Annotated in this window: 52 protein-coding genes, 1 tRNA gene, 1 pseudogene and 1 other annotated feature (1 of these 55 running past the window's edge); of the genes and pseudogenes, 3 read left to right on the top strand and 51 right to left on the bottom strand. The window is 41.8% G+C overall.

What is annotated here, in order from left to right; translation table 11 throughout:
- The 24 genes from lon to ETB99_RS09540 all read right to left on the bottom strand — a co-directional run.
- Positions 1 to 424: the 5' end (the start) of an endopeptidase La gene (lon, locus tag ETB99_RS09655; protein WP_077427968.1), read on the bottom strand. 1,901 nt of this gene lie to the left of the window's left edge; 424 of the gene's 2,325 nt are visible here — the first part of the coding sequence; it begins with the start codon at positions 422 to 424; its stop codon lies beyond the left edge, outside the window.
- A gap of 113 nt (positions 425 to 537) precedes the next feature.
- Positions 538 to 2,196 (bottom strand): ATP-dependent protease LonB, encoded by a 1,659-nt coding sequence (gene lonB, locus ETB99_RS09650; protein WP_171700484.1) that lies wholly within the window; start codon positions 2,194 to 2,196, stop codon positions 538 to 540.
- A 508-nt stretch (positions 2,197 to 2,704) separates the two neighbouring features.
- A complete protein-coding gene (clpX, locus tag ETB99_RS09645; protein ID WP_129000664.1) occupies positions 2,705 to 3,967 on the bottom strand; it encodes an ATP-dependent protease ATP-binding subunit ClpX in 1,263 nt (420 codons plus the stop codon).
- A 194-nt stretch (positions 3,968 to 4,161) separates the two neighbouring features.
- Positions 4,162 to 5,448 carry a trigger factor gene (gene tig, locus ETB99_RS09640; RefSeq protein WP_171700481.1) on the bottom strand — a complete coding sequence of 429 codons (1,287 nt, stop codon included), beginning with the start codon at positions 5,446 to 5,448 and terminating at the stop codon, positions 4,162 to 4,164.
- A 107-nt stretch (positions 5,449 to 5,555) separates the two neighbouring features.
- Complete coding sequence (locus ETB99_RS09635) at positions 5,556 to 6,476, bottom strand: DUF3196 family protein (protein WP_171700480.1); 921 nt, start codon at positions 6,474 to 6,476, stop codon at positions 5,556 to 5,558.
- An 83-nt stretch (positions 6,477 to 6,559) separates the two neighbouring features.
- Positions 6,560 to 7,144 carry a 3-isopropylmalate dehydratase small subunit gene (leuD, locus tag ETB99_RS09630; protein WP_006320363.1) on the bottom strand — a complete coding sequence of 195 codons (585 nt, stop codon included), beginning with the start codon at positions 7,142 to 7,144 and terminating at the stop codon, positions 6,560 to 6,562.
- 11 nt (positions 7,145 to 7,155) lie between these two features.
- Entirely contained in the window at positions 7,156 to 8,571 is a 1,416-nt protein-coding gene (gene leuC, locus ETB99_RS09625) for a 3-isopropylmalate dehydratase large subunit (RefSeq protein ID WP_171700479.1), read from the bottom strand.
- A gap of 11 nt (positions 8,572 to 8,582) precedes the next feature.
- Positions 8,583 to 9,692, bottom strand: coding sequence for a 3-isopropylmalate dehydrogenase (gene leuB, locus ETB99_RS09620; protein WP_006320361.1), 1,110 nt, complete (start codon positions 9,690 to 9,692; stop codon positions 8,583 to 8,585).
- Between the two features lie 17 nt (positions 9,693 to 9,709).
- A complete protein-coding gene (locus ETB99_RS09615; protein ID WP_077427957.1) occupies positions 9,710 to 11,254 on the bottom strand; it encodes a 2-isopropylmalate synthase in 1,545 nt (514 codons plus the stop codon).
- The gene (gene ilvC / locus ETB99_RS09610; protein ID WP_171700478.1) at positions 11,241 to 12,266 is read right to left on the bottom strand and encodes a ketol-acid reductoisomerase; all 1,026 of its coding nucleotides are present in this window, start codon (positions 12,264 to 12,266) and stop codon (positions 11,241 to 11,243) included. The genes ETB99_RS09615 and ilvC overlap by 14 nt, the downstream gene beginning before the upstream one ends.
- Positions 12,267 to 12,283: 17 nt before the next feature.
- Complete coding sequence (gene ilvN / locus ETB99_RS09605) at positions 12,284 to 12,802, bottom strand: acetolactate synthase small subunit (RefSeq protein ID WP_041639265.1); 519 nt, start codon at positions 12,800 to 12,802, stop codon at positions 12,284 to 12,286.
- On the bottom strand, positions 12,799 to 14,517 hold the full coding sequence (gene ilvB / locus ETB99_RS09600) for an acetolactate synthase large subunit (protein ID WP_077427953.1): 1,719 nt from the start codon (positions 14,515 to 14,517) through the stop codon (positions 12,799 to 12,801). The genes ilvN and ilvB overlap by 4 nt, the downstream gene beginning before the upstream one ends.
- Before the next feature lie 67 nt (positions 14,518 to 14,584).
- Positions 14,585 to 14,842 (bottom strand) — a binding site (T-box leader).
- A 12-nt stretch (positions 14,843 to 14,854) separates the two neighbouring features.
- Complete coding sequence (gene ilvE, locus ETB99_RS09595) at positions 14,855 to 15,757, bottom strand: branched-chain-amino-acid transaminase (RefSeq protein ID WP_004889176.1); 903 nt, start codon at positions 15,755 to 15,757, stop codon at positions 14,855 to 14,857.
- A 264-nt stretch (positions 15,758 to 16,021) separates the two neighbouring features.
- Positions 16,022 to 16,095: transfer RNA gene (locus ETB99_RS09590), tRNA-Arg, on the bottom strand.
- A 101-nt stretch (positions 16,096 to 16,196) separates the two neighbouring features.
- On the bottom strand, positions 16,197 to 16,709 hold the full coding sequence (locus ETB99_RS09585) for a metallophosphoesterase family protein (RefSeq protein ID WP_077427951.1): 513 nt from the start codon (positions 16,707 to 16,709) through the stop codon (positions 16,197 to 16,199).
- The gene (locus ETB99_RS09580) at positions 16,706 to 17,317 is read right to left on the bottom strand and encodes an XTP/dITP diphosphatase (protein ID WP_006320345.1); all 612 of its coding nucleotides are present in this window, start codon (positions 17,315 to 17,317) and stop codon (positions 16,706 to 16,708) included. The genes ETB99_RS09585 and ETB99_RS09580 overlap by 4 nt, the downstream gene beginning before the upstream one ends.
- Positions 17,314 to 18,081: a ribonuclease PH gene (gene rph / locus ETB99_RS09575; protein ID WP_006320344.1), complete on the bottom strand. Its 768-nt coding sequence runs from the start codon at positions 18,079 to 18,081 to the stop codon at positions 17,314 to 17,316. Before rph ends, ETB99_RS09580 begins: the two co-directional genes overlap by 4 nt.
- A gap of 93 nt (positions 18,082 to 18,174) precedes the next feature.
- The gene (locus ETB99_RS09570) at positions 18,175 to 19,221 is read right to left on the bottom strand and encodes a GerMN domain-containing protein (protein ID WP_171700477.1); all 1,047 of its coding nucleotides are present in this window, start codon (positions 19,219 to 19,221) and stop codon (positions 18,175 to 18,177) included.
- A gap of 92 nt (positions 19,222 to 19,313) precedes the next feature.
- Complete coding sequence (gene racE, locus ETB99_RS09565; RefSeq protein ID WP_305792552.1) at positions 19,314 to 20,111, bottom strand: glutamate racemase; 798 nt, start codon at positions 20,109 to 20,111, stop codon at positions 19,314 to 19,316.
- 109 nt (positions 20,112 to 20,220) lie between these two features.
- The gene (locus ETB99_RS09560) at positions 20,221 to 20,436 is read right to left on the bottom strand and encodes a helix-turn-helix domain-containing protein (RefSeq protein WP_032100525.1); all 216 of its coding nucleotides are present in this window, start codon (positions 20,434 to 20,436) and stop codon (positions 20,221 to 20,223) included.
- A gap of 80 nt (positions 20,437 to 20,516) precedes the next feature.
- A complete protein-coding gene (locus ETB99_RS09555) occupies positions 20,517 to 20,966 on the bottom strand; it encodes an acyl-CoA thioesterase (RefSeq protein ID WP_004889165.1) in 450 nt (149 codons plus the stop codon).
- A gap of 79 nt (positions 20,967 to 21,045) precedes the next feature.
- Complete coding sequence (gene sdhB / locus ETB99_RS09550; protein ID WP_003396476.1) at positions 21,046 to 21,807, bottom strand: succinate dehydrogenase iron-sulfur subunit; 762 nt, start codon at positions 21,805 to 21,807, stop codon at positions 21,046 to 21,048.
- On the bottom strand, positions 21,804 to 23,564 hold the full coding sequence (gene sdhA / locus ETB99_RS09545) for a succinate dehydrogenase flavoprotein subunit (protein ID WP_004889163.1): 1,761 nt from the start codon (positions 23,562 to 23,564) through the stop codon (positions 21,804 to 21,806). The genes sdhB and sdhA overlap by 4 nt, the downstream gene beginning before the upstream one ends.
- 23 nt (positions 23,565 to 23,587) lie before the next feature.
- Positions 23,588 to 24,196, bottom strand: coding sequence for a succinate dehydrogenase cytochrome b558 subunit (locus ETB99_RS09540; protein ID WP_006320322.1), 609 nt, complete (start codon positions 24,194 to 24,196; stop codon positions 23,588 to 23,590).
- Positions 24,197 to 24,481: 285 nt separating this feature from the next.
- Here ETB99_RS09540 and ETB99_RS09535 point away from each other — a divergent pair, with 285 nt between their 5' ends.
- Complete coding sequence (locus ETB99_RS09535; protein ID WP_171700475.1) at positions 24,482 to 24,919, top strand: YslB family protein; 438 nt, start codon at positions 24,482 to 24,484, stop codon at positions 24,917 to 24,919.
- Between the two features lie 3 nt (positions 24,920 to 24,922).
- Here ETB99_RS09535 and uvrC read toward each other — a convergent pair whose 3' ends face one another.
- From uvrC to ETB99_RS09415, 24 genes are all read right to left on the bottom strand, one after another.
- Positions 24,923 to 26,704: an excinuclease ABC subunit UvrC gene (gene uvrC / locus ETB99_RS09530; RefSeq protein ID WP_077427943.1), complete on the bottom strand. Its 1,782-nt coding sequence runs from the start codon at positions 26,702 to 26,704 to the stop codon at positions 24,923 to 24,925.
- Positions 26,697 to 28,097: a nucleoporin-interacting protein gene (locus ETB99_RS09525; protein ID WP_129000674.1), complete on the bottom strand. Its 1,401-nt coding sequence runs from the start codon at positions 28,095 to 28,097 to the stop codon at positions 26,697 to 26,699. Before ETB99_RS09525 ends, uvrC begins: the two co-directional genes overlap by 8 nt.
- A 44-nt stretch (positions 28,098 to 28,141) precedes the next feature.
- Positions 28,142 to 29,056 (bottom strand): FTR1 family iron permease, encoded by a 915-nt coding sequence (locus ETB99_RS09520; protein WP_077427939.1) that lies wholly within the window; start codon positions 29,054 to 29,056, stop codon positions 28,142 to 28,144.
- A 17-nt stretch (positions 29,057 to 29,073) separates the two neighbouring features.
- A complete protein-coding gene (locus ETB99_RS09515; protein WP_077427937.1) occupies positions 29,074 to 29,820 on the bottom strand; it encodes a hypothetical protein in 747 nt (248 codons plus the stop codon).
- Positions 29,821 to 29,896: 76 nt separating this feature from the next.
- Positions 29,897 to 30,619, bottom strand: coding sequence for a glycosyltransferase family 2 protein (locus ETB99_RS09510; RefSeq protein WP_171700474.1), 723 nt, complete (start codon positions 30,617 to 30,619; stop codon positions 29,897 to 29,899).
- On the bottom strand, positions 30,619 to 32,058 hold the full coding sequence (locus ETB99_RS09505) for an alkaline phosphatase family protein (RefSeq protein WP_171700473.1): 1,440 nt from the start codon (positions 32,056 to 32,058) through the stop codon (positions 30,619 to 30,621). The genes ETB99_RS09510 and ETB99_RS09505 overlap by 1 nt, the downstream gene beginning before the upstream one ends.
- Complete coding sequence (locus ETB99_RS09500) at positions 32,055 to 32,972, bottom strand: lysylphosphatidylglycerol synthase transmembrane domain-containing protein (protein ID WP_164970122.1); 918 nt, start codon at positions 32,970 to 32,972, stop codon at positions 32,055 to 32,057. The genes ETB99_RS09505 and ETB99_RS09500 overlap by 4 nt, the downstream gene beginning before the upstream one ends.
- Positions 32,962 to 33,909, bottom strand: a complete 948-nt coding sequence (locus ETB99_RS09495) for an NAD-dependent epimerase/dehydratase family protein (RefSeq protein ID WP_129000678.1) — start codon at positions 33,907 to 33,909, stop codon at positions 32,962 to 32,964. The genes ETB99_RS09500 and ETB99_RS09495 overlap by 11 nt, the downstream gene beginning before the upstream one ends.
- A gap of 79 nt (positions 33,910 to 33,988) precedes the next feature.
- Entirely contained in the window at positions 33,989 to 35,200 is a 1,212-nt protein-coding gene (locus ETB99_RS09490) for a hypothetical protein (RefSeq protein WP_171700472.1), read from the bottom strand.
- Positions 35,201 to 35,325: 125 nt separating this feature from the next.
- On the bottom strand, positions 35,326 to 35,640 hold the full coding sequence (trxA, locus tag ETB99_RS09485; protein ID WP_077427927.1) for a thioredoxin: 315 nt from the start codon (positions 35,638 to 35,640) through the stop codon (positions 35,326 to 35,328).
- 147 nt (positions 35,641 to 35,787) lie between these two features.
- The gene (locus ETB99_RS09480; protein ID WP_077427925.1) at positions 35,788 to 36,765 is read right to left on the bottom strand and encodes an electron transfer flavoprotein subunit alpha/FixB family protein; all 978 of its coding nucleotides are present in this window, start codon (positions 36,763 to 36,765) and stop codon (positions 35,788 to 35,790) included.
- Positions 36,766 to 36,781: 16 nt separating this feature from the next.
- Entirely contained in the window at positions 36,782 to 37,555 is a 774-nt protein-coding gene (locus tag ETB99_RS09475) for an electron transfer flavoprotein subunit beta/FixA family protein (protein WP_004889143.1), read from the bottom strand.
- 15 nt (positions 37,556 to 37,570) lie between these two features.
- Entirely contained in the window at positions 37,571 to 38,338 is a 768-nt protein-coding gene (locus ETB99_RS09470) for an enoyl-CoA hydratase (RefSeq protein WP_006320299.1), read from the bottom strand.
- Positions 38,339 to 38,376: 38 nt separating this feature from the next.
- Positions 38,377 to 38,958 carry a fatty acid metabolism transcriptional regulator FadR gene (locus tag ETB99_RS09465; protein ID WP_004889140.1) on the bottom strand — a complete coding sequence of 194 codons (582 nt, stop codon included), beginning with the start codon at positions 38,956 to 38,958 and terminating at the stop codon, positions 38,377 to 38,379.
- Positions 38,959 to 39,055: 97 nt separating this feature from the next.
- The gene (locus ETB99_RS09460; RefSeq protein ID WP_171700471.1) at positions 39,056 to 40,732 is read right to left on the bottom strand and encodes a long-chain-fatty-acid--CoA ligase; all 1,677 of its coding nucleotides are present in this window, start codon (positions 40,730 to 40,732) and stop codon (positions 39,056 to 39,058) included.
- 191 nt (positions 40,733 to 40,923) lie between these two features.
- Positions 40,924 to 41,331 (bottom strand): DUF350 domain-containing protein, encoded by a 408-nt coding sequence (locus tag ETB99_RS09455; protein ID WP_043967890.1) that lies wholly within the window; start codon positions 41,329 to 41,331, stop codon positions 40,924 to 40,926.
- Positions 41,332 to 41,342: 11 nt separating this feature from the next.
- On the bottom strand, positions 41,343 to 43,688 hold the full coding sequence (locus tag ETB99_RS09450; protein ID WP_171700470.1) for an endonuclease MutS2: 2,346 nt from the start codon (positions 43,686 to 43,688) through the stop codon (positions 41,343 to 41,345).
- 19 nt (positions 43,689 to 43,707) lie between these two features.
- Complete coding sequence (gene polX, locus ETB99_RS09445; RefSeq protein WP_171700469.1) at positions 43,708 to 45,417, bottom strand: DNA polymerase/3'-5' exonuclease PolX; 1,710 nt, start codon at positions 45,415 to 45,417, stop codon at positions 43,708 to 43,710.
- A gap of 49 nt (positions 45,418 to 45,466) precedes the next feature.
- The gene (locus ETB99_RS09440) at positions 45,467 to 46,006 is read right to left on the bottom strand and encodes a CvpA family protein (RefSeq protein WP_041637972.1); all 540 of its coding nucleotides are present in this window, start codon (positions 46,004 to 46,006) and stop codon (positions 45,467 to 45,469) included.
- Positions 45,999 to 46,274, bottom strand: coding sequence for a cell division protein ZapA (gene zapA / locus ETB99_RS09435; RefSeq protein ID WP_077427917.1), 276 nt, complete (start codon positions 46,272 to 46,274; stop codon positions 45,999 to 46,001). The genes ETB99_RS09440 and zapA overlap by 8 nt, the downstream gene beginning before the upstream one ends.
- A gap of 122 nt (positions 46,275 to 46,396) precedes the next feature.
- Positions 46,397 to 46,951, bottom strand: a complete 555-nt coding sequence (locus ETB99_RS09430; protein WP_171700468.1) for a DUF6036 family nucleotidyltransferase — start codon at positions 46,949 to 46,951, stop codon at positions 46,397 to 46,399.
- Positions 46,938 to 47,159: a hypothetical protein gene (locus ETB99_RS09425; RefSeq protein ID WP_194947686.1), complete on the bottom strand. Its 222-nt coding sequence runs from the start codon at positions 47,157 to 47,159 to the stop codon at positions 46,938 to 46,940. Before ETB99_RS09425 ends, ETB99_RS09430 begins: the two co-directional genes overlap by 14 nt.
- A gap of 72 nt (positions 47,160 to 47,231) precedes the next feature.
- Positions 47,232 to 50,354 (bottom strand): efflux RND transporter permease subunit, encoded by a 3,123-nt coding sequence (locus tag ETB99_RS09420; RefSeq protein ID WP_171700467.1) that lies wholly within the window; start codon positions 50,352 to 50,354, stop codon positions 47,232 to 47,234.
- Complete coding sequence (locus ETB99_RS09415; protein WP_171700466.1) at positions 50,351 to 50,797, bottom strand: MarR family winged helix-turn-helix transcriptional regulator; 447 nt, start codon at positions 50,795 to 50,797, stop codon at positions 50,351 to 50,353. The genes ETB99_RS09420 and ETB99_RS09415 overlap by 4 nt, the downstream gene beginning before the upstream one ends.
- A gap of 124 nt (positions 50,798 to 50,921) precedes the next feature.
- Here ETB99_RS09415 and ETB99_RS09410 point away from each other — a divergent pair, with 124 nt between their 5' ends.
- On the top strand, positions 50,922 to 51,482 hold the full coding sequence (locus ETB99_RS09410; protein ID WP_171700465.1) for a Uma2 family endonuclease: 561 nt from the start codon (positions 50,922 to 50,924) through the stop codon (positions 51,480 to 51,482).
- A gap of 237 nt (positions 51,483 to 51,719) precedes the next feature.
- On the opposite strand, the gene ETB99_RS09405 is transcribed toward ETB99_RS09410, so the two are convergent.
- The 3 genes and pseudogenes from ETB99_RS09405 to ETB99_RS15045 all read right to left on the bottom strand — a co-directional run bounded on the left by ETB99_RS09405 (position 51,720) and on the right by ETB99_RS15045 (position 56,470).
- A complete protein-coding gene (locus tag ETB99_RS09405) occupies positions 51,720 to 52,829 on the bottom strand; it encodes an RNA-guided endonuclease InsQ/TnpB family protein (RefSeq protein ID WP_171700464.1) in 1,110 nt (369 codons plus the stop codon).
- Between the two features lie 608 nt (positions 52,830 to 53,437).
- Positions 53,438 to 54,625: pseudogene (locus tag ETB99_RS09400) on the bottom strand (IS701 family transposase).
- 1,131 nt (positions 54,626 to 55,756) lie between these two features.
- Positions 55,757 to 56,470, bottom strand: a complete 714-nt coding sequence (locus tag ETB99_RS15045) for an RHS repeat-associated core domain-containing protein (RefSeq protein WP_483860845.1) — start codon at positions 56,468 to 56,470, stop codon at positions 55,757 to 55,759.
- A gap of 780 nt (positions 56,471 to 57,250) precedes the next feature.
- Here ETB99_RS15045 and ETB99_RS09390 point away from each other — a divergent pair.
- Positions 57,251 to 57,671: DUF6444 domain-containing protein (locus ETB99_RS09390; RefSeq protein ID WP_253263599.1), on the top strand; the 421-nt coding region annotated here is incomplete at its 3' end.

The following is a 57,671-nucleotide window of genomic DNA, read 5'->3' as shown; positions in this document are numbered from 1 at the left end:
GTTTTATGTATTGCTCAAAATATTCAAGCATCGTGCGACGTAACGCCTCAAATTCAATGTCTTCGTTTTCTTGATCAGCGAACGGTTCTACTTGAACGACGTAGCACGGCTCTTCACTTACCCACTTCACTACTTTTCCGCGTGAGATCCCTTCAACGAGCACGCGAAACGTTCCGTTCGGTAACTTTAACAATTGCTTCACACGTGCGATCGTGCCCATTTCATATAAATCCTCAAGCTCCGGATCATCAATTTGTACGTCTTTTTGTGACGTTAATAACACGAGATTTTCTTCAACCATCGCTTTTTCTAACGCTTGTACCGATTTTTCCCGTCCAACGTCTAAATGCAATACGGTCGTCGGAAACACAAGTAGCCCTCTTAACGGCAAGAGTGGAATGACTTTATTTTTCTTTCTCGCCACAACCCCGCACCTCCATCATACTTCTATTGCCCTATTGTATAGTACATTATAGCGTTTGTAAAATCTTTCATCGTAAAAAATCGACTTCAACGCTCCGTTGAAGCCGATCGCTTTCACATCCGCTCTGTTTTTGGTAAATGATGACGCATCGGAACAGAACGAACATGTTCGTGAAATAAGAAAGAAAGAACATCGCCAATATGGTCAACTGGAACAATTTCAATGCCTGTTACTTGCCTTAAAATTGACTGCATATTCTCACGTGGAATGATAACCGTTTTGGCACCAGCTTGTTTTGCTGCTTTTACTTTCGGGAAAATACCGCCGACCGGTTTCACATTCCCATGCACCCCAATTTCCCCTGTCATCGCCATTGTTGGATCAATTGGTAAATGATAAATCGCAGAGTAAATCCCAACCGCCATTGCCACACCAGCAGAAGGGCCGTCTATCGGGACACCACCTGGAAAGTTTACATGAATATCATATTGATCTGCAGGCACACCAAGTGAACGTAAAACAGTAATGACATTTTCAATTGAGCCGCGCGCCATACTTTTGCGACGAATCGACTTGCCCTGGCCACCAATTTGTTCTTCTTCGACAATGCCCGTCATATTGATCGTCCCTTTTTCTTTTGTCGGCAACACCGCTACTTCGATCTCTAGCAACGCTCCGCTATTTGGGCCATAAACTGCTAATCCATTCACTAATCCAACTTTCGCTTCTTGTCCCACTTTTTTCTCATAGCGTGGCGATAATTGACTTGATTGAATAACCCATTCAATATCTTGGCGTAAAATTTTAGAACGTTTCTCAGAAATGACGATTCCCGCCGCGATTTGTAACGTATTGACCGCTTCGCGTCCGTTGCGAGCATACATCGCAAGCTCATGAACCGCCTGTTCTTCAATCGGGAGGTTTACTTTTTCCGCTGCTTTTTTCACAATTTGAGCAATTTCTTCTTGTTCTAACTCCCTAAAAAACACTTCCATACAGCGTGAGCGAATAGCTGGCGGGATTTCGTTCGGTGTTCGCGTCGTGGCACCAACAAGTCGGAAATCAGCTGGCAACCCATTTTGGAAAATGTCATGAATATGGTTTGGAATATTTGGGTTTTCTTCGCTATAATATGCGCTCTCAAAAAACACTTTTCGGTCTTCTAACACTTTCAACAACTTGTTCATTTGAATCGGATGTAATTCACCAATTTCATCAATAAACAATACGCCACCGTGGGCATTCGTTACTGCCCCTTGTTTCGGCTGCGGGATCCCTGCTTGTCCCATCACCCCCGCTCCTTGATAAATTGGATCATGTACAGAACCGATGAGCGGATCCGCAATGCCGCGTTCATCAAAGCGGGCAGTCGTCGCATCTAACTCAACGAATACCGCATCTTTTCGAAAGGGGGACAGAGGATTTTTTTTCGCTTCTTCTAATACGAGACGGGCGGCCGCTGTTTTTCCAACACCTGGTGGCCCGTAAATGATGACGTGTTGCGGATTCGGTCCACATAATGCAGCTTTTAATGCTTTTATGCCATCTTCTTGACCAACAATATCATCAAACGTCTTTGGACGCACTTTTTCAGCAAGCGGCTCCGTGAGCGAAATCGAACGCATTTTCCGAAGTTGTTCCATCTCTTTTCGTGCTTCTTTGTCAATCGAAATTTTTTGCGTCCGTTGACTTTTTAATAAGTTTAAAAAATATAGACCGATAATGATCCCGAAAAACAACTGAATAAGCAGCGCAATATTTGTCCAATTCATCCTATTTCGCGCAGGAGACTCCCACTTCAACGACCAAAGGGAGTAAGTGGGAGAGGAATGCGCGTTCCCCCTTTCTTTTGTGTATGATATAATAAAGGCGTGGAGAAAACCGTTCAATAAAGGCACTCCAATAACTGCTACTCGATGTATGGAGTTGGTTACAGGAAACGTTGTAACCGTAAAACATCGAGCGTGGGTCCGTCTGTTGTGTGTGGAAGCCAAGTACTGCCAACAGACACACCGAGAGAATCGGTAACGATGCAGGCATGACCTGCGTCGTTGGGTAGTCGTCAACCTGCCCCTGATGCAACCCCAAGTCAAGGAAGGAGGAAGAAGTCCGTTTGCACTTCTGGGGAGTTGCAAGCCCTCACTTCAAGCGTTAGCTAAGTGGGGGTAGTTGACGGCCGTTCCTCCTGCATATGTACTGTATGCATAGTATCTCCGAGCGAAGAAAGAAATAAACAAAAAAAGATCGACTTTCCGATTCGGAAAATCGATCTTTTTCCATCTACGCTGATGTTTTTCTTTCGTATTCGATAATCGTTCCATCGTGTAAAATGAGGAGTGGTGCTTTTTCCCCACGTACGGCCTCTGCTGTGATGATACACTTTTGCACATCTTCACGTGATGGCAATTCAAACATAACATCAAGCATAATGCCTTCAATAATCGAGCGTAAACCGCGCGCTCCTGTTTTTCGTTCAATCGCACGTTTAGCAATCTCACGAAGTGCCTCTTCTTCAAATTCAAGCTCAACATCGTCAAGCTCAAGCATTTTTTCATATTGCTTCACAAGGGCATTTTTCGGCTTGACTAAAATATCAACAAGCGCATCTTCATCGAGCGGTTGCAAGCTCGTAATGACCGGAAGACGTCCAACAAATTCTGGAATTAATCCGAATTTTAATAAGTCTTCTGGCAACACTTTCGACAACAAGTCCTTTTCTTCAACTTCCGCTTGTGCATCCGAACTAAATCCGATCACTTTTTTACCGAGACGGCGTTTAATAATTGGCTCTAAACCATCAAACGCCCCACCGCAAATGAATAAAATGTTTGTCGTGTCAATTTGGATAAACTCTTGATGCGGATGCTTACGCCCCCCTTGTGGCGGCACACTCGCGATAGTACCTTCTAAAATTTTTAATAATGCTTGCTGTACCCCTTCACCAGATACGTCACGCGTAATGGAAGGGTTTTCTGATTTACGTGCAATTTTATCGATTTCATCGATATAAATAATTCCTTTTTCTGCCCGTTCAATATCGTAATCGGCCGCTTGAATGAGCTTCAACAAAATATTTTCAACGTCTTCACCTACATACCCGGCTTCTGTTAGCGATGTCGCATCAGCGATCGCAAATGGCACATTTAAGATGCGTGCAAGCGTTTGAGCGAGCAACGTTTTTCCGCTTCCTGTCGGCCCGATCATTAAAATGTTACTTTTTGCTAATTCGACGTCATCAATTTTACTGTTTGAATTAATGCGTTTGTAATGATTATATACTGCCACAGAAAGCGCTTTTTTCGCCTCGTCTTGTCCGATGACGTATTCATCTAAAATGTCGCGAATTTCCTTTGGTTTCGGTACATCTTTAAATTCTACTTCTTCTTCCGATCCAAGCTCCTCTTGCACAATTTCAGTACACAATTCAATACATTCATCGCATATGTATACGCCTGGGCCAGCAACAAGCTTGCGCACTTGTTCTTGCGTTTTACCGCAAAACGAGCATTTTAACTGCCCTTTTTCATCATTAAATTTAAACATGTTTTCACCCCTTATTCCTTTACGATCATATGTACATAAAAATGAAAAAACGTTATGTATTCGTCATTTTATCATAAATCTTTAAAAGTATGCCAATAAAAATGCAAATGTGCGTGAAAAGTTAGAAAACTTCCATAGTGATTTATATGTGGAAAGAACAAGGCACGTGTGGCACCTTGTTCTTTCTCCTCTCATTATGCAACAACTTTGCTGTTTTCAACAAGGAAATCGATTGCTTTGCGCATTTTTAAGTCTTCTTTTAAGCCATCTAATGTGCCTAGAAGCTCTTTTAACTTATCAACAGATAAGTTGTAAAGACTTGCCATTTCTTGCAATTCTTTTTCTACTTCTTCTTCTGTGACGTCGATGTTTTCTGCTTTTACAATCGCTTCAAGCGTCAACGTTACACGAACGCGTTTTTCTGCTTCTTCTTTCATTTGTTCGCGAAGTGCTGCTTCATCTTGTCCAGAGAATTGATAGTATAAGTCAAGGTTTAATCCTTGCATTTGTAAACGTTGTTCAAACTCGCGAATCATGCGATCTGTTTCATTTTTCACCATCACTTCTGGAATGTCCATTTGTGCATTTTCTGTCGCCTTTTGAACAACCGTATCGCGAAGTGCTGCTTCTGCTTCTTCTTTTTTCTCGTTTGTTAAGCGCTCTTTAATTTTTTCTTTCAATGCATCTAATGTTTCGACTTCTTCATCTACGTCTTTGGCAAATTCGTCGTCAAGTGCTGGAAGTTGTTTTGTTTTAATTTCATGCAATTTAATTTTGAACACCGCTGGTTTACCAGCTAATTGCTCTGCATGATATTCTTCTGGGAATGTTACTTCAATATCTTTTTCTTCTCCAGCAGCCATGCCAATTAATTGTTCTTCAAATCCTGGGATAAATGTGCCTGAACCGATGACAAGTGAATAGTTTTCCGCTTTACCGCCTTCAAACGGTTCACCATCAACAAATCCTTCAAAATCGATGACGACTGTATCACCGTTTTCTACCGTTCCTTCTTCTTTCACAACAAGCTCAGCATGACGTTCTTGCAGGCGTTTTAATTCTTGCTCCACATCTTCATCTGTTACAGTATCGTCCAATTTTTCAACTTCAAGACCTTTATATTGGCCAAGTGTAACCTCTGGCTTCACAGTTACTTTTGCAGTGAAAATTAAGCTTTTTCCTTTTTCTATTTGCTCGACGTCGATTTCTGGACGATCAACTGGCTCAATACCTGTTTCTTCGACAGCTTTTGCGTATGCCTCTGGCAATAAAATATCTAACGCATCTGCGTATAATGACTCAACGCCGAAACGTTTTTCAAATAGAGAGCGAGGAATTTTTCCTTTACGAAATCCTGGAATTTGTACTTTTTTCACTACTTTTTTAAACGCTTCATCTAATCCTTCATTCACTTTTTCAGCGTCTACTTCTACTGTAAGAACGCCTTGGTTGCCTTCGAGTTTTTCCCATTTCGCCGACATGCTTCTTTCCCTCCAACTTCAAAAATAAAAATTCATGTAAATGAACTACATATATGTAGGCATACACGGTTTTATGTGTAATACAACCACTATATTATACCATACAATCATATACTTTCAACAGAGAGCCATAATTTTTCTACTTCATAAAGTTTGGAAACGAGCGGACTTGTCGATATCGTCTGTCCCGTTTCACATTGCTCGATATATGTGTATAGCGCATTCGCCCATTGTTGTACCGATTCTGTTGGGAGAAATGGATACATCACAAACATGTAACGAAGCCATATTTGTTTGCCCCATTCATACATTGTCGGATTTTGTTTCGCCCACGTTTGCTCGACAATATCAAGCACTTGTTCAATCCAATCGTTTTGTTTTTGCTCATCAAGCTCGGCTGGAACAACGGTCATCGTTTGACCAAATTTTTTTACGGTTATCAGCTCTGTCACTTGTTCTTTCTTTAATATGTGCAACATGGTCGTCTTTACAATCGGGTGTTTTGTTTCATCACACAAATAGCGAGCAAATATCGGAACAATGCGCAAAACGATGGGCGAATCTAATTGGTGAAGAATGCGCAATTGTTTTGACCATTGTTCGCTTTCAAAAATGGCTTCATATTGTTTTGCTTGTTGTTCGTACTGTGAACGAATCATTTTTTCACTAAACTGTAAAAGCGGTAAAAATGGAGTGCAATCGATTCCTTTTCGTTGAATTTTGTGAATAACTGCAACCACCTCGTCGTATTGTTGTAAATGGACGAGCATCGAGATGTATACGGACCAATCCCCGCTGCCGCGCTCTAACAGTTGTTCACATCTTTCTTTCGCTTCTTCGATCTGTCCCATTTCAAATAAACAAACAACAAGCGCCATTTGTACATCATCATCATGCCATTGAAGTTGTTCTAACTGCACGAAATATGTATACGCTTCTTTATATCGCTTTCCTTTTAACGCTTCCATCCCTTCTGCCAACAATCGCTCTTTTAAATAAGGATGTGGAACGATTTTTCGATTTTTCACATATACTCACCTTCGTTCACATTTGCCTTTCAGTTTAGCAATGTTTGCGAATAAATTCAACGAAAAACGCCCTCGACAAAATGTCAAGAGCGTGCTTTTTCGTAGGCGATAATATATGGTTCATACACGAACGTTAAATCAATTTCGTCCCAACCTTTTAAAAGGAGCTGTTTTCGATACGGATCGATGTCGAACGAGCTTGTAAACCCTTCATCATCAAAAACGACTTGTTGTTCAAGCGAAATCGTTAGTTCGTAATCTGCCCGTTCCGCTTGTTTTAACAAATAAGCGACGTCTTCTTTTGGAAGTTTAATAGGAAGTAAACTATTTTTCAAACAGTTGTTGTAAAAAATATCAGCAAATGAAGGAGCAATAATGGCACGAAATCCGTAATCCGCAAGCGCCCAAGGAGCGTGTTCGCGCGATGAACCACATCCGAAATTTTCATTTGCGACTAAAATGGTCGCGCCTTCGTTTTCAGGACGGTTTAACTCAAAATGTGGGTTTGGTGTTCCGTCCGACAAATAACGCCAATCGTAAAAAAGAAATTGACCAAATCCGGTGCGTTCAATTCGTTTTAAAAATTGTTTCGGAATAATTTGATCCGTATCTATATTTGCTCGATCTAAGCCAGCCACTTTTCCTTTATGAACGACGAATGGTTCCAACTTTTTCCCTCCTATCTTACCACTTCTTTATACAATGTACGCACATCGACAAAATGCCCGTAAATCGCAGCCGCGGCTGCCATTGCTGGACTCACGAGATGCGTGCGCGCCCCTTTTCCTTGTCTCCCTTCGAAATTGCGGTTTGACGTTGAGGCGCAATGTTCCCCTGCCGGAACAGTATCTGGATTCATTCCAAGACACATGCTACAGCCGGAATCGCGCCATTCAAAGCCTGCGTCAATAAACGTTTGAGCAATTCCTTCTTCTTCTGCCTGCTTTTTTACTTGTTGTGAGCCCGGAACGACGAGCGCTCTGACGCCCGGTGCGACTTTTTTTCCTTTTACAATTTGCGCTGCTTCCCGTAAATCGCTTATGCGCGAGTTTGTGCATGATCCGATAAACACATGTTGCACCGCAATATCCGTCATTTTCGTTCCTGGCTTTAATCCCATATATTGCAACGCTAACTGTACAGCTTTTCTCTCTGTTTCTGTCGCAAATTCGTTCGGATCTGGAACAGTTCCATCGATCGGAGAGCTCATTGCTGGCGTTGTGCCCCATGTCACTGTTGGAGCAATTTCACTTCCATCAATATGAACGACACGATCATATGCCGCTCCTTCATCTGTGCATAACTGCTTCCACTTTTCAACTGCCTGCTCAAACGCTTCTCCTTTCGGTGCATATTTTCTCTCTCTTAAATATGCAAACGTCACATCATCTGGGGCAATTAACCCAGCTCGTGCCCCTGCTTCAATCGACATATTGCAAATTGTCATCCGCTCTTCCATCGACATCCGACGAATAACATCGCCTGTAAACTCAAGCACGTAGCCTGTGCCAAAATCAACTCCAAACTTGCCAATGATCGCTAAAATGACGTCTTTTGCTGATACGCCTGGTGCTAACGATCCCGTAACGTTCACTTGCATCGTCTTTGGACGATGTTGCCATAACGTTTGCGTCGCTAATACGTGTTCGACTTCGCTCGTTCCGATCCCGAACGCTAATGCCCCAAAAGCGCCATGTGTAGACGTATGGCTATCTCCACACACAATGGTTTTCCCAGGCTGTGTCAACCCGAGTTCTGGACCGATGACATGAACAATCCCTTGTTCTGGACTGTTTAAATCGGCAAGCGGAACGCCGAACTCACGACAGTTCCGCTCCAATGCTGTCATTTGATTTTTCGCCACTTCATCTTCAACAACGGACCGATTAATCGTTGGAACGTTATGATCCATCGTCGCAAATGTTAAATCTGGGCGACGCACTTTTCTTCCTTTTTGTCGCAATCCTTCAAACGCTTGCGGCGATGTCACTTCATGAACGAGATGTAAATCAATATATAATAAATCGGGTTTCCCATCTTCACGATAAACGACGTGTTCATCCCAAATTTTTTCAATAATCGTCTTTGGCGCCAATTCAACCCCTCCTACACATACACTTGCATAATTCGTTCAATAGCTACATCATCTAAAATGGCATCTTTTACTTTTTCGACCATTTCTGTCGTTGATAATACAAAATCTCCATGTTGAGCGATGTCTGCTGTACGATACCCAGCATTTAACACTTGTTTCACCGCTCGTTCGATGACATCCGCCTCTTCTGTCAGACCGAATGATAGACGAAGCATCATCGCTGCTGACAAAATCGTTGCAAGTGGATTCGCTTTGTTTTTTCCTGCAATATCTGGAGCCGAACCGTGAATCGGCTCATACAACGCTGGGCCGTCAACGGATAAGCTAGCCGATGGAAGCATGCCAAGTGAACCAGTTAACATCGATGCTTCATCGCTTAAAATATCACCGAACATATTTTCAGTTACGATGACATCAAACTGTTTTGGCGAGCGGACGAGCTGCATCGCAGCATTATCGACGAGCATATGTTCAAGTTGAACGTCTGGAAAACGTTTAGCCACTTGCTCGGCTACTTCTCGCCACATGCGGCTTGATTCTAACACGTTCGCTTTATCCACCGATGTTACTTTTTTCTTTCGTTTTTGCGCAAGCGTAAAAGCAAACGTAATAATCCGCTCGATTTCTGCGCGTTTATAAAACAACGTGTCAACAACCGCTTCTTCGCCTTTTTCAACGCGGCGTTCACTCGGTTTCCCGAAATATAAGCCTCCGGTTAACTCACGTACGATCACAAAATCTGCTCCTTCAATGACATGCGGTTTAAGCGGTGAAGACGCTGCTAAACTTTCATAAAACGTAACAGGACGAACATTAGCAAACAAATTCATTTCTTTCCGAATTTGCAATAATCCTTTTTCAGGACGAACGTGCGGCGGATTTTTGTCCCATTTCGGTCCTCCGACCGCACCGAGCAATACCGCATCGCTTTGTTTGCACATGTGAAGCGTTTGTTCTGGAAGCGGCGTTCCTTCACGGTCAATCGCTTCTCCGCCAATCAAACCGTATGAGAACTGAAACGTATGACCGAAACGATCACTAATTGCTTGCAATACTTTTACCGCTCCTCTTGTCACTTCTTTTCCAATGCCATCCCCTGGTAACACAGCGATACGATACATAAAAATATCCCCCTTTGTTATTGCGCGGCAAGCGCTTGTTCTTCTTTCATCTTTTCAATAACAAACATGCGATTAACCGCATGAATATATGCTTTTGCTGATGCTTCTAGCACATCTTGTGCCGTTCCCCGACCGCTCGCTTCTTTCCTATCGAGCGATACTTTCACATACACTTGCGCTAACGCATCACGTCCACTCCCAACCGATTCAATGCGATAATCGAGCAACGTCACCGGTATTTGCAACGCTTTTTCTAAAGCGTTATACAGCGCTTCAACGCTACCAGCCCCTGTCGCTGCTTCTTGGATGTCGTTTCCTTCTCCATCTTTCAATACAACAACTGCCGTTGGGATTTGATTTGTTCCGTATTGCACTTGAATCGAACATAATTGATAAAAGTTTTTATACATGTCTAGCTTTTCATCTAAAATGAGTGCAATTAAATCATCATCGGTAATGTCTTTCTTTTTATCTGCTAAATCTTTAAAGCGAGCGAACAAACGATTCACTTCTTCTTCTGTCAATGAATAACCAAGTTCTTGAATACGTGTACGAAACGCATGGCGTCCGGAATGTTTTCCGAGTACCATTGAGTTTGATTGCACCCCAACGAGCTGGGGAGAAATAATTTCGTACGTTGTTTTCTCCTTCAACACACCATCTTGATGAATGCCCGATTCATGAGCAAAAGCGTTTTTGCCGACGATCGCCTTATTTGGCGGAACAATCATTCCTGTTAACTTGCTGACTAAACTGCTCGTGCGTTTAATTTCTTGCAAGTTCAAGCGCGTCTCTGCTTGATAGTAATCTTTTCGTATATAAAGCGCGACCGCCACCTCTTCAATGGCCGCATTGCCTGCTCGTTCCCCAATGCCGTTAATTGTTCCTTCAATTTGTGTCGCTCCTGCTTCAATGGCCGCAAGCGAGTTTGCGACCGCCATACCTAGATCATCATGGCAATGGGCAGATAAACTAATTTTTTCAATATTCCGAACATTTTTCTTTAAAAAAGAGAATATGTCACCATATTGTTTTGGAGTAATATAACCGACTGTATCTGGGATGTTAATGACGTTTGCCCCAGCTTCAATGACTTTCTCAACAATCGTCGCTAGAAACGGGAGATCGCTTCGACATGCATCTTCTGCTGACCATTGTACAATTGGAAAATATTTTTTCGCATAACGAACAGATTCGACAGCTGTTTCAACGACTTGTTCGGGTGTCATTCGCAATTTATATTGCATATGAATAGGTGACGTTGCAATAAATACGTGTAAACGTGGCTCTGCTCCGTCCTTTAACGCTTCCCATGCCGCATCAATATCGGATTGAACCGAGCGTGAAAGACCTGTGACTGAACAGTTACGAACCGTTTGTGCGATCGCTTGAACAGCTTGAAAATCACCTTTTGATGCGGCAGGAAATCCCGCCTCGATGATATCAACACCGAGGCGCTCTAGCTGCCGAGCAATTTCTAGCTTTTCATGCAAGTTTAAATTGACGCCAGCCGACTGCTCACCATCACGCAACGTCGTATCAAAAATGTTAATTTTTCGCACCGACCGTCACCACATCTTTCTGTTTAGCGTTGACAAACGGCATCATTTTTCGTAATTCGCGACCAACAACTTCAATTAAATGTTCGTTTTCCCGACGGTTGATCGCGTTAAACTCTGGACGATTCGCTTCGTTTTCTAAAATCCACCCTTTCGCAAACTTGCCTGTTTGAATATCTTCAAGCACTTTTTTCATTTCCGCTTTTACTGCATCGTTAATGATGCGTGGCCCTGTCACAAAGTCGCCCCATTGTGCTGTATCAGAGATTGAATAACGCATGCCTGCCAAACCACCTTCATACATTAAATCAACGATCAACTTTAACTCGTGTAAACATTCAAAATATGCAATTTCTGGTTGATATCCTGCTTCAACAAGCGTTTCAAATCCTGCTTTGACAAGGGCAGTTAATCCACCGCAAAGAACCGCTTGTTCACCAAATAAATCCGTTTCTGTTTCTTCTTTAAACGTTGTTTCAATCACACCTGCCCGAGCGGAACCGATCGCTTTCGCATACGCAAGTGCTGTTTCTTTTGCTTCACCAGTCACATCTTGATAAATGGCAATTAATGCCGGCACGCCAGCCCCTTCTGTATATGTGCGACGCACTAAATGCCCAGGACCCTTTGGTGCAACTAAAAAGACGTCAACGTCGCTTGGCGGAACGATTTGATTGAAGTGAATATTAAATCCGTGGGCAAACACGAGCGCATTGCCTGGCTGTAAGTTTGGTGCAATTTCTTCTTTATATACTTTCGGTTGATGTTCATCTGGAAGTAAAATCATCACAACGTCAGCTTGTTTTGTCGCTTCACTGACAGGCAAGACGACAAAGCCATCTTGCTCTGCTTTTTCCCAAGACTTCCCTTTTCGCAGCCCGATAATCACCTCAACACCGCTATCACGTAAGTTTTGTGCATGCGCATGGCCTTGAGAACCGTATCCGATAATTGCTACTTTTTTCCCTTGAATGTAAGCTTCGTTTGCATCGCCATTGTAATATACTTTTACCATAATAAAATCCTCTCCTTTTAAATAATAAATAGTGATTTATTTGTTGATGATGCGCGTTGTGAACCGCGCGGAAACGCTGTTGTTCCTGTTCTTGCGACTTCCTTTAATCCGTATGGCTTTAATAAGTCGATAAGCGCGTCAATTTTTTCTGGTTCACCTGTCACTTGAACGACGAGACTATCGCGTGCTACATCGACAATCGCTGCACGAAACGGTTCAATGAGCGTATAAATTTCGCCGCGCGTCGCTGGGGTAACCGCCACTTTAATTAAAGCAAGCTCTCGAACAATAATCGCTTGATCAGTAATATCAACCACTTTTAATACGTCAATCTGTTTGTTCAGTTGTTTTGTAATTTGTTCGGCAATGCGTTCATCCTCTACATTGACGACAAACGTCATACGTGAAATGCCTTCTGATTCGGTATGACCAACTGTAATACTTTCAATGTTGTAATGTCGCTTTGTAAATAAACCTGTAATACGATTTAACACGCCCGGACGATTATTTACCGTCATTGTAATAATGCGCTTCACCATTTCACCCCCACCATCTCATGTAATCCTTTTCCAGGCGCAACCATCGGATATACGTTTTCACCTGGACAAACGTGAAAATCAAGTAAAACTGGCGCATTTGTTGCAAGCGCTTCTTTCAATACGTATTCCGCTTCTTCTTCGGTCGTTGCACGCATCGCTTTCATCCCATACGCTTCTGCTAAGCGAACGAAATCTGGTTGATTCGGAATGAGGGAATGAGAATATCGTTTTTCGTAAAAAATTTCTTGCCATTGACGAACCATACCGAGCGCCTGATTGTTGACAATGACAATTTTAATCGGCAAATTTAGCTCTTGAATGACAGATAGCTCTTGTAACGTCATTTGGAACCCACCGTCACCAACGATCGATACGACCGTTGCCTCTGGCTGTGCCAATTGCGCTCCGATTGCTGCTGGCAATCCAAATCCCATCGTTCCTAACCCACCGGATGTCACCCAGCGATGCGGCTGTTTAAATTTATAATATTGAGCCACCCACATTTGATGTTGACCAACATCCGTTGTGACAACGGCTTCACCGTTTGTATATTCATGAATCATTTCAATGAGCCGTTGCGGTTTTAATACACCTGGTTCACGTTTATACATAAGCGGATATTCCCGTTTCCATTCGTTCAACTGTTTAAGCCAATCCGATACATCTGGTCGTTTTCCATTTTGTTCAATAAGCTGAATAAGCGCTTCTTTCGCATCGCCAACAATTGGAATTTTTGTCGGTACATTTTTTCCGATTTCTGCTGGATCAATGTCAATATGGGCAACTGTCGCTTTCGGTGCAAAATGTGCTAAATTGCCAGTGACCCGATCATCAAATCGCGCGCCGACATTAATGAGCAAATCACATTCATACAGCGCCATGTTTGCTGTGTACGTCCCATGCATTCCCGCCATTCCAAGAAATAATGGATGATCAGCAGGAAATCCACCAAGCCCTAAGAGCGTGTGAATTACTGGAATATGTTGTTGTTCAGCGTATTGTTTTAACTGTTCATGAGCATTCGCATGAAGAACACCTGCTCCGGCTAAAATGACCGGTCGTTTCGCTTGACTGACCGCCTCGACAAGTTTGCGAATTTGTAAATGATTCGGTTTTGTAGTTGGCTGATAACCTGGCAACTGCACATCTTGTTCATAGTCAAACTCTGCTTCTGCGACAGCCATATCTTTCGGAATATCGATTAATACAGGTCCCGGACGTCCAGTCGTTGCGATATGAAACGCTTCTTTAATGATTTTTGGCAGCTCGTGTACATCACGTACTTGGTAACTATGTTTTGTAATTGGCATGGTAATGCCGAGCACATCCGCTTCTTGAAAGGCATCCGAACCGATGACGCTTGATGCGACTTGCCCTGTGAAAACGACGAGCGGAATGGAGTCCATCATCGCATCCGTTAAACCTGTCACAATATTTGTCGCACCCGGTCCCGATGTCGCAATAACGACACCTGGTTTTCCAGAGATGCGCGCATATCCTTCCGCCGCATGAATCGCACCTTGTTCGTGACGCGTGAGCACGTGAAACACACCCGACTCATACAATTTGTCGTAAATTGGTAATACAGCTCCTCCTGGATAACCGAAAATCACCTTCACATTCTCTGCCTTGAGCGCCTCGATCAACATAAGTGCTCCACATAACGTTTGTTTTTTTGCCACTCTTTCTTTCACTTTCATATTCGCTGCCATTTTTTCACCCCTAAAAGAAATGTGAAATAAGAAAAGCCTTCTCACCCCTCCATCAGTCCGTGCGGACCAAAGGGGCGAAAAGGCTTGCATCCTTCCCGCGGTACCACCCTTCTTCGTGGCAAAGCCACCTCAGGAGCGCGCGACGATCGTCGCATCGCTCGTTTTAATAACGAGTGACGTGCACCCGTCCGTCCCTACTAGAGTCGATCGTTCAGGACGGCGCTCCGAGGGGAGTTCACAAACGGAGACATCACCGGTTTTCAGCTACCCCGGCTCTCTGTGGATGCCTAACCCGTCAGCTACTTATCCTCTTCAACGCTTTTTCTTTATTGATTTGTTACCCAGCATTGACATTTTGTGAAGCATATACTTTTACACCTTCAGAAACAACACGTTTGCGAAATTCTTCTAACAGTCGTTTCGTATGTTCGCCTGGCACTCCGTCACCGATAACACGACCATCGACCTTAACGACCGCAATCACTTCTGCTGCGGTTCCCGTTAAAAACACTTCATCTGCTGTGTACACATCATGACGAGTAAACGGCTCTTCTTTGACGACATAGCCGAGATCTTTAGCGATGTCGATAATCGCATCGCGCGTAATGCCTTCAAGCGCCCCGACATATCCTGGTGGTGTATATAACACGCCATTTTTAACGATGAACACGTTGTCAGCTGACCCTTCAGCAACATATCCTTGGTCATTGAGCATGAGCGCTTCGCTGACGTTTGCTAAGTGTGCTTCAATTCGGACTAATACGTTATTTAAGTAGTTTAAAGATTTTACTTTTGGGCTTAATACATCTGGACGATTCCGTCTTGTTGCTACGGTAATTACTTCAATGCCTGTTTCATACAAATGTTTTGGGAAGATCGCTAACGGTTCAACGATAACGACAACTTGTGGCTTCGGACATTTGTACGGATCGAGTCCAAGGTCGCCAACACCACGCGACACAATGACACGAATATACGCATCTTCAAAGCCGTTTTTTTGCACCGTCTCGACGATAATATTTGTTAATTCTTCTTTTGTGTAGGGAATGTTTAACAAAATGGATTTCGCTGAATTGTATAAGCGGTCAATATGCTCTTTCATACGAAACACATTACCGCTATATACTCGAATTCCTTCAAACACCCCATCCCCATAAAGAAAACCGTGATCGTATACAGAGATTTTTGCATTTTCTTTTGTCACAAATTCATCGTTTAGAAAAATCCACTGTTCACTCAATGCTTTTCCCCTCTTCCCCTGTTCGCCGTCTCTTGCCTCTTCTGTTGATTACGACTTTTGTTAGATTTATTTGAAAATTATCATACGCTCATTTACGAGAACAGTCAATACTATTTCATTGAATTTTTTGATTATTTAGATTAGTTAAAACGTTATGTATACGCTTACATAATTGATATATCAAGGAAAAGAAAGGATATAAAAAATTTGAACATTTTTTGACTAAACAAAAAAATCCCCTTGCCTATGCAAGAGGATCTTTAGCGTCCCAGGAGAGATTCGAACTCCCGACCGACGGCTTAGAAGGCCGTTGCTCTATCCAGCTGAGCTACTGGGACATATATAGACATATCACAAACATATCATCGTGGTTTGGACAATTGTTATTGTAATGATGTTTATGAAAAAAGTCAATAGGGGCGATGGAATTTTCTTGCCCCTATTTTGTTGTATATGTCGTTGTTAAATCATGGAGCGGTTTGCCGTCGATATTGTAAAAATGTACGGTTGTAGTTGCTTCGTCTATATGAAGTATGGCATATGTTTTTTCGCGACGCAGGCGCGGTAAATAAACGCTTCCTGGATTGATGAAAAGAACATCATCGATTTGTTCACATCCTGCAATGTGCGAGTGACCAAAGCAAACGATGCGTGCCCCGACTTCTTTCGCTTTATAATATAAATTCATGAGCGTCATTTTGACGTTGTACAAATGACCATGTGTAATGAAAAAGCGAACGCCGTTTACTTCTTCAACAAGATCGGTTGGAAAACGACGTTCGTTGTCGCAATTTCCTCGCACAACAAGCATGCCTTGCAACGCTTCGTGGTTGCTTGTTAACTCAGAATCACCGCAATGAATGATTGCATCAACATGTTGTTTGTGGCGTGAAACGATCGTCTGTAATTCTTTGGTTAATCCGTGGCTATCGCTTACAATTAATACGTTCACGACTCATTCTCCTTTTCAAACAGCTTGTCCCATATATGTAAAAGATGTTGTAGCGCTTTTGCCCGATGGCTAATTTCATTTTTCTCTTCTTTCGTTAATTGGGCCATTGTTCGTTGTTTTTCAGGAACAAAAAAAATCGGATCGTACCCAAAACCGTTTTCACCAACTGGTTCTTCTGTTATATATCCTTCACATACGCCATCTACTGTCGTCACATCTCCGTTTGGTTTGGCAACAGCGAGCGTACAATGAAAACGGGCGGTTCGTTGTTCAAAAGGCACACCTTGTAACTTTGTAAGCACTTTTTCGATGTTTGCTTGATCATTTTTTCCTTCGCCGGCGTAGCGAGCCGAGTATACGCCCGGCTCGCCGTTTAACGCGTCAACGATTAATCCTGAGTCATCTGCAATGACCGTTTCATGGAGCATATTCGCAATCGTCGTTGCTTTTAATATCGCGTTTTCTGCAAACGTCGTTCCCGTTTCTTCAACATCTGGTATGTCATCATAGGCAAGGAGGGAGAGCACGTCGATCCCTTTTTTTGAAAACAATTGCTGAAATTCTGCTACTTTCCCTTTGTTTTTGGTGGCAATGATTATTCGTTTCATTTCGCTTCTTCCCCTTCCGAACCATGTTGCATAATTTGTTCCGCAAGAGAACCGAGTGCCTCTTTTTGCCGAGCGATAAGTTCGTGAATACCTTTTTCAGCAACGGTTAATAAATCGAGCAGTTGCTCATATGAAAACGTCGCTTCTTCCCCTGTTCCTTGAATTTCGACAAAACGTCCCGATCCCGTCATTACAATATTCATATCGACTTGTGCTTTTGAATCTTCAATATAGTTTAAATCCAAAATAATACCATGTTCTTCATCAATTCCGACAGATGTGGCGGCTAAAAAATCTGTAATCGGTAGTGCCGGTATTTTTTTATCTTCAACCATTTTTCCGAGCGCCAATGTCATAGCGACGAACGCCCCTGTAATTGACGCTGTGCGCGTTCCACCGTCCGCTTGAATGACATCACAATCGATCCAAATGGTTTTCTCACCTAACTTTTGCAAATCAACAACAGAACGAAGCGCACGACCGATTAATCGTTGAATTTCCATCGTTCTTCCTGATAACTTTCCTTTACTTGCTTCGCGAATATTTCGTTGTTCAGTCGCACGTGGAATCATCGCATACTCCGCAGTAATCCATCCTTTCCCCCCTCCACGCATAAACGGTGGGACTTTATCTTCGATGCTTGCTGTACAAATCACTTTCGTATCACCAATCGAAATAAGCACAGACCCTTCCGGATGTTTTAAATAGTTCGGTTCAATATGTACAGGACGAAGTTCGTCATTTGTTCTACCATCTACTCTCACACAAAATCCTCCTCAATATATGTTCACGAAATAAGAGGCAGGGATGCTGCCTCTCGACGATGAATCTTTATATAGTATAGCAAAAAATTGGTTTCAAAAACTACCCGTGTTCACATTTTGCGGTCTTGTGACAGGTTCTGATAGCGGTTTTCCGCTCTCATCTACCAATTCTGCTTTTCCGTTTACTGTAATCGCGACGCTCTCTACCCCTGGCTGTTCTGTTAAAGATAAAACTAAACAATTAAGCACATGTGTCGACACAACATTTTTCTCCACACTACCATAAATCGCTTCGTTAAAGTTTAACGTTACTTTTCCATTCTCATATTTTGGTGCTTCTAACAATTTCGCATCTGCTTGAAAATCGCTTAACAAGCCCGAACCGTAACTCGGTCCTTTAATTAGTTCATTTACGACTGCAGCTAATTCATCTTGTTCGCTATTCGGTACACGGCGTGTTACTGGGACATAATATGTTTGTTTCCCATCTTGCGCTAAAAAGTAAACGATAACAGGATGTGTGTTCGTAATATCCACAACACCGTTCGTTTCAATGTTAATTCCATCATCTCTGCTTAACTCGTTGCTAATTGGTGTTCCGTTAACCGGCATCACATTTTGATCATGTCCGTTCATGCGAATTTTCACACGTTTCACATTATCAAATTGCGTTACCGTCCATGTAATTGCTTGTAAAATACGTTTTTCGTCTTCTGGTCGATAGTTCGCAAACTCTTTAGAAAAATCAATGACAAGCGTGCCATCTTGTTTTAAATTGACACTTAACACTTGTGTGTCAGCTGGGAGAACCGCACGAAATCCGTTCGGCAATAGTTCAGAAATCGGACCGTTTTCTACTAAATATTCAAGTACTTGCTTTGCGGCTGCATTTGTTTTTGGTAAGGCAAACGTTTGTGGGACGACGAAGCCATTTTTATCAATTAAATACAATTCACGTTGCACCGTTTCTGTCGCTGTTTCCTTTTCTGCTACTTCTTTTTCTTGCAATGCTTGTTCATCTTCTACATATGTTACATCTTTTGGTGGATCAATTTCTTTCGTGGCTTTTTCACCTCCGAACAGCCCACATCCTGAAAGAATAAATATAAACATTGTGGCAATAACCCATACGCGACGCATGGACTCCCCTCCTCATACGGTTTGTACTACTATGTATACGAGTCGTCCAAAAAAATAGAACAAAAAAAATCCTTCGGCGAATGCGAAGGATTTTAAGATAATTGAATCGTTTCGACATGTTCAATCGGGTGACCGAACCATTTCGAAGCAATTTGTTGGAACGTTTCTTTCGATCCAGTCGTGAAAAATATATGCTCGCGGCGCTTATTCCCCGTATAAAGCAAACCGCTATGATGTAAAATTGTACTCACTTCACGCGCTGTTTCATCGCCAGAACAAATGAGCTTCACGTGCTCGCCCATATATTGTTGAATGAGTGGGCTTAAAAGTGGATAGTGCGTACACCCTAAAATAAGCGTATCAATTGGTCGGTCTTTTAATGGTTCAAGAGATTCAGCAACAATTTGCTTTGCTTCCTCTCCTTCAAATTGTCCGCTTTCCACTAAAGGAACAAACTTTGGACAAGCTAAACTTTCTACTTTCACATCGCTATTGATCGATTTTAATGCTTGCTCATAAGCACCACTTTTCACCGTTCCAACCGTGCCGATAACACCGATATGATAGTTTTTTGTAATTTTCAATGCGGTGCGTGCACCAGGATGAACGACACCGATCACAGGAATGTTGAGCGTATCACGAATTTCTTCTAAAGCGACAGCTGTGGCAGTATTACATGCAATGACGAGCATTTTTATATCATATCCAAGTAAATAGTTCGTCATTTCCCACGTAAACTGCCGAATTTCTTCTCGTGACCTCGGTCCGTATGGACAACGTGCTGTATCTCCTAAATATACGATTTGTTCTTTTGGTAGCTGGCGCATAATTTCCTTTGCGACCGTTAATCCACCAACACCTGAATCAATTACTCCAATAGGTCTTTCCAATGTATTCGCCTCATTCTTTGTTGATGTATGACAAAACATTTTTCATTATATCATACATCAAATCAATAGAGAACCGGCTGCCTAAAACGAAAAGGCGAGCCGGTTCTCTCTATAGTTCAAGTTCCCCCATTCGAAGCAATTCAACAACAGCTTGTGAGCGCCCCTTTACTCCAAGCTTTTGCATCGCATTCGAAATGTGGTTGCGAACTGTTTTTTCGCTAATGAAGAGCTCACTAGCAATCTCTTTCGTCGTCTTGTCTTGGAGCAACAGTTCGAATACTTCCCTTTCTCTTTTTGTGAGCAGCGGCTTCTGATTCAAGTGAATAACCCTCCTTGCTTTTACCAGACCGAAACGGATGGGTATATATTTAGTCAACATATCGTATGCAAGAAGGGCGTGAACGGTTACATGTTTTCTATTAATCGCGCACGAGCGTTTTCGTCCCATGCGACCCCTTTTCCTGTCGTTTTAGACATTTGCACCATCGTTCCCCGACCTGTAAATGCAATCGCTCCATTTTGTTTTTTTCCTACATAATGTAAATCAACAGAAGAGTTGCCGATATGTGCAACTTTTACACCGATTTGTAACTGTTCACCGAAATATACTTGTTGTAAAAAATCGCATTGTAGATTAGCAACGACTGGGATCGCATCGTGTTCTTTTCCTAACCAGTCATTCATAAAACCGAGATGTTCGAAAAATGCGATGCGCGCTTCTTCAAAATATACAAAAGGTACCGTGTTGTTCAAATGACCAAACATATCCGTTTCTGAAAAACGAACGCGCACCGGATGAAAAAAAGAAAAACGTTGTTCCCATTCTTTTATGTCATCAATATAAGATACTTTCAATTTCCCTCTCCCCCTCTATAAAGCAATCTAGCATCATAGATGAAACGTAAGGCCGACTCTTGAAGAGCCGACCTTTTTGTTACACTTCATCGCTACCGAAGAAATTGCGGAACATTTGAATCGTTGCTGCGCGGTTCAATGCCGCAATCGATGTTGTAAGCGGGATGCCTTTCGGACAAGATTGCACACAGTTTTGTGAATTTCCGCAATTCGCTAATCCACCATCACCCATAATCGCTTCAAGACGCTCTGCTTTATGCATCGCTCCTGTTGGATGTGCATTAAATAAACGTACTTGCGATAGCGGCGCTGGACCGATAAAGTTTGACTTACTATTGACGTTTGGACAAGCTTCTAAACATACCCCGCACGTCATACATTTTGATAGCTCATATGCCCATTGTCGTTTACGCTCTGGCATGCGCGGTCCCGGACCTAAATCGTACGTTCCATCGATTGGGATCCATGCTTTCACTTTTTTCAACGAATCAAACATGCGACTACGATCCACTTGTAAGTCACGAATGACAGGGAATGTGCGCATCGGCTCTAAACGAATCGGTTGCTCGAGCTGATCGATCAGTGCGGTACACGATTGGCGTGGCTTGCCGTTAATGACCATTGAACAAGCGCCACACACTTCTTCCAAACAGTTCATTTCCCAAGCAACAGGCGTCGTTTTTTCCCCTTTCGCATTGACCGGATTGCGCCGAATTTCCATGAGCGCCGAAATGATGTTCATATTCGGACGATACGGAATGACAAACTCTTCTTCATAAGGGGCTGTATCCGGACGGTCTTGTCTTGTGACGATAATCCGAATCGTTTTATTTTCGCTCATGATTTCACTTCCCCTTTCTTTTTCGTGTAATCGCGTTTGCGTGGCTTAATAAGCGATGTATCCACTTCACGATAATGGAACGATGGACCATCCGGTGTAAAGCTTGCCATCGTTGTTTTTAACCATTCTTCGTCGTTTCGCTCAGGAAACTCTGGCTTATAATGCGCTCCACGGCTTTCGTTACGGTTGTAAGCACCAAGCGTAATGACGCGAGCAAGTTGCAACATGTTGTAAAGTTGGCGTGTAAACGACGCACCTTGGTTGCTCCATTTCGCTGTGTCGTTAATGTTAATATTTTTATAACGCTCAAGTAATTCTTGAATTTTCTCATCCGTCTTTAATAATTTATCGTTATAACGAACGACTGTGACGTTATCCGTCATCCATTCACCGAGCTCTTTATGCAAAACGTAGGCGTTTTCTGTACCATCCATCGCCATAATTTGCGCCCATTTTTCTTCTTCTTGTTTTAAATAGCGGTCGTATAGAGAAGAAGGCATCGCATCGGCAGATTTCTCAAGTCCTTTCATATATTCAACAGCTTTTGGACCTGCTACCATTCCGCCGTAAATCGCAGATAATAACGAGTTCGCACCGAGACGGTTTGCACCGTGCATCGAGAAGTCGCACTCACCCGCTGCAAACAACCCTTTAATGTTTGTCATTTGATCGTAGTCTACCCATAATCCACCCATTGAGTAGTGAACAGCTGGGAAGATCTTCATCGGCACTTTTCTTGGGTCTTCACCCATAAACTTTTCATAAATTTCAATAATGCCGCCTAACTTAATATCCAGCTCTTTCGGATCTTTGTGCGACAAATCTAAATAAACCATGTTTTCGCCGTTAATGCCGAGCTTTAAGTCTACGCAAACATGGAAAATTTCACGCGTTGCAATATCGCGCGGAACAAGGTTTCCGTAAGCCGGATATTTTTCCTCTAAGAAATACCAAGGCTTTCCGTCTTTATACGTCCAAACTCGTCCACCTTCTCCGCGTGCTGATTCACTCATTAAGCGGAGTTTATCATCGCCTGGAATGGCTGTCGGGTGAATTTGAATAAATTCTCCGTTTGCATAATACGCACCTTGTTGATAGACGATCGATGCTGCTGATCCTGTGTTAATGATAGAGTTTGTTGATTTTCCGAAAATGATCCCCGGACCACCTGTGGCCATGATGACAGCATCAGCCGGGAATGCTTTAATCTCCATTGTTGTTAAGTTTTGCGCGACAATTCCGCGACATACTTGTTCGTCATCTAAAACAGCACCTAAAAATTCCCAACCTTCATATTTTGTCACAAGTCCAGCGACTTCGTGACGGCGCACTTGTTCATCAAGCGCGTAAAGAAGCTGTTGGCCTGTTGTCGCCCCTGCGTATGCAGTACGGTGATGTTGTGTTCCACCAAAGCGACGGAAATCAAGCAATCCCTCCGGCGTACGGTTGAACATGACGCCCATGCGATCAAGCAAATGAATAATTCCCGGAGCAGCTTCACACATCGCTTTTACCGGAGGTTGGTCAGCTAAAAAGTCTCCTCCGTACACTGTATCATCGAAATGCTCCCACGGAGAATCTCCTTCTCCCTTTGTGTTAACTGCACCGTTAATGCCACCTTGTGCACAAACAGAGTGAGATCGCTTCACCGGAACTAACGAAAACAAATCTACTTTTACGCCTGCTTCGGCAATCTTAATCGTTGCCATTAAGCCGGCAAGACCTCCACCAACAACAATAATTTTTCCTTTACTCATGTCTCCTCACTCCTCCTTGTGGATTAAACGAATGCTAAAATCGCGCGTATACCAACGATCGAAAGCGCGACAAAAATCCCCATTGTCACGTATGTAGAAATTTGTTGTGAACGAGGAGTTACTGTAATTCCCCAGCTAACAAAAAACGACCATAGCCCGTTCGCAAAGTGAAACACCGCCGAAACGATTCCAACAATATAAAATGCAAGCATAAACGGGTTTGCAACGATGTTCGCCATCATGTCATAGTTTACTTCTGCACCAAACGCAGCTTGAACGCGCGTCTCCCATACGTGCCAGACGACGAAAATGAGCGTAATAATCCCCGTTAAGCGTTGTAACATAAACATCCAGTTACGGAAATACCCGTATCGACTTACATTATTTTGCGCTGTAAACGCAATGTACAGTCCGTAGATGGCATGGAACAATAGCGGAAGAAAAATAACGAAAATTTCTAAAAAATACCGAAACGGTAGCTGCTCCATAAAAGCTGCCGCCTTGTTAAATGCATCTGCTCCTCTTGTTGCAAAATGGTTAACAACTAGATGCTGCGTTAAAAACAGCCCGACTGGAATAACTCCAAGCAATGAATGGAGTCGACGATAAAAAAACTCGCGATTTTGTGCCATACATAACCCCCCTTAAATTTGTCATCTTCCTTTTCTATGTGCTCCCATCCACATCTACTAGACTATGACCAACAGAAGTGTAAACACTTCCATTTCCATTGGTCATTGTCACATTCATTGTACTCCCAGAATGTAGGAGCGTCAAGAAAAGGTGTTCACGAAATGTTCAATCATTTCAAAATTTAAAATAACTACACTTCTAGTGAAGTCCGAAATGAGAGAAAAGTCAATACTGTTTTTCACATTGTTGTTCGTTATAATGAAAAATAGAGAGGGGATTTGATCGTGAGCGGATACGAACAATGGAAACAAACGAGCATTTCTGCTTTTAGCGACTTTTTATTTCGGCAAGAACTACTACCAAATTTATTTGGAAAAGAAACTCCATTTATTTTATATTGGGCAGGAAAAGATTTAGCGAGAAAATACCCACTAGCTACAATCGACGATGTCATTTCTTTTTTCGAACAAGCTGGTTGGGGAAAGTTATCGGTACTTGAAGAGAAAAAAGATGAATGTGAACTTCAATTAGAAGGGCCGCTTGTTGCGATGCAGTTCGATTATGGTGGGGAGTGCACGTTTCAACTTGAAGCAGGCTTTCTAGCCCAACAGTTTGAGCAACAAAAAGGATATGTCACAGAAGCGTTTGAACAGCAAAAGCGGCGCGCCAAAACCGTTTTGTTCACAGTCAAATGGGATCGAAAAGATGAAGCTGACCGATGATGGTCAGCTTTCGTACGTTTGAAGCGCTTCGTAAACTTTTTGGGCGATGTGTTTTGGAATATTTGCTTCTTGTATTTGTTCAACGGTCGCTTCTTTCATTTTTTTTATCGATCCGAAATGTTGTAATAACGCTTGTTTTCTTTTTGTACCAACCCCTGGAATTTGATCGAGGATGGAATGGAATGCAGATTTTGAACGAACTTGACGATGAAATGTAATTGCAAAGCGATGCACTTCTTCTTGCATGCGCTGTAGCAAATAAAACTCTTGACTATTTTTTTCTAACGAAATGACGCTTGGCGGATCGCCGAACAATAAATGTGATGTGCGATGTTTATCATCTTTCACTAAACCAGCGATTGGAATCGATAATCCAAGCTCGCATTCTAACACTTCTTTTGCGGCTTGTATTTGCCCCTTTCCTCCGTCGACAACAATGAGATTGGGAAGCGGTAACCGTTCGCGCAACACGCGTGTATATCGCCGCCGAATCACTTCGCGCATCGACTCATAATCGTCCGCTCCTTGCACCGTTTTTATTTTATATTTACGATATTCTTTTTTTTCCGGCCTTCCATCAATAAATACAACCATCGCAGCAACAGCGTCTGCTCCTTGAATGTTGGAATTGTCAAACACCTCGATACGATGGGGCGTTGAAATCCCGAGTGCTCCGCCTAGTCGTTCGACGGCACGAATGGTTCGTTCTTCATCACGTTCAATTAAAAAGAACTTTTCTTGCAGTGCAATTTGTGCATTTTTACATGCTAAATCAACGAGTTCTTTCTTTTTCCCGCTCTTCGGCTGAGTGACGCTCACCTCAAGCAATTTCATCGCCATTTCACCATCGATTTCTCGAGGTAATACGATTTCACGTGGCTTTAAATGGTAATGTTTGCTGTAAAATTGGCCTAAAAATGTTAAAAATTCTTCTTCTGGTTCTTGATATAGTGGAAACATTGATACATTTCGTTCGATGAGCTTTCCTTGCCGGATGAAAAAAACTTGTACGCACATCCATCCTTTATCGTACGCATACCCAAAAATGTCTCGATCAACAAAGTCATGTAAAATCATTTTTTGTTTTTCCATCAATGCCTCAATGTACGCAATTTGGTCACGATATTCTTTCGCCCGCTCAAACTGTAACTGTTCGGCTGCTTCCATCATTTTTTCTGTTAATGCCTCTTTTACTTCTTTATACCCACCGTTTAAAAAACGCGTAATTTGTTCAACAATTTGTTTATTTTCTTCCTCTGACACTTTATATTCGCACGGTCCTAAACATTGTCCCATATGATAATATAAACAAACTTTTTTTGGCATTTTCTCACATTTTCTTAATGGATATAAACGATCAAGCAATTTTTTCGTTTCATGGGCCGCTTGGGCATTTGGATACGGACCGAAATATTTCCCCTTATCTTTTTTTACCGTTCGCGTAATGATGAGACGCGGATGCGTTTCCCCTGTAATTTTAATAAACGGATAGCTTTTGTCGTCTTTTAACATGACGTTATATTTCGGATCGTATTTTTTAATTAAATTCATTTCCAAAATAAGCGCTTCTAAATCCGAGGACGTCACAATGTATTCAAAATCAGCAATTTCATTCACTAACCTGAGCGTTTTTCCATCATGTGTGCCGGTAAAATAAGATCGAACACGATTTTTCAGCACCTTCGCCTTTCCGACATAAATGACTGTGCCATGAGCGTCTTTCATTAAATAACATCCCGGTTGATCAGGTAAAATGGCCAACTTTTGTTTTAATTGTTCATTCACGTTTTTCCTCCTCTCTCCATTCATATACGGTGATGCGCCCATACACAGGGTCAGATAATAAACTCGATTCATAAGTTCGAACAAAATGAATATATGGACGAACGTCTATGCCTTGCGCTTGAAACCCTTTAACGACATGATCAGTAACATACACTTTCGCATGTGGAAATGCCGCTTTTTCACGTTGAAAAACATCAAAAGAGAATACACGTTCATGCGGAAAAGAAACACGCAAATATTCAAGCACGCGCGTTTCCTCCCATGTGAGTAAAATAAAAGGCTTTTCTTTCTGTTCAAAATCATACGCCAACTGATATGTCGCTGGCAACTGTGTCGCTTGACGCTTAACCCCTTGTATGCCGATAATCGTTTGTGAGAGAAGTAAAATAAGCATAACAGTCAATCGAAAACGTGATGACGATTGAAGGACACTGACAAACAAAAAGAATGAAACAATGACGACAATCGGCAATATATGTCTTGGCTTTTCAATGTTTTGCGCAAACAACGCCCATAAAAAATATGTCAATAAAAATAAACGATACAAAGGTGGAAGCGTTATTCGTTTCCAAGTCATAACCAACAAAACAATAAAGCAACTCAGCAACCATATTGACTGCTTAGCCATACCTGTCCAAATGATATTATAAAAAATAAGCATAATAGCTCGTTTCCAAAACGGTGCTTCATCTGTTGAAATCGCTCCACCCCATTGTGTAAAATGCCCTGTTGTAAATGAAAAAGCTAACTGCAAAAACCCCTCTCCCTCCGTCGTAGCCACTGCCATAATCCAAATAAATTGAAATGCAACCGCAATGAGACTGTATAGCAGAAGTTTCTTGAAGCGATATGCTCGCTTCCACCAAACATATAAAATACCAATCCCAAAAGGAATGTACGATAAACGAATACCAAGCATAACGCTAAATAGCCATAACGGAAGCAATTGCACACCGACACGATCCGAGTGAAGCGCACGTTGTAAACTCCATACATACCACCATAAAACAGCGAGTGCGCTTCCTTCCGACATCGGTTGTGAAGCGATTAACATGACGTAACTAAGCGATTGGACGAGTGCAGTAACGACCCATGCGTACTTTTTTTCCACAAATATTTTGGCAAGCAAATAAATAGGGATCGTCGCACTCATCATGAGCAAACCGTTCCAAATGGCCAGCGCTTTAGCAGGATTGTCGACAAATAAATGAACAAGCATCCCCCCAAAAATAAAATACGGATACCCTGGGAAATGCGGCTGCATCGCAAGCAAATCATACCGATCAAGCGCCAAAGCAAAGTCCACTTCATCCCACGTTGCAGCAAACGGGCTAGCATAGACGAAACATGATATATACACAACAACTAGCGCAATAATTGAAACGATTCGCACAATAAACCCTCCTAAGCAAAAAAGTACAAGGTTCCCCTTGTACTTTACATCACTTGTTGTTCAAGCACCTTCTCATTTTGTTCGTTTTTTTCTTCTTTTTTGCCATAACGTGTTTTTACAAGTAAATAAATGACGATAAAATAGCCGATGTACGCTAATACTTCTTCAAGTGACGGCATCGATGAGTAACCGAATAACGCCTTAAGGAAAATGCCAACATCCCCAGATAGAATAGGCTCTTGACCTGTGTCGCGCACGAAATGTTCGTGGTCAATCGGGTGTTCCGGCATAAACCAAGTAATATCATAAACGTGCGGCATGACGCTGCCGATTATTTTTAAATCTTGTAGCATCGAAATGCCTTGTACGAGCAATCCGGCCGCAATCAAAATAATAAATGCACCTGTCACTTTAAAAAACGTTTTTAATGGTACACGCATCGTTCCTTTAAAGAACATATAACTTACAACAGCAGCAATCGTTAACCCTGTAATCGCACCCCATCCTTGCACCGCCGCTCCGATGTTTCCACCTGTAATAGCAGCGAAGAAAAAGACCGTCTCCACTCCTTCACGCAAAACAACTAAAAACGAATGCATGACCATACCAAATACGTCGCCTTTGGACACATATTTGCTCATTTTTCCTTCCATACTACTTTTTATATCTTTACTATGTTCCGCCATCCAAAAAACCATTTGCGTCAACAAGATGGAAGAAATAAAAATAATGCTCACTTTTAAGTACATTTCGCTCGCCATCGTTGAAAAGCCAGTAAGTACGACTTGAAATAACAAGGCGACAATCGCACTTGCAAACACGGCTAACCCTGCACCGAGCCAAACATATTTCACATAGCGCGATTGATCAATGCGCTTTAAATACGATGTAATAATCCCAACAATTAACAGTGCTTCTAATGCTTCACGAAACGTAATGAGCAGTGCTTGAACTTCCAAACTAAACGCCCCTTTCTTTACTTCCGTTTTCTTACGGCATACACAACAACCGCCACAATGACCATAACGATAGCAATAATCGGTATCCAGTTTTTCACATCAGACAAATCCGTCCATTCTTTCTTTTTTGCAGCAGCTAGTCGCTCTAAATCTTCTTCAGTAAAATGACCCGTTTCAATATTTTCTAATTCAAATTGATCTTGCAATGCTTGCAAAATGACTTTCTTGCTTTCCTTAAATTGATTGATGTTTGACTCTTTTTTTCCTACTCCGAACAATCCTGGATTTCCGAGCGATTGAAGAGCAATGTCAAACTGTTGTTTTAATTGTTCATCAAGCTCCGCATCTTTTTGTTGCACGATTGGAGAAAGTGCTTTATATGTAGCAAATGCTTTTGCTAACAAACGTTTGCTCGTATCATAGTTATCGAAGTTTTTCTCTACATTTTCTAAACGGCGGGCAACGTTTAACACAAGCACTTTTTGCATCGCTGAAACGATCGTATCTACATCTTTATTTTCAATTGCCTCCAAAATAATGGCAGAAGGTTCTGGCCCCATATGCATATCAATTTCTTTTTGTACCGTTTCATAAATCGCCTTTACTTCATCGAATTTTTTTTCTTGTGCTTTTGCCACCATTTCTTTATAAGCTTCAGCAACTGCTTCTTCGTTCGGATCACCGTATGAATAAGCGAACGAAGAAATAGGGGCTGAAGTGAAAATTAATATCATCGACAAACAAAAAAATAAAAAGTGTTTCACTCCGATCTCCTCCTTCGATGATAATGATAATAATTATCATAATTATTGTCAAGAAAAAATGCTAGAGAATCACTCTCTAGCGTTGCTGAACAGAACGTATTTGTTTTCGCTTCGTCGAACGGCACATTTCTCTCACAATAGCCGGGATGACATGCTTAAGATAAGCTGTAAATTTAATAAACGATTGCCCTGTCGTTCTTACTTGATATACAATCGGTACTTCTTTTAACCGAAATCCTTTCCGCACTAGGTTTAACGTCAATACTTGTGCATAGTTGTAGTCATGAATAATTTCTGCTTCTTCCATCGCTTGTCGCGAAAAAGCTCGCATGCCTGATTGACCGTCGTAAATCCATGTTTTTAATAACAGCGATTGAATAAACGTGAATATATAATTTCCAATGCGGCGATGCCACTTCATTCCGTGAATCGTCCCTAAAAAACGGGATCCCATCGTATAATCTGCTTCGCCACGTAAAATAGGCATAATGAGATCAGGAATTTGTTCGGGTGGATATTCATTATCGGCATCAATCATGACACCGATGTCTGCACCGAGTTCGACACATTGTTGTAAGCCGGTACGTACAGCAGCCCCTAATCCGCGATTTCGTTCGTGTCGATAAACAAAATCGGCTCCTGCTTGTTTTGCTACATCAACGGTTCGATCCGTTGATCCATCGTCGACAACAAGGACAGACACTTCTATATTCGGTTGCATTTGTCTTGGAATACGGCGGATCACCTCACCAATCGCTTCTTCTTCATTATGTGCAGGCAAAAATATAACGACTTTCATCATTTTCCCTCTTTCTTTAGCGCTTCAACTAATACAGAGCCACGACTATGGCTCGGATATGGTGCCCCTAGCAAATAAGCAATCGTTGGAGCAAGAGAAACGAGACTATGTTTTTCGTCAATGCGTTTCCCTTTTTCAATCATTGGACCGTACATGAAAAATGGAACGTATCGCTCCCCCTCATCTAAATGACCATGTCCCCCAATTCCGTCTGCTTGTCCATGGTCCGCACAAACGATAAATGTCGTATTTTCTGCTTTCCCTTGTTCATGCAACCATTCGAAAAATTGTTTGATCAATTGATCAACTTCTTCAATTTTTTGTACATACTCATCATAATGTACACCGCGGCTATGACCCGTTTGGTCCGTTCCAATAAATTGAACGACAAATAAATGTAAATCTTGTTCGGTCATGATTTGTTTCGCACGCTCCATAATGTTACGATCTGCGACATCGTTATGCATGACAGCTGTAACCGTTTCGACATCATTTCCTAGGGAATCGACAAGATGAGCGATGCCGAGCACTTTTCCTTTTTTTCCTACTTTTCGGAGCGAATCAAAAATACTTTCGACACGAATACCTAGTTTCCATACCATATTTGAACGAATGCCGTGTTCAAATGGGTATGTTCCTGTAAGCATCGATGTAAAACAGACGACCGTACGTGCAGGATATACCGTTTCCATTTGCGTAAAGTCCGTCCCATTCGCACGAAGCGACTTTAAAAATGGGGCGTTCGCTTGCTCGAAACGATCTTTCCTCATTCCATCAACAACGAGCACAATGACGCGATCGCTCAACGGTTGATCATTTGGAGGCACGTTGTCCGTATAACGGTCAATCACTTTCGGTTTCCAATCAAATAAATAACGGTGCAAAATAAACGACCATACAAAAACAAAGGCGTAAAAAGCAATAAATGACGGAACATGTATGTCATGTTGTACTCCATATTCCCATACAGAAAGAAGAAGCAATACTTTTGGCAATTGTTCCTGTGCATTCCCACTTGTTGAATCACTATTTTTCAATACAAGTTTCCAAAAACGAGTAAAATTCAACCACGTTGTTCCAATACGTAAATGATAGTATAATGTTCCCCAAAAGAAAACGGTGAAAAAGAAATAAAGACTAACAGCAAGCAAAAGTAAACCTGTCGGAACAAACGACCAAATCATTAGGAACACAACGTACGGAACCCATAAATAGTTACGTAAAAATAACGGATAGTCATATACGTAGTATAGTACAAAAAGAGGAACAGTAAGTAAAAAACTACTGAACCATCGCTTTGTTTCCTCTAACGTGACGCCGTCAGACAAATGGAAAATAAGCATCGTTCCTACGACAAAAATCGGAGTAAACGGCTTTCCTTCATTTAATAAGTTCCAACACCTTGCCGCTACTTTTTCAAACTTCGATGCTTTTTTCATGCTACGTCCTCCTTTCGAACGAATGTCCATAGCGTCGGGATGCGCCACCATACGTATAGCCCAACGACATAAGAAAATAAAAATTTAAATAAATGAGTCGCCAATGCAAGAGCATATGCTTGTTCCCAATATGAATGAATGCGAGTTAACGCGAACGCCATAACTGCCTCATATGTCGCTAGTCCTCCTGGCGTCATTTGAAATACTTGTCCACCAACCGCCATACTATTTACCCACAACGCTTCGGAAAACGACAGAGGAAAAGCGACCATTTTCGCCATTTCAAACAAAACGACCGCTTCACATATCCAACTAAAAACAATAGCAACAACAATCAACACAAAACGATGGCTTTTCCATATCATGTTCCAGTGCTGTTTATGTTTTTGTAACCATGACAAATCGATGCGTCGAAGGAGGAAAAACAAAAAAACAATACCACCAAAAATGAGGGGGAAAATCACGGCGGAACGAATAATCATATGCATATAAACAATTGCTCCTAAAAAAGCAAAGAAAAATAACACGATCAAATCTAAAAGGCGCAATACAATGACCGACTCGGCAACAATCGAAAATGGAATGCGATTTTGTTTTGCACATATGCCAACGCGAGCGACATCGCCGATTTTAATTGGAAATATATGATTTATGAATAAACTAGCAAATAACCCATCAATGCATGTTTGAAAACGGGCTTGCGGCAAATACCATTTCCACGCCATAGCACGTAACACAAAAGCAAAACTATACATGACAACCATATAACCTGTATGCCACGGTTGTGAAACAAGTTTGTGCATCAGATCAAACAACAGTTGGGCATCAAAGTGGTGAATCGTCATCCATATAAACGCTACAATACATATGAGGCTAATGAGTCGCATCAAAATCTTTATTTGTTTATTTTTCATATTGCTTCGCCCATTCAATCGTCTTTGCCAATCCTTCCCGCAACGATACGCGCGGCTCGTACCCGATTTTTTCTTTCGCTTTTGTAATATCAGCCCATGTAGCGACAACATCGCCAAGGCGAGGCGGTTCGTAATGAACGCGCATATGCGGAAAATGATTGCGCAACTCCGCAAGCAATTGCTTCATCGTCACAGGTTGACCAGCCCCTAGGTTAAAAACATCACTTTCGCCTTTTCGTTCTATTGCTTGAATCATTCCAGCAACAATGTCATCAATGTACGTATAATCGCGTGCTGTATGATCACCGTAAACGGTAACCGGCTCATCACGTAACAATTTGCGAATAAATTTACTAATCGCCATATCCGGACGTCCCCACGGCCCATATACTGTAAAATATCGAAAAATTGTCATCGTATAGCCATATATGTGCGCATATGCGTGGCAAAACGATTCGGCACTATATTTCGCCGCTGCATACGGGGAAATGACTTGACCGGTTGCCATTTCTTCTTTTAATGGCTGAAACGCTCGATTGCCGTATACGGAAGAAGAAGAAGCAAATAACACATGTTGAACTTCCGCTTCTCCTGCCGCTTGTAATACATTGACGGTTGCTTTCACATCGTAATCAATATATGCTAATGGCTCCGATAACGATGGCTGCACGCCTGGTAGCGCGGCTAAATGGAATACAATATCTGGTCGATGATGGAAGAAAATTTGTTTCAACGAATCCAATTGTAAAATGTCTACATTGTAAAAATGAAAAAAGCCAACATTCTCTATTTGTTGAAGCTGACGTTGTTTCCGACACGTTGAATAATATGGATGAAAATTGTCGATCACGATAAGCTCATGCTCAAGTTCAAGCAATTTTCTCCCTAAATGACTGCCGATAAAACCTGCTCCACCTGTAATACATACTTTTGCCATTTGTGTAACTCCTTCATCGTTCGTCGCCTTACTATTGTATCACAACAAAAAAGCCGCGTGTTATGCGCGGCTCTTCTATTTATTGAACAATCGTACTTACAGCATCAAGCACAGCTTTACTATGTTGAGCAGCTTCATCTTTTTTGTTTTCTGCAATAGCGTTATACCATTTTTCTGCCGTAGCAAACACGTCTACAGCTTTTTGCTCGCCCAATTTTGCTTTCACATCTAATTCAATTGCCTTTAAGAACATGTTTCCTTCTAACGCTTTTACTTTCGCTTCAACAACGTTATTCTCATCTAACTGCGCCGGTGCTTTTTCATGATAGCCTTTCATTTTACCAAACAACGCTTTGGCGAATAATGCACCCACTTCTTCTGCTTTAATGTTTTTATAATCGTTATTTAATGATAAAATTTCATCCAAGCGAGTTGTCGCCGCTTCATCTCCTTCAGCTAAAGAGCCTTTGATCGCTTGTAAAAAGCCCCATGCTTCAGCTTGTTGACCTTTGAGTTCATCTTCTGCCTTACCTTCTTTCACACCAGCTTCAATTTTTTCAGCATATGATTTAGACGCTAAATAGTAACTACGATAAATAGATTTATCTGTCAATTGGATGTACACTTTAAAATCATCTACGTTATTTGCTTTTAATGCTTCTTCTTGCGCTGCTAAACCAGCGTTAATGCTTTGCTCGAGGCTAGATTCTCCTGTTAATTGATAATACTCATCCCGTTTCATTGCCGTTGGAACGAAAATTTCCGCTGCTAGCAACTTAATTTGGTCAAACAATGTTGTCGCTTGTTGTTGATCGCCAGCTTCAAGTGCTGCTACAACATCTTTTTGCAGTTTCTTTTGCAATTGATAAAAATACGATTGCGTTACTTTATCAACAATTTGACGTGCTGGATGAACGTTTAATTCTCCGCTTTTTCCACCTTGAATCGCGGCTTCAATCGTTTGCGCAAATGTACCATCTAGTTCGTTAATTGGTTTTTGCAACTGCTCGACATATGTTTTTTCTACAAGATTCCAGTCAACTGGCTGTCCTTCTTTTGCTTTCTCGGTTTCCGCTTTGATTGCTTTATAAGCATCAATGAACGTTTGAACATTTACTTGTTCTTCCGCTTGTTCGGTTTCAGCAGGTTGTTGCTCTTCCTGTTTTTCTTCTACTTTTGTTTCTTCCTTCTTCTCTGTCGTTTCTGTTTTCTCCGCATTTCCGCAACCAGCCAGCACGCCACCTGCTAATAAAAACATGGCAAACACAGCTTTTAATTGACGTTTTTTCATTTCGTATGTATCCCCCTTTTTTGATAACGATTATCATTAACCGTTATCATTATAGTAGAGAACGATTTTCAGTGTCAATATAAAATTTCAAAAAAAATACCTCGGATGTCTCCGAGGCATGTCGATTATAAATGTTTGCTTAAAAGACCAACAAGCGCTTCTTTTGGTTGGAAGCCAACAGTCTTGTCGACTACTTCTCCATTTTTGAACACGAATAGTGTTGGGATGCTCATCACACCGTATTTTCCAGCTGTTTCTGGGTTATCATCTACATTGACTTTTACTACTTTCACTTTGCCGTCAAGCTCGCGATCTACTTCTTCCAATACAGGTGCAATCATTTTGCAAGGTCCGCACCAAGGTGCCCAGAAATCAACGAGCACAACACCATCTTTTACTTCGTTAACAAATGTTTGATCTGTTGCATTTACAATAGCCATGTTTCATTCCTCCTTAAATATTTCCGTTCCATGCACATAGTATACCATTGAACGTATTCATTGCGCCAATCTTTTGCTTCGCTTCTACTATTTCCTTGTCGCAAAAAAAATATGCTGAAAAGAAAAGGCAAAGCATCATGCTCTGCCTTATGAATGTACTTTTAATTTTTTAAATTCTTCGATTAAAAGTGGAACGACTTCAAACAAGTCACCAACAATCCCATAATCCGCCACTTTAAAAATATTCGCTTCAGGGTCTTTATTAATCGCCACGATTACTTTTGAGTTAGACATGCCTGCTAAATGTTGAATCGCCCCTGAAATACCGCACGCAATGTATAAATCTGGCGTAACAACTTTTCCTGTCTGTCCAATTTGAAGCGAATAATCGCAATATCCTGCATCGCATGCCCCACGCGATGCTCCAACCGCACCGCCAAGCACGTTCGCTAATTCTTTCAACGGCTCAAATCCTTCCGCACTTTTCACGCCGCGACCGCCGGCAACGATCACTTTCGCTTCAGATAAATCGACGCCTTCCGCTGTTTTTCTCACAATATCACGAACGATTGTGCGTAAGTCTTTAATGTCTACTTGCGCATCGACAACCGCACCTGTGCGACTTTCATCTTTTTCAAGTGGAGCGATATTGTTCGGACGAACAGTCACAAACATAAGACCGTCTGTCACGATTTTCTTTTCAAACGCTTTACCAGAATAAATCGGTCTTGTAAAGACGATATTTCCACCTGTTGCTTCAACAGCGACAACATCAGACACAAGACCAGACTGCCATTTCGCAGCAAGTTTTGGCGATAAGTCTTTTCCAAGCGCTGTATGCCCAAAGACGATTCCTTCTGGTTTCTCTTGCTCAACAACAGCTTGCAATGCTTGGGCATAACCGTCTGGCGTATACGTCGCCAATTTTTCGTGTTCAACAACAATCACTCGATCCGCACCGTAAGCAATCAGCTCAGGAGCTAATGAGCGAACGCTCGCTCCGACAACGACAGCGACAACTTCTCCGCCTTCAGCGATCGTTTTTGCAGCGGAAATTGCTTCAAATGATACGTTACGCAACGCACCGTCACGCACTTCTGCTAATGTTAATACTTTTCTTGCCATGCTCCCCATCCCCCTATTAAATGACTTTTGCTTCTGTATGAAGAAGTGAAACGAGTTCTTTTACTTGATCGGCAATATCTCCTTGCAAAATTTTTCCCGCTTCTTTTTTCGGTGGTAAAAAGATTTCAATCGTTTTCGTTTTCGCTTCTACGTCCTCTTCCTCCAAATCTAAATCATCAAGCTCTAGTTCTTCTAACGGTTTCTTTTTCGCTTTCATAATGCCCGGCAATGACGGATAACGCGGCTCATTTAACCCTTGTTGTGCTGTTACTAATAATGGTAAAGATGTTTCAATAACTTCCTCGTCACCTTCAACATCGCGCACAACTTTCACGTTTGTTCCGTCAATTTCTAACTTCGTAATTGTCGTGACATAAGGAATACCTAGCAATTCAGCAACGCGTGGTCCAACTTGTCCAGACCCGCCGTCAATCGCTACATTTCCAGCTAAAATTAAATCAGCTTCTTTATCTTTTAAATATTCCGCAAGCACTTTTGCCGTTGTATATTGGTCACGATTTTCTACATCATCTTCAATGTTAATGAGCACGGCTTTATCTGCCCCCATGGCAAGCGCTGTACGAAGCTCTTTTTCTGCATCTTCGTTCCCAATTGTAACAACTGTCACTTCGCCACCGTGCTGATCGCGCACTTGAATCGCTTCTTCAATCGCATATTCATCGTATGGGTTGATGATGAATTCGGCTCCTTCTTCGCTTACTTTTCCGTTTTGAATGACAATTTTTTCTTCCGTATCAAATGTACGCTTCATTAATACGAAAATGTTCATGCTTCTCTCCCCCTTTTATTTTCCTTGAAACTGTGGTGTCCGTTTTTCGATAAATGCCGAAATGCCCTCTTTCGCATCTTCCGTTACAAACACTTGTCCAAACAGTTGAGCCTCTTTTTCAACACATTCATGGAACGTTTTTGTGCGAGCTTCATTAACTAGTTTCAATACCGCTTGAACAGAAATCGGGCTCTTTTGAGCAATTTTTTGTGCAAGTTGCTTCGCTGTATCAAGCAATTGTTCTTCTGGGACGGCTTTGTTTGCTAGTCCCCATTGAACAGCTTCTGTACCTGTGATCGGTTCGCTTGTCCACATCATTTCTAGCGCTTTTGCCATACCGACATGACGCAATAAGCGTTGTGTTCCTGCAAATCCCGGAATGATGCCGAGCTGCAATTCTGGTAAGCCAAGTTTGGCGTTTTCCGCCACGATGCGCAGATGGCAACTCATAGCCAACTCGAGCCCACCGCCAAGTGCAGCACCGTGAATCGCGGCAATAATCGGTTTCGGAAACTGTTCAATTTTCTCCATCACTTGTTGTCCAGCTCGAGCAAGCTCCGCTGCTTGTTCGCTCGCCTCAATCGCTGTAAACTCTTTAATATCGGCACCAGCTGAGAAAAATCTTCCTTCTCCGTGAAGAACGATGACACGTACTTGTTCGTCTTCTTTTAATGCATCAAGTCGTTCTGAAAGCTCTTTCAAAACAGAAGATGCTAAAGCGTTTGCTGGTGGACGGTGAAGTGCTAAAATCGCCACATACCCCTCTTGTTGAACGGAAAACATGTTCCCCCTCCTTCGTGTATATCGGAAGGTTGTCGTGTTTACACACAACAACCTTTCGTTAACAATTGATGAACCGGTTTCGCTAATGCAACGAGATCATATTTTTGCTCATTCATGACCCATGTTGTCACCATTTCGTCAATCGTTCCAAAAATCATTTGACGAGTGAGACGCACATCTAAATCTGAACGAAATTCCCCTTTGTCAATTCCTTCTTGCACAATGCGATCGACAACTTTTAAGTATCCTTTCAAAATTTCATTAATTTTCAGACGTAACGATTTATTCGATTGGCGAAGTTCCAATTGGGTCACGATCGCTAAATGCGGATCCGCCGCTAACATTTGAAAATGTTTTTGAATCAACAAAAATAACTTCTCCGACGGACTCGAAATTCCTTCTATTTCTTCTTCAATTTTTTCGATGAAGTAGCCCATTTTTTCTTGAAACAATGAAATTAAAATATCCTCTTTATTTTTAAAATACAAATAGATCGTCCCATCCGCTACACCGGCTTGTTTCGCAATTTTCGATACTTGCGCTTGATGGTAGCCGTTTTCAGCAATGACAATCACAGCTGCATCAATAATTTGTTTAAACTTCGGTTTGTCACGTTTCAACTTTGTATTCTCCCTTTCAAAAATATGAATGAATAATCATTCATATTTTTATTTTAAAGAGAGGCCAAAAGCGTGTCAAGAAAAAAACAATCGCCGCTCATTTTTGTTTTTCTTTTTCTTCTTCCACAAGCGCACGGCGCAATATTTTACCAACTGCTGTTTTTGGCAATTCTTTTCTAAATTCATAAATGCGAGGCACTTTATAAGCAGCTAATTTACTTCTCATAAATTGGTCAAGTTCTTCTTCTGTACACTGTTCTTCTTCTTTGAGCACAATAAACGCTTTCACCGTCTCACCACGATAAGCATCTGGTACACCAATGACGACTGCTTCTTGCACTTTCGGATGCTCATACAACACTTCTTCTACTTCGCGTGGATATACGTTATAACCGCTTGCGATAATCATATCTTTTTTTCGGTCGACGACAAAGAAATAACCTTCTTCATTCATATACCCTAAATCGCCCGTATACAACCAACCGTCACGAAGCGTCGCGGCAGTTTCTTCTGGACGATTCCAATATCCTTTCATGACTTGTGGTCCACGAACGACAATTTCACCGATTTCATTCACATTAACTCGTTCTCCTGTCTCTAATGACACGATCATCGCCTCTGTATCTGGCCAAGGAACACCAATACTTCCTTTTATTCGCTTTCCATCCCAAATGAAATTGGAATGCGTCACGGGAGAGGCTTCAGTTAGCCCGTATCCTTCAATAATTTTTCCACCTGTCACCGCTTCAAATTGCTCTTGTACTTCGACCGGGAGAGGAGCTGAACCACTAATGCATATTTTAATGGACGATAAATCATATTTTTTCAAATTCGGGTGGTTGAGCAGCGCAATATAAATCGTTGGAGCGCCTGGAAATAGCGTTGGTCGTTGTTTTTCAATTGTTTTTAACGTCGTTTCGACATCAAACTTCGGCAATAAAATCATTTTATATCCTTCCATAATGGATAAGTTCATGACAGCCGTCATCCCGTATACGTGGAAAAACGGAAGTACACCAAGAATCGATTCATTCCCGCGTTCACATTTATACATCCATTTCGTGCACATGAGCGTATTGGCTGTTAAATTATGATGTGTCAACATTGCGGCTTTCGGAAATCCAGTTGTTCCGCCTGTATATTGAAGAAGCGCAACGTCTTCTATCGGATCCACATCCGTCTCTTTCACTTTCCCACTCGCAAGCGATAAGGCTTTTGTGAATAAGTGGCAATCTCCCTCATGTTTGACGCGTACAATCATCCCTGTTTGTTTCTTTTGTACAAATGGATATAACACATTTTTCGGAAACGGTAAATAATCTTTTATACTCGTAATGATCACATGTTCAATTTTTGTATGCGCTTTCACTTTTGTAATTCTTGGATAAAGTAAATCAAGGCCGATAATGACTTTCGCACCGCTATCATTTAACTGATATTCTAACTCTCGTTCAGTATACAATGGGTTTGTTTGTACGACAATACCACCTGCAAATAAAACAGCGTAGTAGCTAATGACCGCTTGTGGACAATTCGGCAACATAATCGATACACGATCCCCTTTTTGTAACCCGAGCTGTTGCAAATATGAGGCTAGCTTGATCGCTTGCTCATATATTTCTTTATATGTCAGCTCCTTCCCCAAAAAGTGAATAGCTGTTTTTTGCGGAAACTGTTCCGCCGCTTCCCTCAAAAATTGTTGCAACGGCTTGCGCGGATAATCAATTGAATGAGGAACTTGCTGAGGATATAACGCTAGCCATGGCTTCTCCATTTCGTTTCCCCCTTTTCGATAAGATTATTTATATTTTATAATATTTTCTGAAATTTTTGTATTAAAAAATAAAAAAGGTGCCTGCTGACACCCTTTTATGCAAAAAACGTGAGATATATGACACCAATAAGCAAAAATACACCGCACAATACGAGCAATACTTTCGCTAACGTTTCCATCTGTTTCTCCTCTCACCTTATACTTGCTCCGATGACAAATGACAAGCCGATAGAAATAACCATAGAAATAAATCCTACCGCGCGATTATCGTTGGCAATTTCGTCGTCAATGTTGAACTTTGGCGTTAAAAATTCATAAATAAAATAACCGATTAACAACAAACCAAATCCGTAAACGCCCCAACCGATCATCGTTAACAGTGAATCATGATGATCGATCGAGTATCGGAAAATATTCGCAATCCCAAATATTTTCCCTCCTGTCGCCATCGCTACCGCCATGTTTCCTTTTTTAATCTCTTCCCAGTTTTTGTATTTTGTCACAAGTTCAAAAATAGCTAAAAATAAAACTAAACATAAAATGACGACACTAAAATTAGCAGCAATATGAATCGTTTCATTTTCCCAGAACGCGTTCATAGTTCCTCCCGTTATTGTAATTCGACAATGGTGACGCCTGTTCCCCCTTCAGCCGCCTCACCAAATCGAATGCTTTTTACCGAGCGATGATTTTGTAAATATTGTTGTACCCCTTTCCGAAGCGCGCCTGTTCCCTTTCCGTGAATAATAGAGACGCGTGGATACCCAGCAAGGACCGCATCATCAATATATTTTTCGACGCGAAGCAACGCATCTTCATATCGCTCACCACGCAAATCTAATTCTAGTGGAACGTGATAGTCGCGTCCTTTTACGGTCGCAATTGGCTTTGTTTCAATCGGTGCTGGGCTGCTTACATACTGCAAATTTTCTTCATCCACTTTCATTTTTAAAATCCCAATTTGCACAAGCCACTCTTTATCGGATACTTTCTCAATCAACTGCCCTTTTTGATTGAGATGAATGACTTTCACTTCATCGCCTGGGTGTAAGGATTGCTTTGCTTTTTGCGCTTGTTTTTTCTTTTTTGTATCGATTTGCGGAATCGCTTCTTCTAACTTTTTCCGCGCGGCAATCAGCTCATGTTCTTTCATAGCAGCGGCCTGTTGTTTTTGCATTTCACGAAGGTTTTGAATCACTTCTTCGGCAGTTTTCATCGCTTTTTTAACAATGAGTTCTGCTTCCTCTTTTGCTTTTTCTAACAACCGCTCGCGCTGTTCACTTAATTCGTTCCACTGCTGTTGTAATTCATTTCGTAGCTGCTCTGCTTCTTCGCGAAGTTTTTCGGCTTGCTCCCATTCTTCTTCCGCGCGCTTTTTACTTTGTTCTAATGAAGCAATCATATTTTCGACTTCATTGCTTTCAGCACTAATATACGTACGAGCACGTGCAATAATATGTTCGTCTAAGCCGAGGCGACGAGAAATATCAAGCGCATTGCTTCGCCCCGGAATACCGATCAATAGCTTATACGTTGGACTTAACGTTTCGATGTCAAATTCGACACTTGCATTCATGACACCTTGTCGGTTATAGCCATATGCTTTTAATTCAGGATAATGCGTCGTCGCGACCACCCGCGCCCCGCGGTTATGCACTTCATCTAAAATAGCAATAGCTAATGCTGCACCTTCTTGTGGATCCGTTCCTGCTCCAAGCTCATCAAATAAAACAAGGCTATGCTCGTTCACTTGTTTTAAAATGTCAACAATATTTACCATATGAGACGAGAACGTACTTAAACTTTGTTCAATTGACTGTTCATCGCCAATGTCAGCATACACCGCGCGAAATACAGCTAATTGTGATCCATCTAACGCCGGTACTTGCAATCCTGCTTGCGCCATAACGGTGAACAAGCCGATTGTCTTTAACGTGACTGTTTTTCCCCCTGTATTCGGCCCCGTAATTACCATCGTCGTATAGTTGCTCCCTAGTTCAATATCGTTTGGAACGACTTCGTCCGATGGAATAAGCGGATGACGTGCTTGTATGAGACGGATATATCCACGTTCATTGATAGCTGGTTTTGTTGCTTTGATCGCTTTTGCGTATTTCGCCTTTGCAAACAAAAAGTCAAGCTGAGCAAGCAACTCGACGTTCTCAATAATTGTTGTCGCCTGCTCACCCACGGAGGCAGATAATTCGCTTAAAATACGTTCAATTTCTTGTTTTTCTTTCACACGCAATTGTTGGAGCTCGTTGTTCAATTCCACTACCGATTGTGGCTCGATAAATAACGTAGCCCCAGATGAAGACTGATCGTGTACAATGCCGCCATACGTATGGCGATATTCCTGTTTCACTGGGATGACGTACCGATCGTTACGAATCGTAATGATTGCATCTGACAATGTTTTTTGCGCTGATGATGAACGAATAATACTCTCTAACTTATCGCGCACTCGTCCTTCAATCGTGCGCAGCTGATGGCGGAGCGAACGAAGCCGATCGCTCGCTCCATCAAGCACATCTCCGCTTTCATCAATACAATGATATATACGTTGTTCAAGTTCAGGCAAAGGAACGATTTGCGCCGCATATGCGATCATGTGCGGAAGATCTGCCTCTGTCGCTTCTAAAAATTTTTTCAGTTGTCTTGCTGCTCGCATCGTACTTGCGATATCAAGCAGTTCATGTGGACTGAGCGTTCCTCCGATGCTTGCACGTTTCGTTTGCATCCGTACGTCAAATATACCACCAAGTGGGACGTGACCACGTAAGCGAAGAACCGTTGCTGCTTCGTCCGTTTCTTCTTGCCAGCGCACCACTTCTTCTACATGTGATGATGGCATAAGCGCTACGACTTTTTCTTTTCCTAACGAGGAAGATACATATTCCGCAAGCTGTGCTTTCACTTTATCAAACTCAAGAATGTGTAATGTTTTTGCGTGCACTAAGTAACCCTCCAGCTGTTTATTTTCGCAAAAAAGAGATAAGTTGTTCGATATCCCATGTATTGATGACCGTTTCTTTTCGAATCCAACCTTTTCGAGCAAACGCCACTCCAAGCTCCATATCATCAAGCATACGAACGTTGTGTGCGTCTGTATTAATCGCTATTTTCACACCAAGCTGCTGTGCTTTTTGTAAATAAGTGTACGTTAAATCGAGACGATGTGGGTTGGCATTTAGCTCTAGCACCGTATTTGTTTCTTTCGCAAGCTGCAACAATTCGTCTATATTTACAGCGTATCCGCTTCGCTCCCCAATTAATCTTCCTGTCGGATGAGCGATCATATGAACGTATGGATTCATAAGTGCTTCTTTTAGACGTTTCATAATCGCTTCTTCTGGTTGTGAAAAAGCAGAATGAATCGACGCAATGACAAAATCGACCGTTTGTAATACATCATCTGGAAAATCTAACGTTCCATCTGGTAAAATATCCATCTCAATGCCAGATAAAATAAAAAAATCGTCGGATTTTTCGTTTAGGCGGGCAATTTCTTCTTGCTGCCGTTTTAACCGTTCAACCGTTAGTCCATTGGCTACTTTTAAAAACTGTGAATGATCGGTAATCGCAATATACCGATACCCTTTCTGGCGACATGCTTCTACCATTTGCTCAATTGAAAACGCCCCGTCGCTCCACGTCGTATGCATATGTAAATCGCCGCGTATATCAGATAAAGAAAGGAGCGGCGTGCCGTCATATGCATCGACTTCTATTCCACTTTCACGCATTTCTGGCGGGATGAACGGCAAATGAAAATGAGCAAAAAATTGCTCTTCTGTCGCGAACGTTTTCACTTCGCCTGTCTGAATGTTTTCTACACCGTATTCACTAATTTTTTCACCGCGTTCTTTTGCGAGCTGACGCATGCGCACGTTATGTTCTTTTGAACCGGTAAAATGATGGAGCGTTGTGGCAAAATGTTCAGGGGAAACGAGACGAAAATCGACATTGACAACATAATCGTATTGCAATTGCAATGATACTTTCGTTTCTCCGTTTGCGACAACGTCATAAATATGTTCAAGTTGCAACAACTGCTCCCGAACATACAAAGGATTGTTTGTTGCGATAATGAAATCCAAATCTTTTACTGTCTCGCACACCCGACGCAAACTGCCTGCTCGCGAAAACCGTACGATATCATCTATATTTGCAAGTTGCCGTTCAATGTCTAAAGCGACTTCTAACATAAACGCAATTGGCAACCGTTCAGGGCGCGCATTCATATTGGCAAGCGCAGTTAAAATGTTTTCTTCTGTCTTTGCACCAAAGCCACTTAATTGTCTTACACGTTGAGCTAAGCACGCTTCTTTTAATGTTTCCACATCAGTTACACCTAGTTCATGATACAGTTTTGCGATTTTTTTCCCTCCAAGTCCGGGCAATTTTAAAAGTGGAAACAATCCTTTAGGAATTTCTTGTTTTAGCTGTTCCAATACATCGCTCGTTCCCGTCTGCAACCATTGTCGCAAAACGGCAGCTGTTCCTTTTCCGATTCCTGCAATGGACGTAAAATCATCAATATCTGTTAAGGCACGTTCATCTCGCTCTAACGCTGAAGCTGCTTTACGAAAAGCGGATACTTTAAACGGATTTTCCCCTTTGATTTCCATATATAAAGCGATCGTTTCAAGCAGGCGAATCGCCTCTTTTTTATTTTTTTCCATCCCATTCCCTTCCTTTCGACGAAAAAACTTCTCTCGGACGGAGAAGTTTTTACGCCATATATTGCACGAGCATATGTTTTACAAAATTTGATAAAACGGGTGTGTGTTTAACAATCAAACTAGCGATGAATGAGTCGTGAAGTGGCTGTTGAATGATAGACATAGGAACAAGTGCACTCACATATAAAAGTAAAAATAAAAGCAAATACACTTCTATAAAACCAAGCGCTCCACCTGCCCAACGGTTTACGCTTTTTAAAATGGGTAACTGTGCGACGAAGTCTAGCATTGAGCCGATCACTTGCATCACAATTTTCGCAGCGAAAAATAAAACAGCAAACGCAATCGCACGATAGTACGCTTCATCTAAATTTGTGCTTTCAATGAGCAATTTTATCGTTTCCCCATCGCCAAAACTCGGATATGGCACCCATAATTTTAGTCTTGGTGCTAGTTGATCATAATAGTTATATGCAACAATAAACGCGATCAAAAAACCGGTCATATGAATAAATTGCAAAATAAATCCTCGTTTCAATCCAATCATCAGTCCCATGAGAAGGATGAAACAAATAAGCAAATCAATCATCGCTGTCATCATCCTTTTCTTTATTCATTTTTCGCAAAAGGCGTTCGTATTCATCTTTTAGTTTAATATATTCATGAACGATATTGACTGCCGTTAATACAGCGAGTTTACTCGTATCAAGCGTCGGATTTTTGGCACTAATTTCACGCATTTTGTCATCGACAATGGAAGCAACAAGCCGAATATGACTGGAGCTTTCCGTTCCGACGATCGAATATTGTTGTCCGTATATATCTACCGTAATACGCGTTTTTCTCTGCTCCGCCAAATTATTTCCCCCATTCATCCGATCTCCCGTTTCGGCAAAATTCTACCTTTTATCTTAACATGATTTGTAGATACATGAAAAGATATACGAAAAGAAGAGCGGGCATCAACACCCGCTCTCATCTAAAACCATTGCTCCAGTTGTTCGCTCGTTCCGTCTTTTTTCGCTACTTGTTTCATATATGCCCAATCTAGCCGCTCTTTATGAAGAAGAACCATTCTTTTTGCCCATTCGCAATCGGATTTCGATTTCCAATGGACACATGCGCGCAGGCGATCTAATATAATGTCTTCAATTCCGATGACATATACATGCAACCCATCTTCTAACTTCAACTCAATTACTTTATCATCATCAGCGTCTTCTAACATATCATTTAGGATTTCCACACTAACAAACAATTCATCATGATACCAATGTCTTCCTGACGGAGTGAAACCAAGTTGACGAAGCAATTGTCCCGCTTTTTCACGATCACTAACAATTAAATCGATGTCTACGGTCGTGTAATCTCCACGCGTATATATTTCAACCGCAAGCCCGCCAACAATAATCGGACGTATGCGATGTGGCTCCAACAGCTTCGTTAAAATGGCTGTAACTTGAACCATTTTTTCAAACGATGTTTTCGTTCGAAGCGACTGAAGTTTTTCTTTCGCCTCTTTAATCGAATTCATAATACCACACTCGTTCGTTCAAATATTTAATTTTTCCTTCTTGCTCCGCTTTTTTCCATCGTTTTATGCATAATTCATCTAATATACGCATTTCCTCTTTGTCGCGTGGACGTAAACGTACATGTTGCTCTCTTCCATCTTTTAATATATCTCGTTCCACACTTCCTTTGCGTGAAAAAATCCAATCGTTTAGTTCAGACATATTCATTTTTCTCACTTCGTTTCACTCCAACAACTATTTTTCACATTATATCACAAAGGAGCGGGCATGATCCCGCTCTTATTTTATAAATGGCCACCAGTTGGCCCGCCCAAACGTTTTCGCCATTATTGGAATAAATAACGGCAAAACAACAAGGGCGTATAAAAATAACCCTGTTAAAATAATCGTTGCAATTTGTAATAGCGACAAAACCCCGGATGGATACATCGCCGCAAACGTTCCTCCTAAAATGACAGCGGCAGAAATAATGACCGTTCCCATATGGCGCATCGCTTCAAGCATCGCTTCTTGCACCGTTTTGTCACGGTATTCGTTAAAGCGGTCCATTAAGAAAATGCTGTAGTCAATACCGAGCGCCATTAAAATGACGAATGCGAAAAACGGAACAGCCCAGTTTATCCCTTCGTATCCGAGCACATCGACAAACACAAGTTCAGTAAACGCCATCGATGTATAATATGTTAAAATTAGGGATAACATTAAATATACTGGCATAATAAACGAGCGAAGAAGAATGATTAAAATGACCGCAATGCCCGAAAGCATAAATACAGATGTTCGGGCATAATCAGCGGCAGAAATGTCGCGCAAATCGGAATAAATGCTCGTCACGCCACCAACGCCCACTTTCGCATGCTCAAGCTTCGTACCGTTCACCGCCCGAGCGATCGCTTCCTTCACTTGTGTGATTTTTTCCATCGTCGTCGTTTCATACGGATTGGATGAAAAAACAACATCAAACGTTATAACTTTTCCATCTTTCGACATATATTCTTCCTTCGCTTGGGCAAATTCCTTGCTCGTCAACAATTGTGGCGGCATATACCATCCCGCCATTTCTTCATCTGGTGCGTTCGCTAGTTCTGAAACGTACTGTTTCGCCGACTGTAATCCATTTTCTACTTGTCGCAATCCATTGACACTTTGATTTAGTCCTGAAATGAGTTGATCCATTTGACCATTGAGTTGCGAAAAACCTGTAAGCAATTGCTGTTGTCCGTCGTTTACTTTCGCTAGCCCGTTTGTCACTTCTGGCAATCGTTGCACGATTTGACCTTGACCATCCGCTGCTTGCTCTAATCCAGAACGAAGCTTTCCAAGCCCATCGATCAGTTGATCCATTCCCGTAATAAGCGCTTGCTGTCCGTTTGTTATTGTCGCAAATGATTCATTTGCTTGTTGTAAACCACGTTGAACATTTTGTAACGCGTCGTTCACTTGAACGAGCGCACTAGATAATGCGTTCATTTGTGTCCCCATTTGTTCAATCGCTTGCTTCACGCTCGCATATTCGGCATCTTCGCGCAAACCGGCATGACGGTCTTCAATGCGATTGAGCGACTGAGAAAGAAGCGGCAGCTGTTGGGAAATAGTGCGCAATCCCCCTTCGATTTGTTCGTATTGTTCGCTCAACTGACGTAGTCCACCAGTTGCTTGTTCATATCCTTTTCGCAACTCGTTTGCCCCATCATGCACTTTTTTCATATTCGCTTGTATCGTCTGTAACCCTTTTTCAAGATCAGCAGCTCCGATCGCTCCGCTTCGCACCCCATCTTCGAGCTGCTTCAATGCTTGCTGCAAGTCGCCCACTCCTGTTTTTAGCTTCATCGTCCCGTTAACAAGTTCGCGAATACCTCCGGTCGCTTGCTCTAGCTTCGGAGCTGACTTCGCCATTTCGCCGCTCGCTTCACTTAAACCAGAACGAATTTGCCCGATGCCGTCCGCTCCTTTTCCAAGTCCATCTTTTAACTGTTCCGCTTGCTTTGTCACAAACAATTGATCAATTGGCTCTCCAAGCGGGCGAGTTACTGAACGAACAGCTTCCACACCATCAATATTTGCCACTTCGCGACTAATTTTTTCAATTAAGTAGTAATATTGTTCATCATCCATCGCTTCATCATTTTTCATGACGATTTTCGTCGGCATCGCTTCCCCTTCACTAAAGTGGGCTGAAATGATGTTAAATGCTTTAACAGACGCGTAACGATCCCCGATTTCCGCCATCGAATTAAAAGAAAGCTTGCCGTCATACGTCAATAAAATCGGCAATGTCATAACTGCCACGATCGCAAGCGCCCATAGTGGACGAGCGAAAGAAAAACGACCTGCGATATCCCATAATTTGCTTGGCTTATGTTCAAGCGCCCCTTTCATCGGCCAAAAAAGTTTTTCACCAAGTGTAGCCATAAAAAATGGTACAAGCGTAATAAGGGCAACAAGCAATACGACGACACCGACTGCTACAGCTGATGCGGACTGATACAGTTTAAATGTTGACAGCCCAATTGATGCAAAGCCGATCATGACCGCCAGTCCGCTGAAAATAACCGTCTTTCCAGCCGTCTTATACGTGGCGATAATCGCTTCTGTTCGGTCTTCTCGTTTCGCTAATTCTTCTTTAAAGCGGCTTAACAATAAAATACAATAATCCGTTCCAATCCCGAACAAAACGGCAACTAAAAATGTTTGCGTAAACGTAGAAAGCGGAAAGTCCACTCGATCGACAAGAAAAGCAACAACAGATTGCGATACGATATACGTCAATCCAACCGTCAGCAACGGCACAAACGGAGCAACGAGCGAACGAAATACAAGAAATAAAACAATTAAAATAAACACGACCGTAATGCCTTCTGTTTTTTTCAATCCTTCTTGTGAACTTTGTACGACATCTTCGTCAATCATCCAGTTGCTCGTATAATAGTGCGGCACTTGAATATGTTTGATTGCATCATAAAGCGCTTTGCTCATTTCTTTTGCTGTCCGCCCATTTCGTTCTAATTGGAGCGAGACAAGGACAGTCGTCCCGTCTTTTGCAACGAGCTTTTCTTTCAATTGATCATTATCGAACGGCGACACAACTTGCGTCACCCCGATCTCCTTTTTGTTCGCTTGCAGCTGTTCAATCGCTTTCTCAATTTCATTCCAATCCTTTTCTTGCAATCTTTCTTTGCGATGAAAGACGAGGACGGCGCTCATTTCCCCTTCCTTATTTTCTTGCTTTTGTACTTCTTTTAATAACTCGCTAGCAAGCGAAGACGAATAGCCGTCTGGGACGGTAATTTGCCCTTTTTCACGCACAAGTTGTGCCATATTCGGAGCAGTCATAACGAGCACAACAGTGGCGACAACCCACGCGAGTAAAACGACCCATTTTCCGCGAATAATCGTTTTCATTTTTTCTCCTCCATTTCTTGTAAAATCATTGCTAGCTTCTCATACGTTTGAATAAACTGCTCAATTTCCTCATACGAAAGCTTCGTCATCATCGTCTGAACAAGTTCGTACACTTTTTGTTCTGTTTCAATAAGCCACATCTTTCCTTTTTCTGTAAGTGTAAGAGAAATGACGCGACGATCGTCTCCATCTTTTCCTCGTTCAATCATTCCTTTTTCAACGAGGCGATTCGTCATCGCAGTAATCGCGCTTTTATTCACCGCAAACACGTCCGCCAATTCCGTCGATGTACACATCCCTCGTTTATATATGTAGCGCAATACATAATATTGATCGTGCGTGATATCGTCTAATTCACACTTCATCAACGCAGCCCCTCGTTTATTGACAAGAAACGAAACGGATAAATATCGCTCAATAAATTGTTGTATGCTTCGCTCCATCGGTCAATGTCTCCCATCCATATAGTTCAATTATTTAACTATTTAATAATATAACTATGAAACACGAAATGGTCAATGACGAAGTGATGTGTGGTATAATATTGAAAAAAGTGAGGGATACGCGATGAAGCCAGAATCATCCAAACTGTATACGTATGCCGATTATGTTCAATGGGACGGGCGTTGGGAGCTCATTGACGGGAAAGCTTACAACACGAGCCCTTCACCAACATGGGAGCATCAATTTACTGTCATGGAACTATCGTTTGCGTTTCGTTCGTACTTCCAAAATAAAGATTGCTACGTTGCCATTGCTCCGTTTGATGTTCGTCTCTCTGACAGCGATGACTACACGTATGCAAAACATGTCGTACAACCAGATATTTCTGTTATTTGCAACAAAAACAGCTTAACAACAAACGGTTGTTTAGGCGCACCAACACTTATTGTCGAGGTTCTTTCTCCGTCTACAGCATTAAAAGACCGAAATGAAAAATTTAAGCTATACGAGCAGTTTAACGTGCAAGAATATTGGATTGTTGATCCTGTGTATAAAACGGTTGAAGTATTTGGATTGGAAGATGGTTTTTTCAAAAAAAGAGAGGCGTTTGGAGAAAATGATACAATTACATCTTTTCTATTTGCGGATTTTTCTCTCGAAGCGAAGCGATTATTTTTTCAATAAAAAAGGCAGCCAATAACCGCATAGCAAGCGGATTGGGCAGCCTTTTTCTTTTTATCATTTAAGCCGCGATAGCGCGCTTTTGGAACATCCACCATGTCAGCGCATTAAAAACAGAATGAGCTGTGACATACTCCCACCACCTACGCTTCGCTTAGAGGTGGGGCTTCTCGGGTAATCCCATCTCATGATGGGAAGTTGACCGAGCGATCCCCGTGTGCCCCACGGTTCGAGGACAAATTAGACGATCGCCAATCGTTTCATGCCCTCATGTTTGATATTGATGGCCGCATTGACGTCCCTGTCGCTCTCGAATCCACATTCACAGCGGAATGTCCGTTCAGAAAGCGATAAAGACTCCTTGACTCGACCGCAGCACGAACACGTTTTGGACGAGGGGAACCATTTGTCGATTTTGATCAGCTTCTTCCCCTGTTCTTCCAATTTGTACCGAAGGAAAGTGATAAACATGCCCCAGCCGTTGTCATGAACGCGTTGACCGAAATGGAGGGCTTGTGACATCCCTTTCATGTTGAGGTCTTCGATGACCACGCAATCATACCGTTTCGCTAATTTGTGCGACTCCTTATGCAGAAAGTCCTTGCGCTGGTTGGCAATTTTCTCATGCAGCTTCGCTACTTTCAGACGCTGTTTGTGCCAACGATTCGAGCCTTTCTTTTTACGAGACAATTTACGCTGTTCTTTCGCTAATTTTTCCAATGCTTTGCGATAGAATCGAGGATAATTGGCTCTCTTACCCTCGCTATCGACATATAGCGTACTCATGGAAAAGTCAAGCCCCACAACCGTTTGCACTTCTTTTAGGGCAGGTTGATGTTCGTACTCTGTGAGAATAGAAATATAGTATTTTCCTGTCTTGGTTTTCGTGATCGTACAAGACTTGATGATATGGTGGGCAGGAATTTCCCGATGTTGCTTGAGCTTGATCCATTTCAGTTTGGGCAGCTTGATATAGCCATCTGAGAGCTTGATGTTGCCATTTACCACATTTGTGGTGTACGACTGTTTCGCCTTGCGGTTTTTGAACTTGGGAAATCCAGCACGGCCAGAAAAGAAGTGTTGAAACGCTTTCTGCAAATTTAGTTGAGCATTTGCCAGCGCAAGACTGTCCACTTCTTTTAGCCAAGGAAACTCCTTTTTGTACTTGGCAGGGGTCGGAAATGTTTGCTGTTTCAAGGATTCTTGATCGTCCTTGGACTTTTCAAACATTTGTATGCGCTCTTCAAGCATTTTGTTATACACGAAACGGACACAGCCGAAGGTTTTGGCGAGCCGTTGTTCTTGTTCTTTTGTTGGGTATAGACGGAACTGATAGGCTTTGTTTGCCATATCGACACCACATCACTTCATACCTTGATTTTTGATATATTTTTTCTAAAACTGATTATATCATAACACACAAAAAAGAGACAATTTTAGGCTATACCTAACCGAAATTCATCTCCCACTTTCACTTCGTTTAGAAGTGGGAGACTTCTTTCGGAGGGAAGTTAAAAATTTGATAACCAATATTTTCAGTTCGTGTCTTTCGTTTTGTTTTGTTTTCTTTTCATGAATAAAAGAATTATGAGGAAGCCAAGCAAAATAAGTGTAATCCATAAGGAAATGGAATAAGCCTTTTTAAATAGTTGAAGAGTCCACGCTGGTGCCCAAGCATCCTCCCCTATTAGCCAATATGCGACCACATTTGAAATTCCAATACCCTCTGTATTTGGTTTCAGCGATGATAATAATTAAGTGCTAAACTAATACTGCAAACTACGGATACGAAAAAAAGTGCAGTAATTGTGATAAGGAGTGTTTTAGATAAATCTTTTGTTCTTTTATGGAACAAATGAGTAAAAACTAAAAGAGTAAGTAGCAAAATATAATAAACTGTAGATGAGCAATTTTCATTACAACATTTTCCATTAACAAAGAGACAAACAGGGTACCCCTTAGGCGACATGGAGCTGTTTTTTGACAACATCAATGGCAATATCTTGCTTCGCCGCGTTGTAAATGAACTCAATCAGGCTATGTCCTTTCCGAGTCCGAAGAAGGTCCAGCCCGGCAGAGATGTCTTTGTTGGGATTCCGCTATGCTGTACACGCAAGCCAACAAAACGGTCACCCCATACCGTTTCACCGCCCGAATGTGACGAACGCGGTATCCATCCAGCTTCAGTTGCTCTTTCGCCTGCCAGAAAAAGCATTCGATCGTCCAACGCTGGGCATCGTAACGCAAGATCTCTTCATCGCCTAGCTCCCGATCGGTGCTCAAGACGACATGGAAATGTTCCAGCGTCATCGGCTGATCCGACTTCCAAGACAGCAGCACCAATACGTCATCGAGGCCATGGATCGCCCCCTCATAGCGATACACGCGGTAACGCTCCTGACCCACCGTGACGAGGCGGGTGTCTTTTGGCTCGATATGGCGGGCAAACGACTTGGCTTGGACCCCGATGCCTTTCGGGTAGAGAATCCGGTTCGTCTTGAGCATCGCGATGACATGGAATCCCTGTTTCAGGCAGGCTTCGATGAGTTCCTGGACGGATACCATGAATCCATAAGCACATACACCGGACGAGCCCGTTTTCCTTTGAGCGAGGAAAGCATCTCGATCGCCAGGTCCATTTTGCTTGTTTCCGCCTTCTTGTCATACAAGCGGAACGCGAACGGAAACGCTTGCGTGAAGGTGTGCACCATCAGCCAAATGAGCGAATGCCCCCAGACCATTTGATGATCTTTATGGGAGTAATGCCAATCACATCCTTGAATGACGTGCGTGGCTCGTGACGAAGGCTTCGTTTTTTGGCAAATCGTATCATCAATTGAAAGGAAAAGGGGCTGATTCGTCCGTTTGGCTAGGCGTTCGATCTGGCGAAGAACCCACTCTTGAAGCTTCTCAAGCAGCCTTTCCTCGTTCCAAGGGCTTTTCGTGAAAAAGTGGCTGAGCGTGGTTCGATGATTCGGATGAAAACTCCAGTGATGGACATCGGTCAACGTTCCCGAAAATCTCTTGGTAGTCAAGGCATCGACAAGGTGAACGAGATGCTTCCAAACCGGTTTGGAGATATGCAAGGCCAACCCCAACATCATGAAAAACTTGTGGATTCCTTGATGATACGCTAATCTATTCATAAAACATGAACCTCCTTGTGGGTAGTTGGTGGCACATCTATTCTAACCAAGGAGTCTGGTTCATGTCTCCTTTTTTGTTTGATTGTAAATTTATGTTAGCTAATTTACTCATCTACAGTCAATATGTTATTTTAGGCGATTTTTCGATTTCTACTGCTGGATGGCGAATCTGCTGGCCCCCCTAATTACATCTATATAGTATCATCAGCTAGAATTCCAAAAACAGTAAATATATGAATCCAATTACAATACCTAATCCCAACAAAAATAAAAATATCCTTCTAATTATAGGAGGGAAAAGTTTATAAATCATCATAAGAAAAAAGTCAGAAACATCTGTTGGTGTTCCAGAGGAAGACTCTTTAATTTTTACATTAGATCCAAAAATAGATAGCCATATTAAAGACAACCCTATTAAAATAAAAATGATTGACATCAAGGTTAATTCCATTTTTTACACCATCCTTATGGCTAATTTATTTAAATCTAAAAATTTCAATCAAGGGGCATTTCAACCATTTTTAACTTAATCATAATATGGCACATTAAATTATTAGTTCATTAAATCAAATTCCACTTTGCGAACTAAGTGTGTTTCCTAAAAATTAAATATTCCGTTTTCTGAATTCAATTTACCTTCAAAGCACTTCTTTTTCTCAATCAAGAGATAGATCTACAAAAGTTCATGTGCTGGATGAGAAACTGACTATACCCGAACGCTTCTTTGTTACTCACACTTTACAAAATCACATTATAGTGTGTATAAAACATTCCTTCCCAAAATCATGGCAATATAAATTTAAAGATTATTATTTCCCTTGTACGTCAGCCAATCACTTTAATTTGGAATTTAACCTCCAAATTAGATGTATCCGTTTTACATGGAGTAGCGGACATGTTTGGTTCAATGCCTAGCAAAACAAGGATTAGTGCTCGCACCTTTCCCTAGAACACATGTCCGCAGTGGCTCCATATTAAGCAACCGAATGTTTTTTTCTGTAAACAGAAGGGAGGAAATTTGCATAATTCCGCAGATTTTTGCTGGATGAACGTGCAAAAATCCGTTTGGATTTGCAAAAAAATGACCATTCTATTCCGAATTAACTTGATAATTTACAATAATACCCGAATTTAATACCTAAATATTAGATTTGGAACTACCAAGCTCGTATAGAATATAGATTTTTTTGTCCAGTTATATCCTTTGGTTATTTTTTTAAATGCAGATTTTGAAAGCTTTTTTGCTAAATAGTTAACAACTTTTTCTGCTGCCTTAGTTAATATGATATTAGAAAGAACCGGGAATAGATACCAAGTCAAAACTTGTTTTATTACATAACTGGCGGCTAAACCTGCACCAAAGCCTATACCTGTACTTATTAAAAATCCAGGAGTTAAATTAATTGTTACAGATATTTCTTGCCAACCTATATTTACCTTAATATAACTATTGAACCCTAAATCAAGTCGCTTTGAGTAGTGACCATTTGGATCAATAGAATTAACAGGGTTATTTTTCGTATACACATACTGATTCAAACTTTGCGGCTCGTTTTCAACCCCATGGAACGTATCTCTTGTCAAGAATCGCCCCATATTCGCATCATAATACCGCGCCATTAGGTAGTATAGCCCGGTTTCCTCATCGTAATAATAGCCGGCATAACGGTATGGGTTCGCTGTTGCCAGCGCACCGGTTTTGGACAGAATGTTACCCCATGCGTCATACTCGTATTGGGCGACGACATTTCCGCTTGCGTCCGTCAATGCGACGACATCTCCATGACCGTTCACATGATAGTAGTAAGTGGCTCCGGCTTTCGTCATCGTGACCGGGCGGCCCAATGCGTCCCACGTATATTCCGCTGTGATGTTGTTGTTGGCGTCTGTTTCATCCGATAAACTAAGTAATACGTATCATTCCCTAAAAACAGATCCATGATGCCAATACTAGCATCATGGATACTCATTACTTCGACAAGTGACAGGCACCCATTCCCTAAGTGTTTATGCTAAATCAAGATAAATTTAAAGAGGGGATAAAAGGGTATCTATAAAAATGATATACGTACTTTTTTTATTAAGGAGCATTCCTGTTAAAAGCTTTTCCGAGGACTTGAACAAAAAAAGCCCTCTTGGTATGATGCAGGGGTGTCAATGACCCAATTGACCCTGAAATCATGCCAAGGAGGACTTTAGATGAATTGTACACAAAATCGCAAAATAACTATACATTACAAAACCACACATTATTTTGTGACATACAAATAAAGTGCTACCAAATAAATAAATATGTGCAAAATAGAATAAACTTTTCCCAAGATAATGGCAAAGCCTTTATCTTCACGCAAAAAAATCAAATATCCTATACATCCAATTAACACTATAATATACAATGGCGAAACTGCAAGCTGTGAAAGGTCCATAGCTCATTCTCCTATATATACATAATTATCTTTTCATTTTGTTATACTATATCGCTTAAAATCTGCTGATCTATAGTCTAACATATCAGACCTGAATATTCAAAATAGGTAACTATTCAGCCACATCATAAAGTGAGCTGAATATTTTTTGCTTTTCCTGTCCATGATGTGAATATTGATAGACAAGGAGGTGAATCGCATGTTGACGGTACAACAAGCTGTATTTACAGTTGAAAGCTTAATCAGCAAAGTCCAACAACAAAAGCAGCTCATTCATCAACTCGTTCAAGAAAATGAACATTTGCGTCACGAAAACAAACAGCTGCGCAAAGAAAATGAACAACTCAAGTACCGCGTTCAAGAGTTGGAAGCACGCACGAAAAAAAACAGCTCCAATAGCCATTTGCCCCCATCTTCTGACCGTTTTCCCAATACCCATTCTTCTCGTCAAACATCTGGCAACAAGCCAGGCGGACAAGAAGGACATCAAGGAACGACGCTCCGTCAAGTGGAACATCCACATCATCGTGTCGTCCACCGTGTGCATACGTGTCAAGGATGTGGGGTTTCTTTGCGTGACGTCAAACCGTTCAAAGTCGATATCCGTCAAGTGTTTGATG

This window comes from Anoxybacillus sp. CHMUD, assembly GCF_013096965.1.
Lineage (GTDB): Bacteria > Bacillota > Bacilli > Bacillales > Anoxybacillaceae > Anoxybacillus > Anoxybacillus kestanbolensis_A.
Note: the sequence above shows the minus strand (reverse complement) of the source record. Positions and strands in the feature narration are given on the sequence as shown.

Excerpts from the sequence above, each read along its gene's own strand:
- lonB (WP_171700484.1), bottom strand. The coding sequence starts at position 2,196 with ATGAATTGGACAAATATTGCGCTGCTTATTCAGTTGTTTTTCGGGATC.
- clpX (WP_129000664.1), bottom strand. The coding sequence starts at position 3,967 with ATGTTTAAATTTAATGATGAAAAAGGGCAGTTAAAATGCTCGTTTTGC.
- tig (WP_171700481.1), bottom strand. The coding sequence starts at position 5,448 with ATGTCGGCGAAATGGGAAAAACTCGAAGGCAACCAAGGCGTTCTTACA.
- leuB (WP_006320361.1), bottom strand. The coding sequence starts at position 9,692 with ATGTATCGTATCGCTGTGTTACCAGGGGATGGCATTGGAAAAGAAGTG.
- ilvC (WP_171700478.1), bottom strand. The coding sequence starts at position 12,266 with ATGGTAAAAGTATATTACAATGGCGATGCAAACGAAGCTTACATTCAA.
- ilvB (WP_077427953.1), bottom strand. The coding sequence starts at position 14,517 with ATGGCAGCGAATATGAAAGTGAAAGAAAGAGTGGCAAAAAAACAAACG.
- ETB99_RS09580 (WP_006320345.1), bottom strand. The coding sequence starts at position 17,317 with ATGAAACGAATAATCATTGCCACCAAAAACAAAGGGAAAGTAGCAGAA.
- ETB99_RS09570 (WP_171700477.1), bottom strand. The coding sequence starts at position 19,221 with ATGCGTCGCGTATGGGTTATTGCCACAATGTTTATATTTATTCTTTCA.
- sdhB (WP_003396476.1), bottom strand. The coding sequence starts at position 21,807 with ATGAGCGAAAATAAAACGATTCGGATTATCGTCACAAGACAAGACCGT.
- sdhA (WP_004889163.1), bottom strand. The coding sequence starts at position 23,564 with ATGAGTAAAGGAAAAATTATTGTTGTTGGTGGAGGTCTTGCCGGCTTA.
- ETB99_RS09540 (WP_006320322.1), bottom strand. The coding sequence starts at position 24,196 with ATGGCACAAAATCGCGAGTTTTTTTATCGTCGACTCCATTCATTGCTT.
- ETB99_RS09510 (WP_171700474.1), bottom strand. The coding sequence starts at position 30,619 with ATGAAAGTCGTTATATTTTTGCCTGCACATAATGAAGAAGAAGCGATT.
- ETB99_RS09505 (WP_171700473.1), bottom strand. The coding sequence starts at position 32,058 with ATGAAAAAAGCATCGAAGTTTGAAAAAGTAGCGGCAAGGTGTTGGAAC.
- ETB99_RS09500 (WP_164970122.1), bottom strand. The coding sequence starts at position 32,972 with ATGAAAAATAAACAAATAAAGATTTTGATGCGACTCATTAGCCTCATA.
- ETB99_RS09495 (WP_129000678.1), bottom strand. The coding sequence starts at position 33,909 with ATGGCAAAAGTATGTATTACAGGTGGAGCAGGTTTTATCGGCAGTCAT.
- ETB99_RS09490 (WP_171700472.1), bottom strand. The coding sequence starts at position 35,200 with ATGAAAAAACGTCAATTAAAAGCTGTGTTTGCCATGTTTTTATTAGCA.
- trxA (WP_077427927.1), bottom strand. The coding sequence starts at position 35,640 with ATGGCTATTGTAAATGCAACAGATCAAACATTTGTTAACGAAGTAAAA.
- ETB99_RS09480 (WP_077427925.1), bottom strand. The coding sequence starts at position 36,765 with ATGGCAAGAAAAGTATTAACATTAGCAGAAGTGCGTGACGGTGCGTTG.
- ETB99_RS09475 (WP_004889143.1), bottom strand. The coding sequence starts at position 37,555 with ATGAACATTTTCGTATTAATGAAGCGTACATTTGATACGGAAGAAAAA.
- ETB99_RS09470 (WP_006320299.1), bottom strand. The coding sequence starts at position 38,338 with ATGTTTTCCGTTCAACAAGAGGGGTATGTGGCGATTTTAGCACTTCAC.
- ETB99_RS09460 (WP_171700471.1), bottom strand. The coding sequence starts at position 40,732 with ATGGAGAAGCCATGGCTAGCGTTATATCCTCAGCAAGTTCCTCATTCA.
- ETB99_RS09455 (WP_043967890.1), bottom strand. The coding sequence starts at position 41,331 with ATGAACGCGTTCTGGGAAAATGAAACGATTCATATTGCTGCTAATTTT.
- polX (WP_171700469.1), bottom strand. The coding sequence starts at position 45,417 with ATGGAAAAAAATAAAAAAGAGGCGATTCGCCTGCTTGAAACGATCGCT.
- ETB99_RS09440 (WP_041637972.1), bottom strand. The coding sequence starts at position 46,006 with ATGATTGATTTGCTTATTTGTTTCATCCTTCTCATGGGACTGATGATT.
- ETB99_RS09430 (WP_171700468.1), bottom strand. The coding sequence starts at position 46,951 with ATGAATTCGATTAAAGAGGCGAAAGAAAAACTTCAGTCGCTTCGAACG.
- ETB99_RS09425 (WP_194947686.1), bottom strand. The coding sequence starts at position 47,159 with ATGAATATGTCTGAACTAAACGATTGGATTTTTTCACGCAAAGGAAGT.
- ETB99_RS09420 (WP_171700467.1), bottom strand. The coding sequence starts at position 50,354 with ATGAAAACGATTATTCGCGGAAAATGGGTCGTTTTACTCGCGTGGGTT.
- ETB99_RS09415 (WP_171700466.1), bottom strand. The coding sequence starts at position 50,797 with ATGGAGCGAAGCATACAACAATTTATTGAGCGATATTTATCCGTTTCG.
- ETB99_RS09410 (WP_171700465.1), top strand. The coding sequence starts at position 50,922 with ATGAAGCCAGAATCATCCAAACTGTATACGTATGCCGATTATGTTCAA.
- ETB99_RS09405 (WP_171700464.1), bottom strand. The coding sequence starts at position 52,829 with ATGGCAAACAAAGCCTATCAGTTCCGTCTATACCCAACAAAAGAACAA.